This window comes from Mycobacterium sp. 1465703.0, assembly GCF_001672975.1.
Taxonomy (GTDB): Bacteria; Actinomycetota; Actinomycetes; order Mycobacteriales; family Mycobacteriaceae; genus Mycobacterium.
Genome location: NZ_LZKU01000277.1, coordinates 1 through 57,007 on the forward strand (window position 1 = coordinate 1; position 57,007 = coordinate 57,007).

The 57,007-nt window shown below is 65.8% G+C and carries 61 protein-coding genes (1 of these 61 cut by a window edge); 36 read left to right on the plus strand and 25 right to left on the minus strand.

What is annotated here, in order from left to right; translation table 11 throughout:
- Positions 1-8 precede the first annotated feature (8 nt).
- A complete protein-coding gene (locus tag A5625_RS25970) occupies positions 9-368 on the plus strand; it encodes a metalloregulator ArsR/SmtB family transcription factor (protein ID WP_232003830.1) in 360 nt (119 codons plus the stop codon).
- Between the two features lie 42 nt (positions 369-410).
- Complete coding sequence (locus A5625_RS28720; RefSeq protein WP_082984560.1) at positions 411-611, plus strand: zinc transporter Slc39a7; 201 nt, start codon at positions 411-413, stop codon at positions 609-611.
- A 24-nt stretch (positions 612-635) separates the two neighbouring features.
- On the opposite strand, the gene A5625_RS25980 is transcribed toward A5625_RS28720, so the two are convergent.
- The gene (locus tag A5625_RS25980; RefSeq protein ID WP_067001122.1) at positions 636-1,709 is read right to left on the minus strand and encodes an oxygenase MpaB family protein; all 1,074 of its coding nucleotides are present in this window, start codon (positions 1,707-1,709) and stop codon (positions 636-638) included.
- A gap of 58 nt (positions 1,710-1,767) precedes the next feature.
- On the opposite strand from A5625_RS25980, the gene A5625_RS25985 reads away from it, so the two are divergent.
- From A5625_RS25985 to phoU, 5 genes are all read left to right on the plus strand, one after another.
- A complete protein-coding gene (locus tag A5625_RS25985) occupies positions 1,768-2,382 on the plus strand; it encodes a TetR/AcrR family transcriptional regulator (protein WP_156748579.1) in 615 nt (204 codons plus the stop codon).
- A gap of 169 nt (positions 2,383-2,551) precedes the next feature.
- A complete protein-coding gene (locus A5625_RS25990) occupies positions 2,552-3,574 on the plus strand; it encodes an acyl-ACP desaturase (protein WP_067001129.1) in 1,023 nt (340 codons plus the stop codon).
- 7 nt (positions 3,575-3,581) lie between these two features.
- Positions 3,582-4,715: a tRNA dihydrouridine synthase DusB gene (gene dusB / locus A5625_RS25995; protein WP_067001132.1), complete on the plus strand. Its 1,134-nt coding sequence runs from the start codon at positions 3,582-3,584 to the stop codon at positions 4,713-4,715.
- Positions 4,716-5,015: 300 nt separating this feature from the next.
- On the plus strand, positions 5,016-7,028 hold the full coding sequence (locus A5625_RS26000; protein ID WP_232003832.1) for an LCP family protein: 2,013 nt from the start codon (positions 5,016-5,018) through the stop codon (positions 7,026-7,028).
- 58 nt (positions 7,029-7,086) lie between these two features.
- A complete protein-coding gene (phoU, locus tag A5625_RS26005) occupies positions 7,087-7,755 on the plus strand; it encodes a phosphate signaling complex protein PhoU (RefSeq protein WP_067001138.1) in 669 nt (222 codons plus the stop codon).
- 27 nt (positions 7,756-7,782) lie between these two features.
- Here phoU and pstB read toward each other — a convergent pair whose 3' ends face one another.
- The 6 genes from pstB to A5625_RS26035 all read right to left on the minus strand — a co-directional run bounded on the left by pstB (position 7,783) and on the right by A5625_RS26035 (position 13,553).
- Entirely contained in the window at positions 7,783-8,559 is a 777-nt protein-coding gene (gene pstB / locus A5625_RS26010; protein ID WP_067001140.1) for a phosphate ABC transporter ATP-binding protein PstB, read from the minus strand.
- On the minus strand, positions 8,560-9,486 hold the full coding sequence (gene pstA / locus A5625_RS26015) for a phosphate ABC transporter permease PstA (RefSeq protein WP_067001142.1): 927 nt from the start codon (positions 9,484-9,486) through the stop codon (positions 8,560-8,562).
- Positions 9,483-10,517: a phosphate ABC transporter permease subunit PstC gene (pstC, locus tag A5625_RS26020; RefSeq protein WP_369830052.1), complete on the minus strand. Its 1,035-nt coding sequence runs from the start codon at positions 10,515-10,517 to the stop codon at positions 9,483-9,485. Before pstC ends, pstA begins: the two co-directional genes overlap by 4 nt.
- A 51-nt stretch (positions 10,518-10,568) precedes the next feature.
- A complete protein-coding gene (gene pstS, locus A5625_RS26025) occupies positions 10,569-11,693 on the minus strand; it encodes a phosphate ABC transporter substrate-binding protein PstS (protein ID WP_067001146.1) in 1,125 nt (374 codons plus the stop codon).
- Between the two features lie 166 nt (positions 11,694-11,859).
- Positions 11,860-12,789, minus strand: a complete 930-nt coding sequence (gene mshD / locus A5625_RS26030) for a mycothiol synthase (protein WP_067001149.1) — start codon at positions 12,787-12,789, stop codon at positions 11,860-11,862.
- Complete coding sequence (locus A5625_RS26035; RefSeq protein ID WP_067001152.1) at positions 12,786-13,553, minus strand: response regulator transcription factor; 768 nt, start codon at positions 13,551-13,553, stop codon at positions 12,786-12,788. The genes mshD and A5625_RS26035 overlap by 4 nt, the downstream gene beginning before the upstream one ends.
- 178 nt (positions 13,554-13,731) lie before the next feature.
- Here A5625_RS26035 and lmeA point away from each other — a divergent pair, with 178 nt between their 5' ends.
- The 6 genes from lmeA (at position 13,732) to A5625_RS26065 (ending at position 17,700) form a co-directional block, all read left to right on the plus strand.
- The gene (gene lmeA, locus A5625_RS26040) at positions 13,732-14,544 is read left to right on the plus strand and encodes a mannan chain length control protein LmeA (protein ID WP_067001155.1); all 813 of its coding nucleotides are present in this window, start codon (positions 13,732-13,734) and stop codon (positions 14,542-14,544) included.
- The gene (locus A5625_RS26045) at positions 14,541-14,960 is read left to right on the plus strand and encodes a co-chaperone YbbN (RefSeq protein ID WP_067001158.1); all 420 of its coding nucleotides are present in this window, start codon (positions 14,541-14,543) and stop codon (positions 14,958-14,960) included. The genes lmeA and A5625_RS26045 overlap by 4 nt, the downstream gene beginning before the upstream one ends.
- A gap of 223 nt (positions 14,961-15,183) precedes the next feature.
- Entirely contained in the window at positions 15,184-15,654 is a 471-nt protein-coding gene (locus tag A5625_RS26050) for a DUF4395 domain-containing protein (protein ID WP_067001161.1), read from the plus strand.
- A 36-nt stretch (positions 15,655-15,690) separates the two neighbouring features.
- A complete protein-coding gene (locus A5625_RS26055; protein WP_067001171.1) occupies positions 15,691-16,524 on the plus strand; it encodes a sulfurtransferase in 834 nt (277 codons plus the stop codon).
- A gap of 1 nt (position 16,525) precedes the next feature.
- Complete coding sequence (locus A5625_RS26060; RefSeq protein WP_066880637.1) at positions 16,526-16,828, plus strand: DUF1416 domain-containing protein; 303 nt, start codon at positions 16,526-16,528, stop codon at positions 16,826-16,828.
- A gap of 215 nt (positions 16,829-17,043) precedes the next feature.
- Entirely contained in the window at positions 17,044-17,700 is a 657-nt protein-coding gene (locus tag A5625_RS26065) for an FABP family protein (RefSeq protein WP_067001173.1), read from the plus strand.
- A 247-nt stretch (positions 17,701-17,947) separates the two neighbouring features.
- Here the strand turns inward: A5625_RS26065 and A5625_RS26070 are convergent, their stop codons facing one another.
- Positions 17,948-18,814: an aminodeoxychorismate lyase gene (locus tag A5625_RS26070; protein ID WP_156748584.1), complete on the minus strand. Its 867-nt coding sequence runs from the start codon at positions 18,812-18,814 to the stop codon at positions 17,948-17,950.
- Positions 18,815-18,943: 129 nt separating this feature from the next.
- On the opposite strand from A5625_RS26070, the gene A5625_RS26075 reads away from it, so the two are divergent.
- Entirely contained in the window at positions 18,944-20,026 is a 1,083-nt protein-coding gene (locus A5625_RS26075) for a folate-binding protein YgfZ (protein ID WP_067001180.1), read from the plus strand.
- Between the two features lie 147 nt (positions 20,027-20,173).
- Positions 20,174-20,359 (plus strand): DUF3073 domain-containing protein, encoded by a 186-nt coding sequence (locus tag A5625_RS26080; RefSeq protein WP_067001187.1) that lies wholly within the window; start codon positions 20,174-20,176, stop codon positions 20,357-20,359.
- 67 nt (positions 20,360-20,426) lie between these two features.
- Here the strand turns inward: A5625_RS26080 and purM are convergent, their stop codons facing one another.
- The 3 genes from purM to A5625_RS26095 all read right to left on the minus strand — a co-directional run bounded on the left by purM (position 20,427) and on the right by A5625_RS26095 (position 23,646).
- Positions 20,427-21,521 (minus strand): phosphoribosylformylglycinamidine cyclo-ligase, encoded by a 1,095-nt coding sequence (purM, locus tag A5625_RS26085; RefSeq protein WP_067001189.1) that lies wholly within the window; start codon positions 21,519-21,521, stop codon positions 20,427-20,429.
- Between the two features lie 71 nt (positions 21,522-21,592).
- Entirely contained in the window at positions 21,593-23,119 is a 1,527-nt protein-coding gene (gene purF, locus A5625_RS26090; protein WP_067001191.1) for an amidophosphoribosyltransferase, read from the minus strand.
- Positions 23,120-23,256: 137 nt separating this feature from the next.
- Positions 23,257-23,646 carry a sterol carrier family protein gene (locus A5625_RS26095; protein ID WP_067001200.1) on the minus strand — a complete coding sequence of 130 codons (390 nt, stop codon included), beginning with the start codon at positions 23,644-23,646 and terminating at the stop codon, positions 23,257-23,259.
- 19 nt (positions 23,647-23,665) lie between these two features.
- Here A5625_RS26095 and A5625_RS26100 point away from each other — a divergent pair, with 19 nt between their 5' ends.
- Positions 23,666-24,880 carry an MCE family protein gene (locus A5625_RS26100; protein WP_067001202.1) on the plus strand — a complete coding sequence of 405 codons (1,215 nt, stop codon included), beginning with the start codon at positions 23,666-23,668 and terminating at the stop codon, positions 24,878-24,880.
- Here A5625_RS26100 and A5625_RS26105 read toward each other — a convergent pair.
- The 3 genes from A5625_RS26105 to A5625_RS26115 all read right to left on the minus strand — a co-directional run bounded on the left by A5625_RS26105 (position 24,870) and on the right by A5625_RS26115 (position 28,698).
- Positions 24,870-25,511, minus strand: coding sequence for a CPBP family intramembrane glutamic endopeptidase (locus A5625_RS26105; protein ID WP_067001204.1), 642 nt, complete (start codon positions 25,509-25,511; stop codon positions 24,870-24,872). The two genes, A5625_RS26100 and A5625_RS26105, sit on opposite strands and share 11 nt — an antisense overlap.
- A gap of 19 nt (positions 25,512-25,530) precedes the next feature.
- Entirely contained in the window at positions 25,531-27,828 is a 2,298-nt protein-coding gene (purL, locus tag A5625_RS26110; RefSeq protein WP_067001206.1) for a phosphoribosylformylglycinamidine synthase subunit PurL, read from the minus strand.
- 81 nt (positions 27,829-27,909) lie between these two features.
- Positions 27,910-28,698, minus strand: a complete 789-nt coding sequence (locus A5625_RS26115) for a helix-turn-helix domain-containing protein (protein WP_067001208.1) — start codon at positions 28,696-28,698, stop codon at positions 27,910-27,912.
- A 122-nt stretch (positions 28,699-28,820) separates the two neighbouring features.
- Between A5625_RS26115 and A5625_RS26120 the strand changes: the two genes are divergently transcribed.
- Positions 28,821-29,216 (plus strand): nuclear transport factor 2 family protein, encoded by a 396-nt coding sequence (locus A5625_RS26120; RefSeq protein ID WP_067001210.1) that lies wholly within the window; start codon positions 28,821-28,823, stop codon positions 29,214-29,216.
- A gap of 7 nt (positions 29,217-29,223) precedes the next feature.
- On the opposite strand, the gene A5625_RS26125 is transcribed toward A5625_RS26120, so the two are convergent.
- Both A5625_RS26125 and A5625_RS26130 read right to left on the minus strand, forming a co-directional pair.
- Positions 29,224-29,571 (minus strand): VOC family protein, encoded by a 348-nt coding sequence (locus A5625_RS26125; RefSeq protein ID WP_067001212.1) that lies wholly within the window; start codon positions 29,569-29,571, stop codon positions 29,224-29,226.
- A gap of 19 nt (positions 29,572-29,590) precedes the next feature.
- On the minus strand, positions 29,591-30,898 hold the full coding sequence (locus A5625_RS26130) for a M18 family aminopeptidase (protein WP_156748586.1): 1,308 nt from the start codon (positions 30,896-30,898) through the stop codon (positions 29,591-29,593).
- Positions 30,899-31,508: 610 nt separating this feature from the next.
- Here A5625_RS26130 and A5625_RS26135 point away from each other — a divergent pair.
- The 3 genes from A5625_RS26135 to A5625_RS26145 all read left to right on the plus strand — a co-directional run bounded on the left by A5625_RS26135 (position 31,509) and on the right by A5625_RS26145 (position 34,123).
- A complete protein-coding gene (locus A5625_RS26135) occupies positions 31,509-32,519 on the plus strand; it encodes a Dyp-type peroxidase (protein WP_067001215.1) in 1,011 nt (336 codons plus the stop codon).
- On the plus strand, positions 32,516-33,313 hold the full coding sequence (locus A5625_RS26140) for a family 1 encapsulin nanocompartment shell protein (protein ID WP_067001216.1): 798 nt from the start codon (positions 32,516-32,518) through the stop codon (positions 33,311-33,313). The genes A5625_RS26135 and A5625_RS26140 overlap by 4 nt, the downstream gene beginning before the upstream one ends.
- A gap of 69 nt (positions 33,314-33,382) precedes the next feature.
- Positions 33,383-34,123, plus strand: coding sequence for an SDR family NAD(P)-dependent oxidoreductase (locus tag A5625_RS26145; RefSeq protein ID WP_067001217.1), 741 nt, complete (start codon positions 33,383-33,385; stop codon positions 34,121-34,123).
- Between the two features lie 3 nt (positions 34,124-34,126).
- Here A5625_RS26145 and A5625_RS26150 read toward each other — a convergent pair whose 3' ends face one another.
- Positions 34,127-35,839 (minus strand): MOSC domain-containing protein, encoded by a 1,713-nt coding sequence (locus A5625_RS26150; protein WP_067001219.1) that lies wholly within the window; start codon positions 35,837-35,839, stop codon positions 34,127-34,129.
- A gap of 238 nt (positions 35,840-36,077) precedes the next feature.
- On the opposite strand from A5625_RS26150, the gene A5625_RS26155 reads away from it, so the two are divergent.
- The 9 genes from A5625_RS26155 to A5625_RS26195 all read left to right on the plus strand — a co-directional run bounded on the left by A5625_RS26155 (position 36,078) and on the right by A5625_RS26195 (position 42,710).
- Complete coding sequence (locus tag A5625_RS26155; RefSeq protein WP_067001303.1) at positions 36,078-36,950, plus strand: alpha/beta fold hydrolase; 873 nt, start codon at positions 36,078-36,080, stop codon at positions 36,948-36,950.
- Positions 36,951-37,047: 97 nt separating this feature from the next.
- Positions 37,048-37,743 carry a TetR/AcrR family transcriptional regulator gene (locus tag A5625_RS26160; protein WP_067001221.1) on the plus strand — a complete coding sequence of 232 codons (696 nt, stop codon included), beginning with the start codon at positions 37,048-37,050 and terminating at the stop codon, positions 37,741-37,743.
- Between the two features lie 25 nt (positions 37,744-37,768).
- The gene (locus tag A5625_RS26165) at positions 37,769-38,440 is read left to right on the plus strand and encodes a TetR/AcrR family transcriptional regulator (protein ID WP_067001223.1); all 672 of its coding nucleotides are present in this window, start codon (positions 37,769-37,771) and stop codon (positions 38,438-38,440) included.
- A 110-nt stretch (positions 38,441-38,550) separates the two neighbouring features.
- Entirely contained in the window at positions 38,551-39,597 is a 1,047-nt protein-coding gene (locus A5625_RS26170) for a zinc-binding alcohol dehydrogenase family protein (RefSeq protein WP_067001224.1), read from the plus strand.
- A 40-nt stretch (positions 39,598-39,637) separates the two neighbouring features.
- A complete protein-coding gene (locus A5625_RS26175) occupies positions 39,638-40,519 on the plus strand; it encodes a DUF427 domain-containing protein (protein ID WP_067001227.1) in 882 nt (293 codons plus the stop codon).
- Positions 40,516-40,947 carry a VOC family protein gene (locus A5625_RS26180; protein ID WP_067001229.1) on the plus strand — a complete coding sequence of 144 codons (432 nt, stop codon included), beginning with the start codon at positions 40,516-40,518 and terminating at the stop codon, positions 40,945-40,947. The genes A5625_RS26175 and A5625_RS26180 overlap by 4 nt, the downstream gene beginning before the upstream one ends.
- A 9-nt stretch (positions 40,948-40,956) precedes the next feature.
- Positions 40,957-41,550, plus strand: coding sequence for a TMEM175 family protein (locus tag A5625_RS26185; RefSeq protein WP_082984561.1), 594 nt, complete (start codon positions 40,957-40,959; stop codon positions 41,548-41,550).
- A 1-nt stretch (position 41,551) separates the two neighbouring features.
- On the plus strand, positions 41,552-42,235 hold the full coding sequence (locus A5625_RS26190) for a haloacid dehalogenase type II (protein WP_067001235.1): 684 nt from the start codon (positions 41,552-41,554) through the stop codon (positions 42,233-42,235).
- A 7-nt stretch (positions 42,236-42,242) separates the two neighbouring features.
- On the plus strand, positions 42,243-42,710 hold the full coding sequence (locus A5625_RS26195; RefSeq protein ID WP_067001238.1) for a cupin domain-containing protein: 468 nt from the start codon (positions 42,243-42,245) through the stop codon (positions 42,708-42,710).
- On the opposite strand, the gene A5625_RS26200 is transcribed toward A5625_RS26195, so the two are convergent.
- Positions 42,704-43,102: a VOC family protein gene (locus A5625_RS26200; protein WP_067001243.1), complete on the minus strand. Its 399-nt coding sequence runs from the start codon at positions 43,100-43,102 to the stop codon at positions 42,704-42,706. The genes A5625_RS26195 and A5625_RS26200 overlap by 7 nt on opposite strands.
- A gap of 154 nt (positions 43,103-43,256) precedes the next feature.
- Between A5625_RS26200 and A5625_RS26205 the strand changes: the two genes are divergently transcribed.
- Together A5625_RS26205 and A5625_RS26210 are read left to right on the plus strand one after the other, a co-directional pair.
- Positions 43,257-44,084: a GntR family transcriptional regulator gene (locus tag A5625_RS26205; RefSeq protein ID WP_067001244.1), complete on the plus strand. Its 828-nt coding sequence runs from the start codon at positions 43,257-43,259 to the stop codon at positions 44,082-44,084.
- A gap of 117 nt (positions 44,085-44,201) precedes the next feature.
- Complete coding sequence (locus tag A5625_RS26210) at positions 44,202-44,678, plus strand: hypothetical protein (protein ID WP_067001245.1); 477 nt, start codon at positions 44,202-44,204, stop codon at positions 44,676-44,678.
- Positions 44,679-44,690: 12 nt separating this feature from the next.
- On the opposite strand, the gene A5625_RS26215 is transcribed toward A5625_RS26210, so the two are convergent.
- Positions 44,691-45,767, minus strand: a complete 1,077-nt coding sequence (locus A5625_RS26215; protein ID WP_067001246.1) for an NAD(P)-dependent oxidoreductase — start codon at positions 45,765-45,767, stop codon at positions 44,691-44,693.
- A 147-nt stretch (positions 45,768-45,914) separates the two neighbouring features.
- On the opposite strand from A5625_RS26215, the gene A5625_RS26220 reads away from it, so the two are divergent.
- Positions 45,915-46,730, plus strand: a complete 816-nt coding sequence (locus tag A5625_RS26220; protein WP_067001249.1) for a lysophospholipid acyltransferase family protein — start codon at positions 45,915-45,917, stop codon at positions 46,728-46,730.
- Between the two features lie 121 nt (positions 46,731-46,851).
- Positions 46,852-48,267, plus strand: a complete 1,416-nt coding sequence (locus tag A5625_RS26225; RefSeq protein ID WP_197516234.1) for a wax ester/triacylglycerol synthase family O-acyltransferase — start codon at positions 46,852-46,854, stop codon at positions 48,265-48,267.
- Here A5625_RS26225 and purQ read toward each other — a convergent pair.
- Genes purQ through A5625_RS26240 form a run of 3 tightly spaced genes read right to left on the minus strand, consistent with a single transcriptional unit; the run spans position 48,234 to position 49,927 of the window.
- Complete coding sequence (gene purQ / locus A5625_RS26230; RefSeq protein WP_067001251.1) at positions 48,234-48,908, minus strand: phosphoribosylformylglycinamidine synthase subunit PurQ; 675 nt, start codon at positions 48,906-48,908, stop codon at positions 48,234-48,236. The genes A5625_RS26225 and purQ overlap by 34 nt on opposite strands.
- Positions 48,905-49,144 (minus strand): phosphoribosylformylglycinamidine synthase subunit PurS, encoded by a 240-nt coding sequence (purS, locus tag A5625_RS26235; RefSeq protein ID WP_067001259.1) that lies wholly within the window; start codon positions 49,142-49,144, stop codon positions 48,905-48,907. The genes purQ and purS overlap by 4 nt, the downstream gene beginning before the upstream one ends.
- A gap of 48 nt (positions 49,145-49,192) precedes the next feature.
- Positions 49,193-49,927: an ATPase gene (locus A5625_RS26240; protein ID WP_197516235.1), complete on the minus strand. Its 735-nt coding sequence runs from the start codon at positions 49,925-49,927 to the stop codon at positions 49,193-49,195.
- On the opposite strand from A5625_RS26240, the gene A5625_RS26245 reads away from it, so the two are divergent.
- Positions 49,904-50,542 (plus strand): MBL fold metallo-hydrolase, encoded by a 639-nt coding sequence (locus tag A5625_RS26245; RefSeq protein WP_067001261.1) that lies wholly within the window; start codon positions 49,904-49,906, stop codon positions 50,540-50,542. The genes A5625_RS26240 and A5625_RS26245 overlap by 24 nt on opposite strands.
- Positions 50,543-50,592: 50 nt before the next feature.
- On the opposite strand, the gene A5625_RS26250 is transcribed toward A5625_RS26245, so the two are convergent.
- Both A5625_RS26250 and A5625_RS26255 read right to left on the minus strand, forming a co-directional pair.
- Complete coding sequence (locus A5625_RS26250) at positions 50,593-52,260, minus strand: FAD-binding dehydrogenase (RefSeq protein ID WP_067001269.1); 1,668 nt, start codon at positions 52,258-52,260, stop codon at positions 50,593-50,595.
- Positions 52,261-52,306: 46 nt separating this feature from the next.
- The gene (locus A5625_RS26255) at positions 52,307-53,011 is read right to left on the minus strand and encodes a DUF2334 domain-containing protein (protein ID WP_067001271.1); all 705 of its coding nucleotides are present in this window, start codon (positions 53,009-53,011) and stop codon (positions 52,307-52,309) included.
- A 149-nt stretch (positions 53,012-53,160) separates the two neighbouring features.
- On the opposite strand from A5625_RS26255, the gene A5625_RS26260 reads away from it, so the two are divergent.
- Together A5625_RS26260 and A5625_RS26265 are read left to right on the plus strand one after the other, a co-directional pair.
- Entirely contained in the window at positions 53,161-54,777 is a 1,617-nt protein-coding gene (locus A5625_RS26260) for a DHA2 family efflux MFS transporter permease subunit (protein WP_067001273.1), read from the plus strand.
- A gap of 152 nt (positions 54,778-54,929) precedes the next feature.
- The gene (locus tag A5625_RS26265) at positions 54,930-56,528 is read left to right on the plus strand and encodes a DHA2 family efflux MFS transporter permease subunit (protein ID WP_067001275.1); all 1,599 of its coding nucleotides are present in this window, start codon (positions 54,930-54,932) and stop codon (positions 56,526-56,528) included.
- A gap of 5 nt (positions 56,529-56,533) precedes the next feature.
- On the opposite strand, the gene A5625_RS26270 is transcribed toward A5625_RS26265, so the two are convergent.
- Positions 56,534-57,007: the 3' portion of a S9 family peptidase gene (locus A5625_RS26270; RefSeq protein WP_067001279.1), read on the minus strand. The gene runs 1,677 nt beyond the window's last position; only the last 474 of its 2,151 coding nucleotides appear in the window; its start codon lies beyond the right edge, outside the window; it ends in the stop codon at positions 56,534-56,536.

A 57,007-nucleotide genomic window follows, 5' to 3' on the forward strand; every position in this document is an offset into this window, starting at 1 on the left:
AGGCCAATCTGGTCGTCGAGGTGTTCCGGATGCTGGCCGACGCCACTCGTGTGCAGGTGCTCTGGTCGTTGACCGACCGCGAGATGTCGGTCAACGACCTCGCCGAGCACGTAGGCAAGCCAGCGCCGTCGGTTTCCCAGCACCTCGCGAAGCTGCGGATGGCACGCCTGGTCCGTACCCGCCGGGAGGGCACGACGATTTTCTACAGCCTGGAAAACGACCACGTCCGTCAACTCGTCACTGATGCGGTTTTCAACGCCGAGCACGCCGGCCCTGGGGTGCCCGGTCACCACCGCGGCGACAACGGGCTGAAGGCCGTCGCGGAATCGCCGCCCCAGACGAGCCGGCGTCGCAGCACCGGCCGCTGAGCGAGCCACCGCGCCAACATATTTCACCTAAGGAGAGAACCAATGAGCGAGCACACCCACGACGCGCCACATGAGCACGACCACCAGCACGGCGACGTGACGCACACCCATGCGCATACGACCCATGAGCATGACCATGTCGCGCACGAACACTCGCACGCTCACGCCGACGGGACCGAACACACTCACCAGCACGTGCACCAGGCGGGCCTGGAAGACGTTCACGGTCACAACCACGGGTAGCTCGACCGGCGCCTGAGCAGCGGGTCAGGAGACCACCGGGCAGTAATGCTTGGGGTTGCCGCGCTCGTCTTCGGGCGGCAGGTTGCGCGCCGGAGTCTGCACCAGTGGCGTATCGAGCGGGATCCGGCCGCTGGCGCGGTCCAGCCCGGCACGCGCCCGGGGGTGCTTGCGGAATCTGCTGGGCACCAGGGCGAACACGCCACGAACCAGGTCCCCGAAGCGCCGGTGCAGCCACTCGTCGCGGCGTGACCATCGGTAGCCCATCAACTCGCGCACCGGCGGGTCATACAGGCCGACCGTCACCCAGACGAAAAACGGCGCCAGCAGTTTGCGTTGCGCGGCCCACAACGGGTCCGGAATCCATTGCGCGAAGGGCGGTTTCGGCAGCTCAGTCAGATCGAGCACGGCCCTGGCCGCCCAATTGCTCTCCAGCACGTTGCGGCACATGTGGTCCCAGTAGGCCTGAAATTCCTCCCACGATTCCGGCACCGGCCGCATGCTCATGCCGTACATCCGGTACCACTCGACGTGTTCGTCGAACAGCTGGCGCTTCTGCTCCTCGGTGATGCCGCCGCAGAACCGTTCGGCCACGTGAATGGTGCCCATAAAGAAGGTGGAGTGCGCCCAGTAGAAGACGTCGGGGTTCAACGCGTGGTAGCGCCGGCCTTGTTCGTCGACTCCCTTGATGTCGGTGTGGTAATCGCGGACCTCGGCGCCGGTGACCGGGGCGCGGTCCCCGTCGAACACGACTCCGCCGATGGGGTACAGCGATCGCAGCAACCGTGGCCAGCGCTCGCGGAAGAACGTGGAGTGATCGATGACCGCCGCGCCCAGCTGCGGATGCATGTTTTGCATCGATCCCGCCCACGGGCCCTGCAGCATGCCCCGCCAGTCCCCGAAGTACCGCCAGGTCAGCGAGTCGGGACCCAGCGGTGCGGGCGGTGCGTCGTACCCCGCCGGCGATACCGGACAGCCGCCGGCGACACCGTCGGACGCGTCGGTTGGCCCGGCCGAAACCGGCTGCTCAGCGGCGCCGGTGACATCCCTAGCCGCTACGTCGCTGGTCAGAGGCCGCGATGCGGACGTATCTTGAGTCACTATTGGATCCCTGTAGTTTTGACTACAACCGTTGTCAGTTTCCGAGCTTAGGAGCGATGTGCAGACGGGTCAACGACGGGGGCGCTGGACGGGCGTCCCCTTGGAGAGTCGCCTCGCGCTTCGCCGAGACAACCTCATCGACGCCGGGGTGCAATTGCTGGGCAGTTCCGGGGGGCCCGCGCTCACCGTGCGGGCGGTGTGCCGAGAGGCGGCGCTGACCGAACGCTATTTCTACGAAAGCTTCGCCGACCGTGACGAATTCGTGCGCGCGGTCTACGACGATGTGTGCACGCGCGCGATGAACACCCTGACGTCGGCGACGACGCCGCGGGAGGCCGTGGAGCGATTCGTGGAGCTGATGGTCGACGACCCGGTGCGCGGGCGTGTGCTGTTGCTGGCGCCGGCGGTGGAGCCGATTCTGACCCGCTCCGGCGCGGAGTGGATGCCCAATTTCATCGATCTGCTGCAGCGCAAGTTGTCCCGGATCGGTGACGCCGTGCTGCAGAAGATGATCGCCACCAGCCTGGTCGGCGGGCTGTCCAGCCTGTTCACCGCTTATCTACACGGGCAGCTGGGCGCGACTCGCAAACAGTTCATCGATTACTGCGTCGACATGCTGTACATCACCGCCGCGCCGTACGTGCCGGCCGATGATCTCGGCAAGTCGCCGTAGCGCGTTTTCATTTGCGCCGCATCGGCAAATCGTAGGACTGGACCCCGTCAGCGCCTGGCTCGGAACCGGCATCAAAACGTCGCCTGGCGCGCCGGATAGGGAACTTGATGCTACTGAAGTACACAGATATATTGACTGCTACCCATCGACACAGATAACTGGAGGCCATATGTCAGCCGAGCTGACAAACCTACAGCTGCTGCATGAACTCGAGCCGTTCGTCGAAAAATACCTGAACCGGCACGAGAGCATGCACAAGAACTGGAACCCGCACGACTACATCCCGTGGTCGGACGGCAAGAACTACTACGCGCTCGGTGGGCAGGACTGGGAGCCCGGTCAATCTCAGCTATCTGATGTCGCTCAGGTGGCGATGGTGCAGAACCTGATGACCGAGGACAACCTGCCGTCCTATCACCGCGAGATCGCGATGAACTTCGGCCTTGACGGCGCCTGGGGCCAGTGGGTCAACCGGTGGACCGCCGAGGAGAACCGGCACGGCATCGCGTTGCGCGACTACCTGGTGGTGACGCGCGCGGTAGACCCGGTCGAGCTGGAGAAGCTGCGCATCGAGGTGGTGAACCGCGGCTTCAGCCCGGGCCAGAACCATCAGGTTCGGGCCGATCTGTTCGCCGAAAGCCTGTTCGACTCGGTCATCTACGTGACGTTCCAGGAGCTGGCGACCCGGATTTCGCACCGCAACACTGGCAAGGCCTGCAACGAGACCATTGCCGACCAGCTGCTGGCCAAGATCTCGGCCGACGAGAACCTGCACATGATCTTCTACCGGGATGTCAGCGAGGCCGGTTTCGAGGCATCGCCGAATCAGGCGATGAAGTCGCTGCACAAGGTGCTGCGCAACTTCCAGATGCCGGGCTACCAGGTGCCCGAGTTCCGCCGTAAAGCCGTGGTCATCGCCGTGGGTGGCGTCTACGACCCGCGCATCCACCTCGACGAGGTGGTCATGCCGGTGTTGAAGAAATGGCGCATCTTCGAGCGTGAGGACTTCACCGGGGAGGCCGCCGCGCTGCGCGACGACCTGGGCGTGCTGATCAAGGAGCTCGAGGCCTCCTGCGACAAATTCGAGCAGTCCAAGCAGCGCCAGCTCCAGCGGGAAGAACGTACCGGCAAGCGGACCACCGCGTTCGAGCTGCATCAGACCGCGGGCACGCTGACCATGAGCCGGCGGTAACCAGGCGGTGCGCATCGGTTCCATCGCGCTGGCCAGCCCGGTGGTCCTGGCACCGATGGCGGGCGTGACAAACGTTGCATTCCGGACGCTGTGCCGTGAGCTGGAGCAAGCCAAGGTCGGCACCGTCAGCGGGCTCTACGTTTGCGAAATGGTAACGGCGCGTGCGCTTGTCGAACGTCATCCGGCCACCATGCACATGACCACGTTCGCCCCCGACGAGTCGCCGCGCTCGCTGCAGCTCTACACCGTCGACCCAGCGACCACCTACGCGGCCGCCAAGATGATCGCCGACGAAGGCCTGGCCGATCACATCGACATGAATTTCGGCTGCCCGGTGCCCAAGGTGACCAAGCGTGGCGGCGGATCCGCGCTGCCCTACAAACGGCGACTCTTCGGTCAGATCGTCGCCGCGGCCCTGCGCGGCACCGAGGGCACGCAGATACCGGTGACGGTCAAGTTCCGCATCGGCATCGACGACGAGCACCACACGCACCTCGATGCCGGCCGCATCGCCGAAGGCGAAGGGGCCGCCGCCGTCGCACTACACGCCCGCACGGCGGCGCAGCGCTACTCCGGAACGGCGGACTGGGAACAGATCGCCCGGCTTAAACAGCATGTTCGGAGCATCCCGGTGCTGGGCAACGGCGACATCTACGACGCCAGTGACGCCCTGACGATGATGGCCACCACCGGATGCGACGGCGTCGTCATCGGCCGTGGCTGTTTGGGCCGGCCCTGGCTCTTCGCCGAATTGTCCGCGGCGTTCACCGGCAGCCCGCCGCCTACGCCGCCGACGCTGGGCGAGGTCGCCGACATCGTCCGACGGCACGGGCGGCTGCTGACCGCGCATTTCGGCGAGGACAAAGGCATGCGTGACATCCGCAAGCACATCGCCTGGTACCTGCACGGCTTTCCGGCCGGCTCCGAGCTGCGCCGGGCGCTGGCGATGGTCAAGACACTCGATGAGCTGGACTCCCTGCTCGACCGGCTGGACGGCGACGTGCCGTTCCCCGATGAGGCGACGGGCCCGCGCGGCCGGCAGGGCTCACCGGCCCGGGTGGTGCTGCCGGAAGGCTGGCTGACCGACCCCGACGACTGCACAGTGCCGGCCGGCGCCGACGTGATGCACTCCGGCGGCTGAGCGACCGCTCGGGATCGCGTCCGGACCGATAACTCAGTACGATGTGGGCTTTGTTGCATGCGCTCGGGTAGCGGATGGGTTCGGTGCCGCTGCGCGAGGGTGACGACGATCGGTTGGCATGAGCCGCAGCGCCCGGCATGCAGCGCTGGGCCAGACATTACGCACGCAAACGCTGACGTCTGCATTCAGAGCTTCGGAGGCCGGTAAGACATGAGTGACGCCGAGAACGACGCCACTCGTCACGGTCGGCACAGCGCGGGCGGGGGGCACGCCCAGCCGGTCGTGGCGAACCCGACACCGTTGGGTGCCGCGCCCTGGGAGCGATTCTTTCAACCACCGGTTGATGACAGCCTCCATCGGTGGCAGCCCGACGCCGCGATGGAGCCTGTCGAACCGCCCGAGGACGACGCCGAGCAGGGCGGATCGCACACCGGGGGCGGCGTCAGCGTCGCCGACCTGATCGCCAAAATCGGTGCTCCCGACCGGCCCGTTCACCATCGGGCCGCTCCGGAGCCCGAGCCGGTCGAGGACGACTTCTACCTGGCCGAACCTGACCGCGACGAGCCGTCCGCGGCCGAGCAGAGTCTGCCGATCGCCCTGCAGCAGACCCAGGTGATCGACGATCTGGCCTACTCGCTGGATGCGGTCGCCGAGCTTCGCTCTCTCGAAGCCGCCGATTACCCGAACGATGACGACCCCGAAGACGCTGACCTTGACGATGTCGACACCGGCGCCGGGGAACGAAAACGCCGCCGTCCGCTACTGGTGGCGGCGCGATCGATGGCGGCCTTGGCCGCCGTGCTGGCCCTGGTCATGACCGGCAGCGCATGGCAATGGAACACATCGAAAAACGCTCGGCTCAACACCATCAGCGCGCTCGACCAGAACTCCAACGACATCCGCGACCCGGGCGGGCAGTACGGCGACGAAAACTTCCTGATCGTCGGTCTGGACTCGCGCTCGGGCGACAACGCCACCATGGGCGCCGGCACCACCGACGATGCGGACGGAGAACGCTCGGACACCGTCATGCTGGTCAACATTCCGGCCAACCGGAAACGCGTGGTAGCGGTGTCATTCCCGCGCGACCTGGCGATTACCCCGATGCAATGTGAAGCGTGGAACCCCGCCACCGGCAAGTACGGGCCGCTTTACGACGAGAAGACCAAGACCTACGGCCCGAAGATGGTCTACACCGAAACCAAACTGAACTCGGCGTTCGCCTTCGGTGGCCCGAAGTGCCTGGTCAAAGAGATCCAGAAGCTGTCCGGATTGAGCATCAACCGCTTCATCGCGGTCGACTTCTCCGGATTCGCGAAAATGGTGGACACCCTCGGCGGCGTTGAAGTCTGCTCGAGCACCCCGCTGCACGACTACGAGTTGGGCACGGTTCTCGAACACGGCGGACGGCAGGTCCTCGACGGCTCGACCGCCTTGAACTACGTGCGGGCCCGTCAGGTCACCACCGAGGTGAACGGCGATTACGGCCGGATCAAACGCCAGCAGCTGTTCTTGTCGTCCCTGCTGCGGTCGTTGATCTCCGAGGACACGTTGCTCGACCTCAACAAGCTCAACAACGTCGTCAACATGTTCATCAGCGACACCGTCGTCGACAACGTTCAATCCAGGGATTTGGTCCAACTCGGTCAGTCGTTGCAGGGGATGGCAGCCGGGCACGTCACCTTTGTGACCGTTCCGACCGGTGTGACCGACGAGAACGGCGACGAGCCGCCGCGGATGGCCGATATGCGCGCGTTGTTCGATGCCATCATCAACGACGACCCGCTGCCCGAGGAAAACGACCAGAACGCAAAGAATTTGAGCGCGTCACCGACGACGGGGCCGTCGAAAGCGCCCACCACCAAGAAGTCGCCGGCGCCGGCCCCGGAAGCGCTACACCAGCAGGTCACGACGACCTCGCCCGGCGGCGTGACGGTGCGGGTGTCCAACGCGACCACCCAGAGCGGTCTGGCCGCGACCGCAACCAGCCAGCTCAAGCGGGACGGCTTCAACGTGATGTCGCCCGACGACTACCCGAGTTCAGTGAACGCGACGACGGTGTTGTTCTCCCCCGGCAACGAAGAGGCCGCCGCCACCGTGGCGTCCTCGTTCGCCAACGCGAAAGTCCAGCGGGTGTCCGGCTACGGGCAGGTCGTGCAGGTCGTCTTGGGCCCCGACTTCAAGTCGGTCACCACTCCCTCGCCCAGCGGCTCGTCGATGAGCCTGCAAATCGAACGCGGCTCGAGCAGCGCACCAACCAAGCTGCCCGAGGACCTGACCGTCACCAACGCGGCCGACACCACCTGTGAGTAGCCGTTTTTGACGGCGTTCCGCTGCCCGTTTCGCACGCGGAGACCGTAGGCTTGGTGACATGCGGACCGCCTACCACGAGCAGCTCTCGGAGTTGTCCGAACGACTCGGCGAGATGTGCGGCTTGGCAGGAATCGCCATGGAGCGAGCCACCCAGGCTCTGCTGCAGGCCGACTTGGTGCTAGCCGAACAGGTCATCTCCGATCACGAAGCCATCGCCGCGCTGAGCGCCGAGGCCGAAGAAAGCGCCTTTGTACTACTGGCATTGCAGGCGCCGGTGGCCGGCGACCTGAGGGCCATTGTGAGTGCCATCCAGATGGTCGCGGACATCGACCGGATGGGTGCGCTGGCGCTGCACGTCGCCAAGATCGCCCGTCGACGGCATCCCCAGCACGCGTTGCCGGAAGAGGTCAACGGCTATTTCGCCGAAATGGGCAGCATCGCAGTCGAATTGGGTAACAGCGCCCAGGAGGTGGTGTTGTCGCGCGACCCCGAGAAGGCTGCCCGGATTCGCGAAGAAGACGACGCCATGGACGATCTGCACCGGCATCTGTTCTCGGTGCTGATGGACCGGGAATGGAAGCACGGCGTGGCGGCGGCCGTCGACGTGACGCTGCTGGGCCGGTTCTACGAGCGCTTCGCTGACCATGCCGTTGAGGTGGCCAGACGGGTCATCTTCCAGGCCACCGGCCGGCTGCCCGAGGAAGAAACGAAATCCGCCTCGCAGTAAGCGAACACCTGCCGCTGCGGCGCCGGGCTAGCCGAAGCGACCGGAAATGTAATCCTCGGTTGCCTTCTGGCTCGGGTTGGAGAAGATCTTCTCGGTGTCGTCGACTTCGATCAACCGCCCCGGTTTCCCGACGGCTTCCAGGTTGAAAAACGCCGTGTAGTCGCTGACCCGGGCCGCCTGCTGCATGTTGTGGGTGACGATGACGATGGTGTAGTCCTGTTTCAGCTCGCTGATCAACTCTTCGATCGCCATCGTTGAGATCGGGTCCAGCGCCGAGCACGGCTCGTCCATCAGCAGCACATCGGGTTGCACCGCGATGGCACGCGCGATGCACAACCGCTGCTGCTGCCCTCCGGAAAGCCCACCGCCGGGCCTGTCCAAGCGATTCTTGACCTCGTCCCAGAGGTTTGCCCCGCGTAGCGAATACTCGGTCGTCTCATCGAGCACCTTGCGGTTGCGCATTCCCTGCAGTTTCAAGCCGGCTACGACGTTGTCGCGAATTGACATGGCGGGGAACGGGTTCGGACGCTGAAACACCATCCCGATGGCCCGGCGCACCCCGACCGGGTCGACGCCGGCGCCATAGATGTCTTCGTCGTCGAGGAGCACGCTGCCCTCGACCCGGCCGCCGGGCACCACCTCGTGCATCCGGTTGAGCGTGCGCAGCACTGTCGTCTTGCCGCACCCCGACGGACCGATGAACGCCGTCACGCTGCGGGGCAGAACCGATAGCGTCACATCCGCGACCGCGTGGAACGCGCCGTAGAAGATGTTGACGCCTTTGAGGTCCAACCGTTTTGCCACTTAGTGCTCCTGCCTGTAATTCTTGGCGCCGAGAAATTTCGCTATCACTCGGGCCACGATATTGATGGTGGCGATCACCAGGATCAGGGTCAACGCCGCACCCCACAACCGATCCGTGGGGATGGGGTTCAGGCCCGCGCCCGCTGACGTCTGGTTGTACATCATGCCGGGCAGCGTCCCCATGAAGCCGGTGAAGATGTTGAAGTTCATCGATTGTGCATAACCGACCAGGATCAGCAGCGGCGCCGTCTCCCCCATGACCCTGGCCATCGCCAGCAGTATCCCAGTGACGATGCCGGACAGCCCGGTGGGGATGACCACCCGGGCAATGGTTTTCCACTTGGTAACGCCCAGCGCATAACTGGCCTCGCGCAGGTCGACCGGGACGATCCACAGCATCTCCTCGGTGGCACGCACGATTACCGGGAGCATCAACAGGACCAGCGCCAGCGATACCGCGAACTCCGACCGGGGAAGTCCCAGCGTGGCCACGCAGGCCGCATAGATGAACAGCGCCGCAACAATCGATGGCACTCCGCTCAGGATGTCCACCATGAAGGAGGCCAACCTGCCCAGCGCGGTGCCGCCGCCGTATTCGACCAGATAGATCGCGACCATCAGGCCCAGAGGGACCGAGATGGCGGCACAGATCAATCCCTGCAGCAGCGTGCCGATCAGCGCATGGTAGGCACCGCCACCGGTGACGAATGCCGTCATCCCGGCTTGCGAATGCGACCACCACACCGTTGAGGTGACCGCCCTGAACCCTTTGGTGACCACCGACCACAGCACCATCACCAACGGCGTCACGGCGACCAGCAGCGACAGTGAAACCAGCCCCGCCGCAACGTAATTCGCGATACGCCGGCGCCGGCTGACGGGCGAGAACGTGCGCGGCTTGAGCGGGCGGTCCAACATCGAGGTCATCGCACGCCCTTTCTCGCGGCCCCGGCGACGGCCCCGCGCGCCAGGGCGTCGACCAGGAAGGTGACCACGAAGAGCGTCAGCCCGGCGGCGATATACGCGCCGGCTTTGAAGCGGTCATCGAACTCCGCAGCAGCGCCGGCGATTTTGGTGGCGAAGGTGGAGCCGCCGTCGAACAGCGACCAACCGAAGGCCGACTGGGTGCCCCGCAAGATGATCAGCAGCGCCACCGTTTCGCCCAGGGCACGGCCCAGGCCCAGCATCGAGCCGCTGATGTATCCCGACCGGCCGAACGGCAGCGTGACGGTTTTCACCACTTCCCAGCGGGTGGCACCGAGAGCCAGCATGGCCTCGATTTCGCCCTGCGGTGTCTGGATGAACACTTCGCGGGTGACGGCGGTGATGATCGGCAGAATCATCACCGCCAGCACGATTCCGCCGGTGAAGATGGTGCCGCCGCCGGCGGGTGAGGCGTTTCCGTCGGCGAACAGGAAACACCATTTCATCGAGCGATTGAGCCAGGTGGCGACCGGACGCAGCAGCGGCGCCAACACATACAGTCCCCACGCTCCATAGATGATCGAGGGGACCGCGGCCAGCAGGTCGACCGAGTAGGCCAGCGGTGTGGCGACTCGTCGTGGCGCGTATTCCGTGATGAAGAGCGCGACACCCAGCGCGACCGGCATGGCCAGGACCAACGCGAACAGCGACACGAACACGGTGACCGGCAGCAGGCTGGCAATGCCGAAGTGCATCGCCGAGGTGTTGGTAGTCACCCAGTTGCCGCCGTAGCTGAAGAAATTCTCGCGGTTGCGTTGCAGCGCCGGTATCGCGCGAGCGAGCAGGAAGGCGGCAATCGCGACGATCACGGCGACGATGAACACCCCTGACGACTGCGCCAGCCAGCGGAAAATCCGGTCTGCCACATGGGGCCGTCCCGCTCCCCAGGGACTGGTAGGGGTGGCGGGCGACTCCGGAAACGGCGCGGCGACGACCGCACCCGAACCCGCGTCGATGGGGTTTGGCGTTGTCACTGTGATCCCGTCACAGTTCTGCTGTCGCTCCTTGAAACCCGATTCACCTGGCTACTGCATCGCCTCGATGGCCGTGACCAGTCGTTCCCTGACCTTATCGGGCAATGGCACGTAGCCGGCCTTAGCAAGCTCACCCTGCGCGCTGGTGGCGGCGACACCAAGGAACGATTTGACTGCCGCAGCGGTCTGATCGTCGTAGCCCTTGGAACACACGATCTCGTAGGTGACCAGCAGCAATGGGTACACATCCGGCTCCTGTGAGCCGTACATGGCGTTCAGGTCGAGGACCAGGTCAGCGCCCTCGCCGAGGAACTTGGCCGCGTTGACTGCATTCCCGGCCGTCTCGTCGGTGAGCGGAATCACGCCACCGCGGGTGGAGATCTTCGCGTAAGGCGTACCGGCCTGGTCGGCGAATCCCTTCTCTACATATCCGATGGCGCCAGGGGTGGCCCGGACCGCCTGAATGACGCCGGCCGACTTCGCGGCGCCCTCGCCGACGCCGCCCTGAAACTCCGTGCCCACTCCCCTGGACCAACTCTGCGGCGCGGCCGCGGTCAGATATTTCTGGACGTTGTCGGTGGTTCCCGACGAGTCGGTGCGGTAGATCGGCGTGATCTTGGTGTTGGGCAGCGCCGCGCCCGGATTGAGGGCGACCAGGATCGGGTCGTTCCAGGTGGTGATCCTGCCGCTGAAAATCTTGGCCAGCGCGTCACTGTTGATCACCAGCGGCGGATCTCCGGGCAGGTTGTAGACGATCCCGATCGGCCCGAAGACCAGCGGCAGATCCCAGGCCGGGTTGCCGTTGCAGCGTTTGGCGGCGGGGCCGATCTGGTCGGCGACCAAGGGCGAGTCGGCGCCCGCGAAATCGACATGTCCGGCGATGAACTGCTCGCGCCCGGCACCGGATCCGGTCGGGTTATAGGCCAGGCCTTTGCCCGGGCAGTACTGCCCCCACGCCCGGTTGAACACCGTGATCGCGTTCTGTTGGGCGGTTGAGCCCTCCGCCGTCAGCTTGTCCTTGCCGCCACATCCCGCCGTTGCGGTGACGCCGGAGACGCTGGGCGCGGTGTTGCCGCGATGGTTTTCATCGCTACCGCAGGCGGTCAGCGCCGCGGCGCCGAGTGCGGTCGCCAAAGCCGCGGCGGCCAGCGCCCTGCCCTGCCTGTCCAGACTCACCGATCTCGCTTTCTTGACGCGTTCCGGACGCGTGCCGGGCGCCGCTGGCCTATTCCCTTGTTAGGTTGCCAAGTGTCGGCAAGATATGCGCCGACGCGGCCTACATCAACGTCTCAGTAGCAAAGACCAGATTAACGATCGGGGTTGGTGCCGCTCGTACCCGCGGTCAGTTGGCAGCGGGTACGACCGCGTATGCGGTGTCGACGCTGTAGGTGGTGAAGCCCAAGCGCTGGTAGGTACGCACCGCGGCGACGTTGTCGGACTCGACATAGAGCATCACGGTCGGTTCGTCGGCGTCGGCCAGGCGGCGTCCGAGCCAATCGATGCCGACGGCGGTCAACGCCTGCCCCAAGCCGCGGCCCTGCGCGGCCGGATCGACGCCCAGCACATACACCTCACCCAGGCCGGGCCGATCGAGATGCACCTTCGTCCAATGGAAGCCGAGCAGTTTGCCGGCCTGATCACCTTGGGCGTCGCCGAAGGCGAGAAACAGGCCCGCCGGGTCAAACCAGGGCTCGGCGCGCCGCTCGGCTAGTTCGGCGTCCGTCCAGCCGCCCTGTTCGGGGTGGTAGGCGAACGCGGCGTTGTTGACCCGCAGCAACTCGGCGTCATCGGCGGTGCCCGCATAGGTGCGGATGTGCACTCCGGGCACCGGGCGCACGCTGTCAGGCAGATCGCGCAGCGAGCGTCGCATCTGGATCAGTTCCCGCACCGGGGCAAGACCCAGAGCGGACGCGGTCGCGCGGGCCGGCTCGAGCGTGCCGTGCGCCCAGAACCGGTTGGCTGCACCGGTTTTGGCCAACGCCGCGCGTGCCAGTGTGGTCCCGATCCCGCGCCGACGCGCCTGCGGATGCACGACGAGTTCGGCCATACCGCTCTCGCTGTCGCGCGGTGGGCTCAGATTGAGGTAACCGATGATCGCGTCGTCCGCGGAATCCGTGATCAGCAGGTGCTCGGTGCGGTCGTGCCCGAGTTCGCGCAGCACCTGTTCACCGACGGGCGCTACCCCGTCGGATTCGGTTGCCGCGCTGACAAGTTCGCGTACGCCTTGCTGCTCTTCGGCCGTCAGTGTCCGGCGCCAGTCGGCTGAAGTCACTGAGTATGCAGCGGATCGACCAGTGGATCCTGGACGTCCTCGGTTTCGGAGTCGGCGCCGTCGGTCTGGTCGGGTTCGGCAACCTGGCTGCGGCCGCGCGCCGGCCGGACGGCCTTGTAACCCACGTTGCGTACCGTCCCGATGAGCGCTTCGTACTCGGGACCGAGTTTGGCCCGCAGCCGACGCACGTGCACATCGACGGTGCGGGTGCCGCCGAAGAAGTCGTATCCCCATACCTCGTGCAGCAGTTGCGCGCGGGTGAACACCCGCCCGGCATGCTGAGCCAGATACTTGAGCAGCTCGAACTCTTTGTACGTGAGATCCAACGGACGGCCCCGCAGCCGGGCGGTGTAGGTGCCTTCATCGATCACCAACTCGCCCAGGCTCACCTTGCCGGCGCTCTCCTGGTCCGCGAGGCCGCCGTGGCGGCCGACCACCAGCCGCAGCCGCGCGTCGACCTCAGCGGGGCCGGTGGTGGGCAGCAAGATCTCGTCCAGACCCCAGTCGGCGCTGACAGCGACCAGGCCGCCTTCGGTCACCACGGCCAACACCGGAACCGACCGGCCGGCCGTGCTCAACAGCCGGCACAGCCCTCGGGCCGACGACAGATCCGTGCGCGCATCCACGATCACCGCATCAGCCGTCCCGGCCTCGAGCAGGGACGCGGGTTCTGGCGGCGCCGTTCGGACCGCGTGCGGAAGCAGGGACAACGACGGCAAGACCGGGTCGGGATGCAGCTCCGAGGTCAGCAGTAGTAGCTCCAACTAGTCCCTCCAGCTCGGGGGAACGGCATCTCCCACATTCACAACGCCATTAAGCGTTAGTTACCAGGTCATCTAACGATAACGTGTTACCAGGTTTTTTCGCGTGACAGGTGAGCCAGTGTGAGCCCCGCCACCGGAGGGTCCGGCCACCACCAACTCGCGAGCGTTACGCCACAATATCCGGGTGCGCAAGGTGCTGATTGCTGTGACCGCGATGGCGATCGTGGTTGCGGTGGTCGTCCTCGGTGCGATCGGCGTCGACTACGGGACCAGCATCTATGCCGAATACCGGCTGTCGTCCAGCGTGCGTAAAGCGGCCGGTCTGAACAGCGACCCGTTCGTGGCCATCGTGGCATTTCCGTTCATTCCGCAGGCGATGCGTGGGAACTACGACCAGGTGGAGATCAAGGCAAACGCCGTCGGGCACGCGATGACCGGAAAGGCCACCCTGGAAGCGACGATGTACTCAGTGAGTTTGGCCCGGGCGTCCTGGCTGATCGGCCCGGACGCGAAGCTCGCGGTGGACAAGCTGGAGAGCCGCATCATCATCGACTCGACGCACCTGGGCCGGTTCATGGGGATCAGCGACCTGATGGTCGAGGCACCAGCCAAGGAAACCAACACCTCCACCGGCGGCGTCACCGCATCAGGCATCTCGGGAAGCCACGGACTGGTGTTCACCGGCACGCCCAAGTCGGCAGGTTTCGATCGCCGGGTCAGCGTCTCGGTCGACCTCTCTATCGCCCCCGATGACCCGGCGACGCTGGTTTTCACCCCGACCGGCGTCCTCACCGGATCCGACACCGCCAATCAGACCGTGCCGGAGGACAAGCGCGACGCCGTGCTGCACGCCTTCGGCGGAAGACTGCCTGACCAGCGGCTGCCCTTCGGTGTCGCGCCGACCACCGAGGGAGCCCGGGGATCCGACGTCATCATCGAGGGCATCACCCATGGACTAACCGTGGCCCTCGACGGGTTTAAACAGTCATGACCATCATCGTCGTGACGGTCGCGGTGCTCGCGGCGGCAACACTCGCCGGGTGGTTGTTGACCCGTCGCTCCGGAAGCATCCGGGAGATCGATTCCAAGCCGGATACCGACACCGACGCCGACATCGCCGCCCTCGGGCTGTCCCGCGACGGACCGACCGTTGTGCATTTCAGCGCACCGTGGTGTGGGCCCTGCGACCGGGTCCGCCGGGTCGTCGACCAGGTCTGCGGCGACCTCGGCGATGTGGCCCACGTCGAGATCGACCTGGACGCCAATCCGCAGACAGCACGGCGGTATTCGGTTTTGTCTCTGCCCACCACGTTGATCTTCGATGTCGACGGCCGGCAGCGATACCGCAGCTCCGGAGTGCCCAACGCCGCCGACCTGCGGTCCGCCCTGAAACCGCTGTTGGCTTGACGACGGTGTCATTGGGTAAGCTGACCGACGTGTCAGCCCGCCTTGAGCCCATGCTCACCCAGCGTCGCGCAGTTGCCCTGTGCCGCACCGCGGGCTGTTGTTGTTGCTGTTGCCGCTGAGTAGCCGCGTTTTCGCGTAGCACTCGGAGCGGCCTCGGATCCCGACCGTGGCGTGTCTCCATTCGTCGTTTCCATCAGCAATAGAGGTATCGAGGAGTAGTACCTTGCCAAGCAACAACACCACCACGCAGCCCGACCTGGTCGACGTGCGTGGACCACGATTCGCCGCTTGGGTCACCACCGCAGTCTTGGTGCTGGCGCTCGTCGTGTCGGCGGCCAGCCCGCGCGGTGCGGCGGTGATTCTGGCTGTTCAAGCCGTCATCTTTGGCATCGGCGCGGTCGGTGGGCCGCGCAAGCATCCTTATGGCCGGATCTTCGCCGCCGTCGTCGCGCCCCGGCTGGGGCCGGTGCAGGATCGCGAACCGACCGCACCGCTGAAGTTCGCCCAACTCGTCGGCCTGATCTTCGCGGTGCTTGGTACTGCCGGGTTCGCCGCCGGCGCTGTCCTGCTCGGCGTCATCGCCACCGCGGCCGCCCTGGCGGCCGCGTTTCTCAATGCGGCGTTCGGCATCTGCCTGGGTTGCCAGCTCTACCCGCTGGTCGCCCGTTTCCGACGCCCCGCGCGCACCATCTGACCTGCTGTAACAAAAGCGATTGAAAGGATCCACTCCATGGCACGCTCCGATGTCCTGGTCTCCACCGACTGGGCTGAGAGCAATCTCGACGCCCCAGGCGTCGTCTTCGTCGAAGTCGACGAAGACACCAGCGCTTACGACGCCGCCCACATCCCCGGCGCGATCAAGCTGGACTGGCGCTCCGATCTGCAGGACCCGGTCAAACGCGACTTTGTCGATGCGCAGCAGTTCTCCAAACTGCTCAGCGAGCGGGGCGTCTCCAACGACGACACCGTGATCCTCTACGGCGGCAACAACAACTGGTTCGCCGCCTACGCGTACTGGTATTTCAAGCTGTACGGCCACGACAAGGTCAAGCTGCTCGACGGCGGCCGCAAAACATGGGAGCTCGACGGTCGCGCGCTGTCCAGCGAGCCGGTCAGCAGGCCCGCGACGTCGTACACCGCCGCCGCCCCGGACAACAGCATCCGCGCGTTCCGCGACGACGTCATCGCGGCCATCAACGTCAAGAACCTGGTGGACGTGCGGTCCCCCGACGAGTTCTCCGGCAAAATTCTGGCGCCCGCGCACCTGCCGCAGGAGCAAAGCCAGCGGCCCGGCCACATCCCCGGCGCCATCAACGTGCCATGGAGCAAGGCCGCTAACGAGGACGGCACCTTCAAGTCCGACGAGGAGCTGGCCAAGCTCTACACCGCCGCCGGCCTGGACGGCGAAAAGGAAACGATCGCCTACTGCCGCATCGGCGAGCGGTCGTCGCACACCTGGTTCGTTCTCTATGAATTGCTCGGGCACCGGAATGTCAAGAACTACGACGGCAGTTGGACGGAATACGGCTCCCTGGTGGGCGCCCCGATCGAGTTGGGAAGCTGATATGTGCTCTGCACCGAAACAAGGACTGACGTTGCCCGCCAGCGTCGACCTGGAAAAGGAAACGGTGATCACCGGTCGCGTCGTGGACGGCGACGGCCAGGCAGTGGGTGGCGCGTTCGTCCGCCTGCTGGACTCCTCGGACGAGTTCACCGCTGAGGTGGTGGCCTCGGCCACCGGCGACTTCCGGTTCTTCGCGGCTCCCGGTTCGTGGACCCTGCGTGCCCTGTCCAAGGCCGGCAACGGCGACGCCGTGGTGGCGCCGTCGGGTGCGGGCATCCACGAGGTCGACGTCAAGATCGCCTGACCCCACCGGCCGCCCCCAACGGGGACGCCGCGGGACGAATAGACTTGTCCCCGTGGTGTTGTTCTTCGAGATCATGCTGGTTGTGGCGGTCGTGGTGATTTCATGGTTCGCCCTCTACACCCTCTACCGGCTCATCACTGACGAGTCGTGACCCGCGCCGGCGACGATCCAGCGGGGGCACCTCCCGCACGCAGCTATTGGGAGGAGCGGCGCAGATGAGCACCGACGAACCGCTGAGCTCCGCCGGTTCCGGCGACCGGGCGGTGGCGGCCGCCGCTGAGCGTGCCAAGCTGACCGCCGGCCGCAACATCCCGTCGTACGATGACCTGCCGCTGCCCGCCGACACCGCGAACCTGCGCGAAGGCGCCAACCTGAACGATGCCTTGCTCGCGCTACTGCCGCTGGTCGGTGTCTGGCGGGGTGAAGGCGAAGGCCGTGGACACGACGGGGACTACCGGTTCGGCCAGCAGATCGTCGTCTCGCACGACGGCGGCGACTACTTGAACTGGGAAGCCCGGTCCTGGCGGCTCAGCGAGACCGGCGACTACGAAGAACGCGGCTTGCGCGAGACCGGCTTTTGGCGCTTCGTCACCGATCCCGACGACCCCACCGAATCCCACGCGATCGAACTGCTGCTGGCCCATTCGGCGGGTTACGTCGAACTGTTCTACGGCCGCCCGCTCACCCAATCGTCATGGGAGCTGGTGACCGACGCGCTGGCCCGTAGCAGGTCGGGCGTGCTGGTCGGCGGCGCCAAACGGCTCTACGGCATCGTCGAAGGCGGCGACCTGGCCTACGTCGAGGAGCGAGTGGACGCCGACGGCGGTCTGGTGCCGCACCTCTCGGCGCGGCTGTCCCGGTTCGCCGGTTAGCAACCACCTCCGGACATGGAGCGGCCCCCGAGCCATGTTCCTGGTTGGACAAAAACCGGAAGCTCGGGGGCCGGGTGACTGCGGGGAATTCGCTAGCGCACTTGTGTCGCCAGCTCTTCCGAGCCGGTGCAGCTAACGCGCAGCCACCTCACATGTCCATGAAGCTATCAATTTCTCGGACCACCTCCTTCCTTGTGTACGGCCGACCGTACCCGCGGATACGCAAGCCGACAACAGAATTCAGCGCTCAGCGATCGCTGACGATGGCGGCATCAATCAGTTCGGCGAAATCCGCAGCCATGGGTGAGGGTGCCAGTGCACGGCCATCGAGGGTGTGCACACGGGCAGCCAGGGTCATGCTCGAGATCAGCCAAACACCTTGCGCGGCATGTAGATCGGCAACACGCAAGGCGCGGTAGTCGCAGTCATAGCCCTTGTCCCTGGCCACCTCGAACAGGGCCTGCTGAGTGGTGCCACGCAGGATCGGATACCACGGCGGCGGGGTCAGCAGGCACAGATTGTCGTCCGGCGTCTCAGCGGCGGCGATGACGACGGTCGATCGCGGCCCTTCCAGGATGTAGCCGTCGGTGCTGACGAAGATCACGTCAGCGGCGTCCTGGCGGGCTGCATGCCGCAGGGCGGCCATATTGACCGCGTAAGACAGTGTCTTGGCGCCGGCCAGCAGCCACGGCATCGCGTCGACTCCGGTGGCTGGCAGCCCACGATCGAGGGTGATCGCTGCCAGCCCGTTCCGCCGGACCGCTGTCGCCCGGTCGGGAACGGCGTTGACCATCACGTAGGCCGTCGGTGCGGAACCGCCCTCGCGACCGCGGCTGTAAATCAACCGCATCGCGCCCTCGTCAGCGCTGCCCGTGCTCCACGCCCGGGTGGCTATCTCGATCGCGCTTCGCCAGCGCGGCAGGTCCGGCGCGGGCAGATCGGTGAACGTGGCGGACTGGGTCAGTCGCTGCAGATGCGATTCGATCAGACAGGCCCTGCCGTCGCGGACCAACAGCGTCTCGAAGACGCCGTCGCCACGCACCGCCGCCAGGTCGTCGGCGTACAGCAAAGGCGCGTCCGGCGAATGTATTTCGCCGTCCAGCGTGACAATCACACCCGTCTGGCCGGCCATCACCGAGAAGCCTATCCAATGGGCTGCTAAGCGCGGCATACGACGGTCCCCACGAAGGTGAAGCCAACTTCACACTCGTTGGAAGCGGGTACCGGTCCGTAGAGTTGACGTGTGAGCCACCCCGTCCCCGCACCCGAGACCGGACCCGACGCCGGCGCTGTCTGGCACTACGGCGATCCGCTGGGTGAGCAGCGCGCGGCCGGCGCCGACGCGGTGTTGGTCGACCGCTCACGCCGCGGCGTTCTTACGTTGACCGGTAAGGACCGGCAGACCTGGTTGCACAGCATTTCCACGCAGTTCGTCAGCGACCTTCCCGAGGGCGCCAGCACGCAGAACCTCAGCCTCGACGGCCAGGGCCGCGTCGAAGATCACTGGATCCAGACCGAACTGGCAGGCACCACCTACCTCGACACCGAACCGTGGCGGGCGGAACCGCTGCTGGCATACCTGCGCAAGATGGTGTTCTGGTCCGAGGTGACGCCGGCCGACGCCGATCTGGCCGTCCTGTCGTTACTCGGCCCGAAGCTGACTGACCAGCCAGTTCTCGACGCGCTCGGGGTGGACGCGTTGCCCGGCGAGCTGACCGCGGCTCTGGTCGAGGACGGCTTCGTGCGGCGGATGCCGGGCACTCCGCCCGGCCAAATCGAACTTGATCTGCTGGTTCCGCGGACCCGGGTGGCTGAATGGCAGGATCGCTTGACCCGGGCCGGAGTGCGGCCCAGCGGGGTGTGGGCCTACGAAGCCCACCGGGTCGCGGCCGTGCGGCCCCGCCTCGGCGTCGACACCGATGAGCGCACAATTCCGCACGAAGTGGGCTGGATCGGTGGGGCGGTCCACCTGAACAAAGGCTGCTACCGCGGGCAAGAGACCGTCGCGCGGGTGCACAACCTCGGCAGACCACCCCGGATGCTGGTGCTGCTGCACCTCGACGGGTCGGTGGACCGGCCGTCGACCGGTGATCCCGTGCTGGCCGGGGGCCGTACCGTCGGACGCCTGGGCACGGTGGTCGACCACGTGGATCTCGGGCCGATAGCGCTGGCCCTGCTCAAGCGGGGGCTGCCCGCCGAGACCGAACTGGCGACCGGACCGGAGGCCTCGGTGGCTGCGGTAATCGATATAGATTCGGTGCCCGCGACCGAACAAATCGGCGCCGGGCGGTTGGCTGTTGAACGGTTGCGGGGCGGTGCGGGATAATGAACGGTAACGTCCGCCACAGCGAGCAGGGGGCGCCAACGCCCAGTGGCGAGGCACGGTAAACTGCTTGGCAGGACAATACGACACCAGGAGATCGGAGCCGCCTACTCGTTAGGCCGCTCCGTTATTGCGCGAGGGGGTTCCCCCATGGGCCGCGGCCGGGCTAAGGCAAAGCAGACCAAGGTTGCTCGAGAACTCAAATACAGTTCTCCGCAGACCGACTTTCAGCGGCTTCAGCGCGAGCTGTCAGGGACGGGTTCGGACGAATCCAACGAACTGGACAGCGATGGCTCCGACGAATCCTGGGATGATCAGGACAACTGGCGGCCCTAGAACCGACGCCCCGGCGCCGATGCGTACTGCACCGGCGCCGCGTTAGTTGAGGCGCACTCCGGGCTTTTCAGAACCTCGGATGCTGACCGACCATCTTGGCCCGCGGGCCCGCTTTTCCGCCTTTGCCGACGGTGCCCAGTACCCAGCAGTCCAGATGCCGTGCGGTCAGGATGGCCAGGGCGCGGTCGGTGTCCTCAGGAGCCACGATGGCGATCATGCCGACCCCCATGTTGAACGTCTTCTCCATCTCCTCCCGCGTCACCCGGCCACGCTGTGCGATCATCGCGAACACCGGCGCGGGCGTCCAGGTGCCGCGGTCCATCTCGGCGACCAGCCCGTGCGGGATGACACGCTGCAGGTTGCCGGCCAGCCCACCCCCGGTGACGTGGCAGAAGGTGCGGACATGGGTTTCGGCCGTGAGCGCCAGACAGTCCTTGGCGTAAATGCGCGTGGGCTCGAGCAGCTCCTCACCCAGGGTGCGGCCGAACTCCTCCACGTAGCCTTCGAGGTTCATCCGGTCGATTTCGAGTAGCACGGCGCGCGCCAGCGAATATCCATTGGAATGCAGGCCCGACGAGCCCATCGCGATGATGACGTCGCCGGGTTTGACCCGGTCGGGCCCCAGCACGTCGTCGGCTTCGACGACACCGATGCCGGTGGCCGAGATGTCGTAGTGGTCCGGCTCCATCAGACCGGGGTGTTCGGCCGTCTCGCCGCCCAGCAGCGCGCAGCCGGCCCGCACACATCCTTCGGCGATGCCGCTGACGATGGCGCTCAAGCGTTCCGGCACGGTCCGGCCCACCGCGATGTAATCCTGCAGGAACAGCGGCTCGGCGCCGCACACCACAAGGTCGTCCACCACCATGGCAACCAGGTCCAGCCCGACGGTGTCGTGCTTGTCCATCGCCTGGGCGACCGCCAGCTTGGTGCCGACGCCGTCGGTGGATGCGGCCAGCAACGGTTCGCGGTAATCGCCCCGTAGCGCGAACAACCCGGCGAATCCGCCCAAGCCGCCCCGGACCTCGGGTCGCGTGGCTTTTGTCGCCAGCGGCTTGAACAATTCGACGGCGCGATCGCCGGCTTCAATGTCCACCCCGGCCGACGCGTAGGTGATGCCCTGACTGCCTTGGTGGCGTCCGGGACCTTTTCCGGGATCCGTCATCGCGATAAAGGCTACCGGGCGGCGCTGACGGCCGGTATCAAACGTCGGTGATGGAGTGCTACGGAGTTCGCTCAGCGCACTACCGGCACTTCGCCCGGCGCCAGGTCGTCGAGTCCGGCGCCGCGGGCGGCATTGGCGAGCATGTGCTCGATGACGTTCTTGCCCAACGCGGTTTCCCCGGGCAGTTCGATCGGGTACTGGCCGTCGAAGCAGGCGGTGCACAGCCGCGACGCCGGCTGCTCGGAGGCCGCGATCAGCCCGCGCAGCGAGATGTAGCCCAGTGAGTCAGCACCGATCGCATGCCGAACCGCCTCGAGCATCTCCTTCTTGTCTTCGACCGCATTCGCAATCAGCTCCGCCGGTGACGGAAAGTCGATGCCATAGAAGCAGGGCCATTTGACCGGCGGGGACGCGATCCGCACGTGCACTTCGACGGCACCGGCCTCGCGCAGCATCCGCAACAGTGCCCGCTGAGTGTTGCCGCGCACGATCGAGTCGTCGACGACGATGAGTCGCTTACCCCGGATGACCTCGCGAAGCGGGTTGAGCTTCAGCCGGATACCGAGCTGGCGAATGGTCTGCGACGGCTGGATGAAGGTGCGCCCGACGTAGGCGTTCTTCATCAGCCCCTGCCCGTAGGGGATACCCGACTCCTGCGCGTATCCGACCGCGGCGGGTGTGCCCGACTCGGGCACCCCGATCACCAGGTCGGCGTCGACGGGACGCTCGCGGGCCAGCCGGCGACCGATCTCCACCCGCGTCGCGTGCACCGACCGGCCGGCGATCGTGCTGTCCGGTCGCGCCAGGTAGACGTACTCGAAGACGCAGCCCTTAGGGGTGGGGTTGGCGAAACGGGTCGACCGCACGCCGTCGGCGTCGATCGCCAGCAACTCCCCGGGCTCGATGTCACGCACGAACGAGGCGCCGACGATGTCGAGCGCCGCCGTTTCGGAGGCCACCACCCAGCCGCGGTCCAGCCGTCCAAGCGAAAGCGGCCGCACCCCATGCGGATCGCGGCACGCGTACAGGGTGTTCTCGTCCATGAAGGTCAGGCAGAACGCGCCACGAACGGTCGGCAGCAAGTCCAGAGCCGCCTGCTCCAGGGTGGAATCCGCCGCGCCGTGCGCCAGCAGCGCGCCCAGGATGTCGGAGTCCGTCGTCGCAGGTGCCGGGGCGCGCTTGGCGATCAGCCCCTCGTCGCGGGCGCGGGCGGCCAGCTCGGCGGTGTTGACCAGGTTCCCGTTGTGGCCCAAGGCAACCCCGGTGCCGGCGGCGGTGTTGCGGAACACCGGCTGGGCGTTTTCCCACGTCGTGTCGCCCGTGGTCGAGTAGCGGCAGTGTCCGATGGCGACGTGGCCCGGCATGGCGCCCAGCGTCTGCTCGTCGAATACCTGGCTGACCAGACCCAGGTCTTTGAAGACCAGCACCTGGGATCCGTCGGCGACGGCGATACCGGCGGCTTCCTGACCGCGATGCTGTAGCGCGTACAAGCCGTAATAGGTGAGCTTGGCGACGTCCTCGCCCGGGGCCCAAACCCCGAATACACCGCATTCTTCACGGGGTGCGTTGAAGTCCTCTTCGGGTTCTTGGACGGTCACGATTAGGCGGCTCCCCGGGGAACGGTTGGTGACCTAACGGAGTCTACGGGCACCGGCGCCACGCCGACGAATCCGCCGGGCGTGTTGACCGACGAATTGCCGTCGCAAATCCCTAAACCTGCACTTCAGAGTTATCTTCAGCTCACATCGAACAGGGGTAGCCAGTGGGCAATCTCACCTGCTCGGGAGCCGGAAAGCCGCAGCGTGCCGTCCTCCTTCGCCTCGGCGAACGTCGACATTCCGGCGGCCAGCAGCAACCAGGTCCGCGGATCGGTTTCCACCACATTGGGCGGCGTGCCGCGGGTGTGCGTGGGCCCGGCGATGCATTGGACCGCGACGAACGGCGGGATCCGCAGCTCCACGCTTCGTCCGGGCGCCACTGCGGCCAGCGTCCGGGCGGTCAGCCGGACGGCCGTCGCCAATTCCTGCCGGTCGGGCGCCGGATGGGCTTCGTCGCGTAGCCAGTCCGCGACTGCTGACACGGCCTGCCGGGTCTTGGCCGGATCGGCTTTGTCGCGGGGGGCCATACCCTAGGGTCTCAAAATCATGGAGCCCCGTCGCTCAAGGGCGCGGCCGCCGTACAAGACCGCCGGCCTGGTGACGATCGTGGTCCTGGGGGCGATCGCGTTGCTCCTATATCTGCAGTTTCGCGGCGACCTGACACCGACCACGAAGTTGACCATGGTGACCGCCCGGGCGGGCTTGGTGATGGACCCCGGTTCCAAGGTCACCTACAACGGGGTACAGATCGGCCGGGTGTCGAGCATTTCGGAGACGGCGCATGACGGCAAGCCGGCCGCCAAAGTGGTGTTGGACATCACTCCGAAATACGTCAGCCGGATTCCGGCCAACGTGGCGGCGGCGATCAAGGCCACGACCGTGTTCGGCAATAAATACGTCGCGTTGAGCGCACCGAAAAACCCCGTGGCGCAATCAATCACCCCGTCTATCGTCATCGATGCGACGTCGGTGACAACCGAGTTCAACACCCTCTTCGAGACGCTCACCTCGATCGCGGAAAAAATCGATCCGGTCAAAGTGAATCTGACGCTCAGCGCTGCAGCTCAGGGGTTGACCGGGCTGGGCGACAGGTTCGGGGTCTCACTGGTTCACGGCGACACCGTCCTCGACGACGTGAATCCGCGAATGCCTGCCCTGCGCAACGACATTCAGCGGTTCGCGGCCCTGGGCGATGTCTATGCGCAGGCCTCGCCCGACCTGTGGGACGCGCTCGACCACGCGGTGACCACCGCCCGCACGCTCAACGGCCGGCAACGCGACCTGGACGCCGCGCTGCTGGCGGCGGCCGGCTTGGGCAACGCCGGCGCCGACGTCTTCGGTCGCAGCGGGCCATACTTGGCCCGCGGCGCCGCCGACCTGGTGCCCAGCAGCCAGCTACTCGACGAGTACAGTCCTGAAATATATTGCACCATACATAATTTCGACGAAGTCGCGCCGCGGATTCACAACGCTTTGGGCGATAACGGCTACTCGCTGGGCGCCCACGCCTCGGGTGCCATCGCGGGTGCCCCCAACCCGTACATCTGGCCGGAAAACCTGCCACGGACCAACGCCACGGGCGGCCCCGGCGGACAACCGGGCTGTTGGCAGAAGATCACCCGCGAATTGTGGCCTGCCCCCTTCCTGGTGATGGACACCGGCGCGAGCATGGCTCCCTACAACCACTTCGAAGTCGGCTCGCCACTCGCGGTCGACTTCGTGTGGGGCCGCCAACTCGGTGACTACACCATCAATCCCTGATGGCGCCGTTGCGCGACTTCGCGGCCAACACGGCGATCGCACCGGCTTCGTTGATTGCCAGGTGCGCCAGCATGGGTGCGGCCAGGCTGCCGGAACGGTCGGCCAGCCAACCGAAGAGCCAACCTGCCAGTCCGGTGACCAGCACGGTGCCGATCACGGGTTCGCCCGTCGCGCGCGCATCGGCGATGTGCGAGAGGCCAAAAGCGCTGGCCTGCAACAACTGTCCACCGCGCCTACCGAAAGCAGCGGAACCGGCCGTGGCCAGCGCTCCGCGAAATGCGGACTCTTCCGACCACACGGTGGCCACCGGTATGCGCAGCAGCAGCCAGTCCAGCGGCGTCGCCGGCGGTTCGCGGTCGGCCATCGATCGGCGCGCCGGCGGCAGCAGGGTGGTCGCGCCGACCGCACTCGCCGCGGCGAATCCGGCCAACGACCCCCACCGCACACCGGACCATATCCGGGGCGGAGCCAGGCCCAGTTGCGCACGGGTGATCGCCACCAGCGCGCCACCCACGCCGGCCTGCAGCACCGCCCGCCACCGGGCCGGCAACCGAGGACTGACGAAACTCCAGCCAACCAGGCCCGCAGCCAGACAAACTGCACCAGCATGACGAAAACGACTGGCGGACATCAAGATCCGCTACGAACACTCATCCGAAGAGCCGCGGCAGCACCGCCTCGGAGGTCTCGCGCAGCTCGGCAAGGGAAACCGTGAACAAGCCCTGGACCTCCACCGCGTCGGAGGCCTGGTCCACGACGCCGATGCGCACCGCGGGCAGTCCCCGCGCCTCGCACATCGAACGGAACCGACTCTCCTCGGTGCGAGGCACTGCCACCAGCACGCGGCCCGCCGACTCGGAGAACAACGTCACGAACGGATCAGCGCCCTCGGGAAGCACGATGCGGCAACCTGTTTCGCCGGCCAGCGCGGCTTCGACGACAGCCTGCGCGAGGCCTCCTTCGGACAGGTCGTGTGCAGCGGACACCAAGCCGTCGCGCGAAGCCGCGCGCAGCACCTCGGCCAGCAGCTTTTCCCGATCCAGGTCGACCCGGGGCGGCATCCCGCCAAGATGATCAGCGGTCACCTGCGCCCAGATCGAACCATCGAACTCGTCGCGCGTATCGCCAAGCAGCATCAGGGTTTCCCCCGGCTCGGTGCCCAGACCGGTTGGGATGCGTCGGGCGACGTCGTCGATGACGCCGAGCACTCCGACCACCGGGGTGGGCAGGATCGCTGCCGAACCCGTTTGGTTGTAGAAGCTGACATTGCCGCCCGTGACCGGAATCCCAAGCGCCACACAGCCGTCGGCCAGGCCCCGCACCGCCTGCGAGAACTGCCACATGACTCCGGGGTCTTCAGGGGAGCCGAAATTCAGGCAGTTGGTCACCGCGACCGGGGTGGCGCCGGTGACGGCCACGTTGCGGTAGGCCTCGGCCAGCGCGAGCTGGGCACCGGTGTAGGGATCCAGCTTGGTGTAGCGCCCGGATGCGTCGGTCGACAAGGCGATGCCGCGACCGGTGGACTCGTCGACGCGCAGCACGCCGCCATCCGCGTGCTCGGCGAGCACGGTATTGCCCCGCACGTAGCGGTCGTACTGCTCGGTGATGAATGCCCGGCTGCACAGGTGCGGGCTGCCCAGCAGGGCAAGCAAAGTGGCGCGCAACTCGTCACCGGTGGCCGGTCGGGGCAGTCGCGTCGAGCTGTCCGCGTTCAGGGCGTCCTGGGCTTCCGGGCGCGCGACCGGCCGCTGGTAGACCGGGCCTTCGTGGGCGACGGTGCGCGGCGGGACGTCGACGACCGTCTCACCCTGCCAGGTGATCCGCAACCGGTCACCGTCGGTGACCTCGCCGATCACCGTGGCCAACACGTCCCATTTGCGGCACACCGCCAAGAAGGCGTCGACGTTCTCCGGGGTCACCACGGCGCACATCCGCTCCTGGGACTCGCTGCAGAGGATCTCCGCCGGGGTCATCTGGGTGGTGCGCAGCGGCACGCTTTCCAGCTGGATTGCCATCCCGCCGTCGCCTGCCGACGCTAATTCCGAAGTGGCGCAGGATAATCCAGCGCCACCCAAGTCCTGGATACCGACCACCAGGTGACCCGCGTACAGCTCGAGGCAGCACTCGATGAGCACCTTCTCCATGAACGGGTCGCCCACCTGAACGGACGGCAGCTTCTTACGGGATCCCTCGCTGTCGAAGGTGTCCGAAGCCAACACCGAGACACCGCCGATGCCGTCCAGCCCAGTGCGGGCGCCGAACAGAATGATCTTGTTTCCGGCGCCCGAGGCGAACGCCAGGTGCAGGTCCTCTTGGCGTAACACGCCGACGCACATGGCGTTCACCAACGGGTTGCCGGCGTAGCACGCATCGAAGACGGTCTCGCCGCCGATGTTGGGCAAGCCCAACGAGTTGCCATAGCCGCCGATGCCGCGGACCACGCCGTCGAGCACCCGACGAGTGTCCGGCGCGTCGGCAGCGCCGAACCTCAGCTGGTCCATCACCGCGACCGGTCGCGCGCCCATCGCCATGATGTCGCGGACGATCCCGCCGACGCCGGTGGCCGCGCCCTGGTAGGGCTCGACGTAGGAGGGGTGGTTGTGTGATTCCACCTTGAAGGTGACCGCCCAGCCGTCGCCGATGTCGACCACACCGGCGTTCTCGCCGATGCCGGCCAGCATGCCGGTGCGCATCGCGTCGGTGGTGGTCTCGCCGAAGTAGCGCAGGTGCACCTTGGAGGACTTGTAGGAGCAGTGCTCGCTCCACATCACCGAATACATCGCCAGCTCGGTATCGGTGGGGCGGCGGCCCAGGATCTCGCGGATGCGCTGGTATTCGTCGTCTTTGAGGCCCAACTCGGCGAAGGGCTGCGGCTCGTCGGGGGTGGTGGCGGCATGCTCGACGGTGTCGATCGCCTGCGTGCGCGCACTCGTCCCGGAGACAGTCACGCCAGACAGTCTAGGGCTGGCGGGCGTGCCGGCGCCGCCGCCGCCCTAACGCTTGTCGCGAACGTGCGGCTTTAACAGGAGCTACCCGCCGCGAAGCAGGTCTGCGCTTTCGGTGTCGGCGGGGTAGAACAATTCGACGGCCAGTTCGGCGAGGGTGACGTCGAGCGGCGTCCCGAACGTCGTCAGCGTCGTGAACATCGACAACCGCCGGCCCCCGCCGACGTCGAGGACGAACGGGATCAGCAGCGACGCGCTATCCGGGGGCGCGGTCCGGGCTTCCGCCGCAGCGGCGACCCCCGGGTAGTCGCGTACCTCCTCGTCTAGCGCCGTCAATCCCGCGTCGCCGGTGAGCGCGATGGTGCGCCGCAGCTGGCGCACCAGGTAGCCGGCCCAGTCCGGGAAATTCAGGGTTCGCCCCGCCAGGCCGTCGGGATGCAAGCACAACCGGTAGACGTTCGCCGGCGGGCCCAGCAGCTCCTCGGGGAGGCCGGCGGTCAGCGCGGAGGCTGCCGCGTTGGTCCCCACGATGTTCCAGCACCGGTCGATGAGGATGCCCGGGTACGGATGGTGCGCATCGAGCAGGCGCTGCACCGCGTCCCGAGCCGGGGCGAGTGCGGCATCCTCGAACGGACGCGATTGATAGCGCGGCGCGAAACCGGCGGCGAGCAGCAGCCTGTTACGTTCCCGCAGCGGGATGTCGAGGCCGTCGGCCAGGGTGAGCACCATTTCCGGACTGGGGCGTGAGCGTCCCGTCTCGATAAAGCTCACATGCCGCGCCGATACACCGACACTCAGCGACAGGTCGAGCTGACTCACCCGTCGGCGCGTGCGCCATTCCCGCAACAACTCACCGACCGCCGCATGGCTCACCAGGCAACGGTAACCACGCCGGCGACTCACGGCGATGACCTCGGAGGTAATTGCGGGGCGCACAGCCCAGCGACACGCTTGCTGTACGCGCTCGATCGGAGCGCCCGATCTGAGGAGGAACCATGACGGACGTCCAATCCGCGCCGAAGTTCAGCGCCGAGGTTTTCGCGGCATACTGGGCTGCCCCCACCGTGTCGCGCGGCTTCGACATCCTCGCGGAGGACATCGTCGGCTACTGGCCGGGCGATCCGGAGCCGGTCCAGGGGATCAAGGCATACACGGCGAAAATCGCCGAATTGCTCGAGGCCGCACCGGATTTGCGGCTCGAGGTGATCGACAGTGCTACCGTCCCCGCGGCCGCCCAGGGTGAGGAACTGGTGTTCTTGCACTACGTCGGTCACGGCACCGGTCCGGACGGACCGTTCCACATCCGCGGCATCGACCGAGTCCGTACCCGCAACGGCATGGTGGTGGAGAACGTCATCCGCTACGACCCCGCTTTCGTAGGTCAGCGCTGAGCTACGGCTACTGACGCACCACACAGAACACGTTGCCCTCGGGGTCGGCCAGCACCACCCAGCGGAAGCTGTCGCCGAACTGGTGCCGGCCGACCTCGGTGGCTCCGGCCGCGGTAAGCCGCGACACCTCGGCGTCGACGTCGGCCGCGCTCAAATCGAGGTGCACGCGGTTCTTTCCCGGCGTCGGGTCGGGCACCTTCTGGAACCCGAGCCGCAACCCTTGCGCGAAGGTCACGGCGGTGAACTCGTCAGCCAGCACCTCGTGCGTCGTCCCGTCGAACTGCTCCGCCCACCAGCCGGCCAGTTTCGCCGGGTTGCTGCAATCGAAGGTCAACATCTCCAGGTTGAGCGCCATATCGGCAGACCCTATGCCGTTAGTCGGGCGACAGGAAGGCGTGCATCGCCGCCGCGTAGGCGGATACGTCGTGAGCGCCCATCAACTCGCGCGCGGAATGCATCGCCAGTTGCGCCGCGCCGACGTCGACGGTGGGGATGCCGGTCCGTGCCGAGGTCAACGGTCCGATCGTCGATCCGCATGGCAGGTCGGCCCGGTGCTCGTAGCGCTGCAACGTCACTCCGGCCTGCCGGCAGGCCAGTGCGAATGCCGCGGCGGTGCGACCGTCGGTGGCGTAGCGCAGGTTCGGGTGCACCTTGAGCACCGGTCCGGCGTTGACCGCGATGGGGTGGCTTGGTTCGTGCCGCTCCGGGTAGTTGGGGTGGGTGGCGTGTGCCATGTCCGCCGAGGCCAGCAACGAGGCGGGCAGCCGGCGCAGGTAGTCCTCGCGGCTACCGCCCGCCGCCAGCACGATTCGCTCCAGCACGGTGCCCAGCAGGTCGGATTGCGCGCCGTGATCCGACGACGACCCGACCTCTTCGTGATCGAAGACCACCAACACGGGCAGATAGGGCCCGGCCTGTTCCGTGGCCAGCAGCGCCTCAAGCCCCGCATAGCAACTGGCTTGGTTGTCCAGCCGGGGCGCACTCAGCAGGCTCGCGTCGGCGCCGATCACCGTGGCGGGGGTCAGGTCGTGGGTCATCAGATCGGCGGCCAGCACGTCGCTCGGTGCCACTCCCGCGCGCTCCGCGACGTAACCGACAAATGACTGCGCCGTATCCCCGACGCCCCACACCGCGTTGACATGTCGCTGCGGGTCCAGCGTCAGCGACTTGCGGTCCTCGGCCAGATGAATGGCCAGCTGCGGAACCCGGAGGATCGGCTCGTCGATCCGCACCAGTTGGTGCGCGATTCCGCCGTCTGCGTCGTCGGCCCGCACCGACAGGCGCCCGCTGATGCCCAGATCGCGGTCCAGCCACGAGTTGAGCCACGCGCCCCCATAGGGTTCGAGCGCCACCACACGCCAGCCGGCGACCACCCGGTCGGGATGCTGCTTGACCCTCAGGTTGGGACTGTCGGTGTGCGCGCCGATGATTCGGAACGGGCCGTCGGCTCCTTCCGAATTCCAGGCCACCAGCGAACCCGCCCGCACCGTGAAGTAGCGGCCCGGCTCGGACGGCCAGTGTTCAGCCTCGCTCAGCTCTGTGTATCCGGCAGCGATCAGCCGAGCGGCCACCGTGGCACACACATGAAATGGCGACGGAGAGGCGTCGATGAAATCGCAGAGTCCTTGCGCGCTCGCTGAGGACTTCTCCTGGTTTCGAGGCCCGCCGGACATGTTGAACATCATGGCTGTCCGCCGTCCCGCACTTCACGCAGGGTCGATTGCGCGCTCCTTACTCGCGCCGCTTCCGGCGCTCACCGTCGCCACGCTTGGGTCGATTGCGCGCTCCTTACTCCCGCCGCTCACCGGCGCTCACCGTCGCCACGCTAGGGCCGATTGCGCGCTCCTTACTCCCGCCGCTCACCGGCGCTCACCGTCGCCACGCTAGGGCCGATTGCGCGCTCCTTACTCCCGCCGCTCACCGTCGCTCACCGTCGCCACGCTAGGGCCGATTGCGCGCTCCTTACTCCCGCCGCTCACCGTCGCTCACCGTCGCCACGCTAGGGCCGATTGCGCGCTCCTTACTCCCGCCGCTCACCGTCGCTCACCGTCGCCACGCTAGGGCCGATTGCGCGCTCCTTACTCCCGCCGCTCACCGTCGCTCACCGTCGCCACGCTAGGGCCGATTGCGCGCTCCTTACTCCCGCCGCTCACCGTCGCTCACCGTCGCCACGCTAGGGCCGATTGCGCGCTCCTTACTCCCGCCGCTCACCGGCGCCACGCTAGGGCCGATTGCGCGCTCCTTACTCGCGCCGCTTCCGGCGCTCACCGTCGCCACGCTAGGGTCACCAACGTGCCTCCCGTCCAGCCGCAACCCATCCTCGCGCCGTTGACGCCCGCGGCGATCTTCCTTGTGGTGAACATCGACGACGGCGGCGAGGCGACGGTGCACGACGCGCTGCCGCACATTTCCGGGCTGGTGCGCGCGATCGGTTTCCGCGAGCCGCAGAAACGGTTGTCGGCGATCGCCTCGATCGGCTCTGACGCCTGGGATCGCTTGTTCTCCGGTCCGCGCCCCGCCGAACTACACCGGTTCATCGAGCTGACCGGCCCACGGCACACCGCGCCGGCCACCCCGGGCGATTTGTTGTTCCACATCAGGGCTGAGAGCTTGGACGTCTGCTTCGAGCTGGCCGACCGGATCCTGCGATCGATGGCCGACGCGGTCACCGTGGTCGACGAGGTGCATGGTTTCCGCTACTTCGACAATCGCGACCTGCTCGGCTTCGTGGACGGCACGGAGAACCCGGACGGCGCGCTGGCCGTGAGTGCCACCGCGATCGGCGACGAAGATCCCGACTTCGCCGGCTCCTGCTATGTGCACGTGCAGAAGTACGTCCACGACATGTCGGCGTGGAATTCGATCTCGGTCACCGAGCAGGAGCGGGTGATCGGCCGGACCAAGCTGGAAGACATCGAGCTCGACGACGACATCAAGCCGGACGACGCCCACATCGCCCTCAACGTGATCACCGACGACGACGGCACCGAACTGAAAATCGTGCGGCACAACATGCCATTCGGTGAGCTCGGCAAGAGCGAATTCGGCACGTACTTCATCGGGTATTCACGTACACCGCAAGTCACCGAACGGATGTTGCGCAACATGTTCCTCGGTGACCCGCCGGGCAACACCGACCGCATCCTCGACTTCTCCACGGCCATCACCGGCGGATTGTTCTTCTCCCCCACCGTCGACTTCCTCGATGACCCCCCGCCGCTACCCACAGCGCCGGCGGCGGAAAGGCCTGCGGCACAGAACGGCTCACTTTCGATCGGCAGCCTGAAAGGAATCACTTCATGAACAACCTTTACCGCGACCTGGCCCCGGTCACCGAAGCCGCCTGGGAAGAAATCGAATTGGAGGCGGCCCGGACCTTCAAGCGCCACATCGCCGGACGCCGGGTCGTCGACGTCAGCGAGCCCGGTGGACCCGTCACCGCCGCGGTCAGCACCGGTCGGCTCGCGAACGTGGCATCACCCACCGAGGGCGTGGAGGCTCACTTGCGAGAGAGTAAACCCCTTGTCCGACTGAGGGTTCCGTTCACTCTGTCGCGTTACGAGATCGACAACGTCGAGCGCGGCGCCAACGACTCCGACTGGGACCCGGTCAAGGAAGCCGCCAAGAAGCTGGCCTTCGTGGAAGATCGGGCCATTTTCGAGGGGTATGCCGCCGCGTCGATCGAGGGCATCCGCTCGGCCAGCTCGAATAAGTCACTGACGTTGCCCGCCGACCCGCGCGAGATTCCCGACGTAATCACCCAGGCGATCTCCGAGCTTCGCCTGGCCGGCGTTGACGGTCCCTACTCGGTGCTGCTGTCCGCCGACGTCTACACCAGGGTCAGCGAGACCACCGAACACGGATACCCCATCCTCGAACACATCGACCGGCTGGTTCCCGGAGACATCATCTGGGCGCCGGCCATCGACGGCGCTTTCGTGCTGACCACTCGCGGCGGCGACTTCGATCTGCAGCTCGGACACGACGTGTCGATCGGCTACACCAGCCACGATGCGGACACCGTGCAGCTGTATCTGCAGGAGACGCTGACCTTCCTGTGCTACACCGCAGAGGCAGCGGTTCCGCTCAGCCCCTAGGAATAAACGCCGAGAGGCTCGGGGTTACCGGGAGAGCAATTGAACTTCTCTCCTGAAGGCAGGGCTTCGATGGCAACAACATTGGTCGGGTCGATCGCATTGGTGACTGGCGCGACATCAGGTATCGGCCGGGAAGTCGCGATGCAGCTGGCGAGTCGCGGCGCCGAGGTGGTGGTGCACGGTCGCGACGCCGAACGCGGCGCCAAAACCGTCCGGGACATTGAAAACGCCGGTGGTAAAGCACGTTTCGTCGCCGCAGATCTCGACAATGCGGACGATGTGCGGCGATTGGCCAGCGAGGCGGGACCGGTAGACATCCTGATCAACAACGCCGGCATTTTCGAGTTCGGCGCAACCGCGGAGACTGACGACGCGACCTTCACCAGACATGTAAACGTCAATCTGCGTGCGCCCTACATCTTGGTGCAGCAGTTGGTGCCGGCCATGGTCGCTCGGGGTAACGGCGCCGTGGTGAACGTGAGCACCCTGGCCGCATCGGTGGCAGCACGCGGCGCCGGGATCTACGGGGCCACCAAAGCTGGCTTGGAGCAACTGACGCGCGTGTGGGCCGATGAATTCGGCGAGTCGGGCGTCCGGGTGAACGCGGTGGCTGCGGGGCCGACCGACACCCCTGGGGCTGCGGCCCTTCCGGGTGTGCTCGACACCATCGCGGCGATCACCACGCTGAGGCGCGTGGCTGATGCGGGCGAGATCGCCAGAGCCGTGGTCTTTCTCGGCTCGCCGGAGGCAAGCTACGTCAACGGTGCTATCTTGCACGCGACCGGAGGGCAGTCAGCGATTGCCGCATAAGGACTAGATGTCCAGCACCAGTTCCGTTTCCGGAGCCGCCGAGCAGATGAGCACTGAGCCGGGGTCGGGCGGCTCGAGCGGCTGCTGAACGTATGTGGTCGTGCCGGCGATGACGCCGGTGACACACATGTGGCACACTCCGCTTCGACAGGAGAAGCGGGTGGGCACGTCGCACGCTTCGGCGAGATCGAGGATGCTTCGGTAGCCGGGTGACCAGTTGACGGTTAATCCGCTACGCGCGAAGGTGATCGGCGGCCCGGTGCCGGGTGTCCCCGCGGGTTGGTGCGGCGGCTTGCGTTCCCCGGCCTCGACCACGCCGGGGTTGATCGCGGGCAGCGCGCCAAACAGCTCACTGTGAATGCGGGCCGGGTCGAATCCCATGCTTACCAGGTCATCACGCATATCCGCCATGAATTGCGTTGGGCCGCATAGGTAGACGCTGGCGTTGGCTGGCAGGCCCAATGCCGCGATGGACTCTCGGTTCAGGCGGCCCTGCGTTTCGGTGTAGAAGACGTGTTGCCGGGCGTGCGGTAATTTCTCGATGAGGGTCGCGACTTCGACTGCAAAAGCCTGGGTTTCGCGATTGCGGGCAGTGTGCAACCACCAGATGTCGCGGTCGCTGCCCGCCGCCGACAGTGCGTGCAGCATCGCCAACACCGGCGTCGCTCCAATTCCGGCGGAAAACAAAACGACCGGCCCGGTGTCGTCGGTGAGGTAGAAGTCGCCGCGCGGCGCGGCCGCCGCTATCACCGATCCCGGACGGATGTTGGCGTGCAGCCACCGGCTCACCACGCCGTGGTCCTCGCGCTTCACGCTGATCCGGTAGGAACCCGCCGAGGAATCGTCCGAGAGCGAGTAGCTGCGCAGCGGTGCCGGATCACCGGCGCCGACCACCTTGACGGTCAGGTACTGGCCGGGCAGCGCCGGTGGCAGCGGGCGGTGATCGTCGGCCTCGAGCCGGATCGAGAGCACTTGTGGGCTCTCCCAATATGTGCGACTGACCCTTAGGTTGCGGAAACCCTTCCAGCCGGGTTCGACTCCGATGGGCGGGGCCGTCGCCGGGGTCTCACCTTCGTGCGCCGCCAGCAGTTCGTGAAAAGACTGCTGCCAGCCTGGGCTGAGCGCCGGCAGGTCGATGGCCTTACGCAGCGTTTCGACGTTGCGGTCGGGTAGATAGAGCAACGCGTCGACGTCGGCGACGCTGAGTTCGTGACGGCCGCGTCGGGTCCGGACGATGTCGTCGCCGGCGCGCACGTGCCCCTCGGTGAGGACACGGAAGTAGAAACCCGGGCGATGCTGGGCGACAAGCAGATTGGGCATGTCGGGTTCGTCGAGGCGCAGGCCGACCCGAAAGCACGTGACACGCGGCTGCGTGACCTCGAATTCGGCATCGCCGATGCGATAACGGTCACCGATGCAGACCTCGGTGTCGGCCAGACCGGTGATGGTGAAGTTTTCGCCGAAGTCGCCGGGTCGCAGGTCGTCGCGAGCCAGGTAGGTCTTCCAGAAGTCGTAGGACTCGCTCTGATACACCATGACGGCGCGTTGCTCCCCGCCGTGGCCGGCCAGATCGCCCTGACCGTCGCCGTCGATGTTGAGCCGCCGGACCATCACCGCGCCGTCGACCGGGGCCTTCCAAATTCCGGTATAGACGGTTTTATCCCGCCATCGCACGTTCTTTGGCATGCCCACGTTGACTGAAACAAGCTTGCCCACGTGTCACCTCGAACCAGCTCCATATTGCGCGAGCCGAGCTATTTTGGGTTAGTTGGCCCAGAATATGTCAGCTGGGTACGAGCGGCAACACCTGCGCCGCACGGGCTGTTGCGCGCCGCCAATTTGATGCATACTGGGTCAAGCAACCCAGAACCTTTGCGCGATGGGTTTCGCGCATCTCCACCGGGGCGCCGCGGCGGCGCTCGGCGGTGAATTGCGTTGCGTCAGGAGGAACATCATGCCTGCTGTCCACCATCGATACGTCACCGTCGACGGCCATCGGCTCTTCTACCGCGAGGCCGGAGATCCAACTGGTCCCGCGGTGCTTCTGTTGCATGGCTTTCCCACCAGTTCGTACATGTTTCGCCACCTGGTGCCGGCCCTCGCCGAGCGGTACCACGTGATCGCGCCGGACCACCTCGGCTTCGGGCTGTCGGATGCCCCACCGGTTGAGGAGTTCGACTACACATTCGACGCGCTGACCGACCTCACGGCCGGTCTGCTGCGAACGCTGGGCGTCGACCGCTACGCCATGTACGTCCAGGACTACGGCGCGCCGATCGGCTGGCGGCTCGCGCTGCGCGACCCCTCCGCGATCACCGCGATCATCAGCCAGAACGGCAACGGTTATGACGCGGGATTCGTCGAGAGCTTCTGGAAGGTCGTGCAGGCATACCAACACGAGCAGACGGCGGAGACCGAGGCACCGGTGCGCCAGTTCCTCACCCTCGACGCCACCCGCTGGCAGTATCTGACCGGAGTCTCCGACGAGACATTGGTCGACCCCGAGTCCTGGCACCACGACTACGCGCTGCTGTCCCGCCCGGGCAACGACCTGGTGCAGCTGAAGTTGTTTCGCGATTACGCCACCAATTCCCCGCTGTACCCACAGCTGCACGACTACTTTCGCGCCAGCCGGGTACCGCTGCTGGCGGTATGGGGCCGTGGCGACGAGATCTTCGGGCCGGCCGGCGCCGAAGCGTTCGCCGACGACCTGCCCGACGCCGAGATCCACTTGCTCGAGGGTGGGCACTTTCTGCTGGAGTCCGCCGGCGAGGACGTCACCCGGTTGATCCGGAACTTCCTCGCTAAGCAGTTTCCCGCGGCGTAATGACGGCCCGCGGCGACTCAGCGACCTGGTCATGTCGAACTTTTTCTATGGGCTGGAGATCCCATAACCGCGGGCACTCCGGGGTTAGCCTGACGCGATGGCCCATCCCGATGGTCACGACGAACAACGGTTGACCGCCAAGGGGCGAGCCACCCGCGATCGGATCGTGCGGGCCGCCGCCCAGTTGATCGTCACCGAGGGCCTGGCGGCGGCCAATATGGAGAACGTGCGCCGGGCGGCTTCGGTCAGCGGGTCACAGCTTGCCCATTATTTCGCCGACAAGGCAGCGCTGATCCGCGCGGTGATCCGACGCCAGATCGGCGTGGTGCTGGACTTTCACCGGCAGCCCACGCTTCGGGGCCTGGCGTCCTTCGACGACTTCGAGCGGTGGATCGACCTCAACATGCGCTACCTACGCCGCATCGGTTGCTCCGGCACGCCGACCTACCACGCGCTGACCGCCCAGCTGGCGAAGTCCGACGACACGACGCGCGACGCGCTGGCGGCTGGTTACCGGCAGTGGATCGAGTTGCTGGAGAAGTCAATTCAGCGGATGAAAGACGCGGGATTGCTGATTCCCGATGCCGACCCGCGGCAACTGGCCTGGGTGCTCGTCGCCTCGCATCAAGGCGGCGGCGTGTTGACCTTCACCTATCAAGAGGAGTGGCCGCACGCCGACGCGATTCGATTCGCGGTGAACTACCTGCGCATGTTCGCCACCGACAGCGCGGAGCGAGCGCCCCGTCCACCGCGCCGGGTGCGGGGCCGTCGCCCGGCACGACAAGCCAGCTGACCCGTCCGCGCCGAAGGTTGCCGCCATGACCGAAGAGAATCCATCGCGGTTCACCCGCAAGGGACTGGCTACCCGCACGCGCATCATCGAGGTCGCTGCCCGGCTGATGTTCGAGCATGGCATCGCCAACACCAGCATCGATCAGGTGCGGCGCGCCGCCGCGGTGGGCGGGTCCCAGATCGCGCATTACTTTCGCGATAAGCGGGACCTGACCCGACAGGTCGTCGAGGCGCGTCGCAATGACGTGCGCGTGTTCCACACCCAACCGCGGTTCGCCGGACTCGACAGCCTCGAGGCCCTGCAGGCGTGGGCCGATACTTGCGTGTCCGAGATCGACGCCGTCTACCGAGTCGGAGGTTGCGTCTACGGGTCCCTGGCGGGCGAATTGATCGAGGCCGACAGCGACATACACGACGACCTCTCCGCGGGCTACGACCAATGGATCGAGCTGTTTCGGTCCGGCCTGGAAACGATGCGCGATCGCGGTGACCTGCGCCCGGAAGCCGATCCCCGACATCTGGCGGTAGCGCTGGTCGCCGCGCACCAGGGCGGCGCAATGCTGACCCACGCCACCGGCGATCCGCAGCCACTGCGGGCCGCGGTCCATGCCGCCGTCGACTATGTCCGGTCGTTTGCGACCCAAACGCCCTCGCGCCCCGGGCGATCCGCGTCGTCGCGCCGTCGCCGCGCATCCTGACGGCGCCATCGCCCTGGACATGGTGGGTAGCTGCGCCCATAATATTGGGTCAGTTGGCCCATTCGGTGTCGATAAACTGAGTACTGCTAACGATTTGGGAGGGGCAGTAAGTGGCTGCCACCGATTCGCCCCCGCTGCCCACCGCGCCCGCAGTGGTACGCGAACAACCCGGCGGGGAAACCATGCGGGCAATCATCCTGGACAAGTTCGGCGGCCTGGACAGCCTGGTCTACACCGACATCCCCAAGCCGCTGCCCAAAGACGGCGAAGTCGTCATTGCGGTTAAAGGATTCGGCATCAACCACGCCGAACTCCACATGCGACGAGGGGAATGGGCGGAGGCTGCCGAGGTCAGCGGAATCGAATGCGTCGGCATTGTGGACTCGTGCCCCGGCGGTGAGTTCCCGGTCGGCGCCAAGGTGGCAGCACTCATGGGCGGCCTTGGCCGGACTATCAACGGCAGCTACGCCGAATACACTCGGGTGCGCGCAGCGAATGTCGCTCTCATCGAATCGGAGCTGCCCTGGTCGGATTTGGCTGCGCTGCCCGAGACTTATGCGGTCGCCTGGACATGCCTGTTCCGCAACCTCAATCTGAAATCCGGACAAACACTGGTGTTACGCGGCGCGACATCATCATTCGGGCAAGCCGCCCTCAAGATGGCCGTCGCCGCCGGCGCGCGAGTCATCGCCACGGCACGCAGCAGCGGTCGCTTCCCGATGCTGCAGGAGCTGGGCGCTTCGCGCGTCGAGGTCGAGCGGCGCGACCTCGCCGCCCACATCGCCGAAGCCAAACACATTGATGCCGTCCTGGATTTGGTCGGCAACAGCACCATCCTCGACTCCCTCGACATGCTGCGCCGCGGCGGCACGGCGTGCCTGGCCGGATGGCTGGGCGGACTCGATCCCATCGGTGACTTCAACCCGCTACTGCGCATGGCCAGTGGTGTGAATTGGAACTTCTTCGGCAGCTTCGTCTTTGGGACACCGGGCTTCCCGCTGTCCGACGTACCTCTGCAAGACATCGCCCGGCAGGTTGCCGACGGAGAACTGGATGCAAAGCCATCGCACATCTTCTCTTTCGACGAGATCCGTGAAGCGCACCGAGTAATGGAAGCCGGAGAAGCCGGCGGAAAGATGGTCGTCGTCATGCAGTGACGCGACCGCGGGCTCCGGCAGATGAAGAAGGGACACGACGATGGGGCTGGCATGGCAGCAGGGTCCGCTTGCGACCGGATCGGTGGGACACTTCGTGACAGAGCAGCCGCTACCGGCACGGCTGCTGTTCGCCGAGCCGCTACGGCGACGTATGAGAGTCCGCTTCGCGGACAAATGGATAGCCGACACCGAAGACGTGATCCTGTTGCATGAGCCGGGCCGCTACCCCGTCGCCTACTTTCCGCGCGGTGATATCGACGCCGAATTCTTGGTCGCCGAGGACCGCGTTACCCAACACCGCGATCTGGGCGCGACACAGTGGTTTACCGTCAAAGCCGCCGGGCACCAAGTTAACCACGCCGCGTGGCAGCATACCGAACTCGCGCCTCATGCGGCGGTTCTCGACAGCCGGGTGGCGTTCGCCTGGCGCGCTATGGATGCCTTCTACGAAGAAGATGAACGAATCGTAGGGCACGCCGCCGACGCGTACCATCGCATTGACATCCGCGCTACCACAAGACATCTCGTTGTGATGGACGGCGAACAGGTGATCGCCGATACCCATCGGCCCTTGGCGCTGTATGAATCCGGTTTTGCGCCACGCTGGTACGTGCCGCGCGAGGATATCGACCAGTCCGCCCTCAAACCCATTGAGATACAGACGTTTTGCCCGTATAAGGGAATCTGCTCTTACTACGACATCGGCAACCGCCAGCGCGCAGCATGGTCCTATGTCGATGCTTGGACCGAGGTGGCACGGGTCCGCAACCTGGTGTCCTTCGAACCGGACAAAATCGACGTGCACCTTGACGGCAAACAACTTCAGCTGGAACCCGGCCAGACCGTCATCCCGCACGGCGTCGACCGCGGCCTCGACACCGACGAGATCTTCGGCAAGAAGCCGCCCGGGAGTACGTCATGAAGGCCTGCATCGAAGTCGTCATCCTGCCCGTCACGGATCCCGATCGGTCATTGCGGTTCTACCGCGATCGGCTTGGCTTCAACCTCGACGTCGATTACGCGCCCACACCCCAGTTTCGAGTCATCCAGCTGACGCCCGACGGGTCGGGCACCTCCATTCAATTCGGGATTGGGTTGACCGACGCGCCACCCGGGTCGCTGCGCAACCTCTACCTTGTGGTGCGTGATATCGAGGACTGTCACGCTGAATTGACCGGTCGCGGAGTAACCGTCAGCCCGATCCGCCATAAGGACACCGAAGGAGGCTGGCGCGGTGCGTTCCTTTCGGGTATCGATCCGGACCGCGCGGATTACGCCAGTTTCGCGGACTTCCGTGATCCCGACGGCAACACTTGGGTACTGCAGGAACGCAATCACCACCGGGGCTGAGGAGACGCATTGGCTGCACGGAAGACCGGTCCCGAACGGGTAGGAGCATTCTCCGATGGCGTGTTCGCCGTACTCATTACGATCCTCGTGCTGGAACTCAAACCACCCAAGGCATACACGTTCAGCGCTTTACTGCCGGAGTGGCCCACCGGTCTCAGTTATGTGGTCAGCTATGTGTTCATCGCGATCGTATGGGTGAACCATCACCACTTGTTCGGCTATGCAGAGGTGGCAACACCGCGATTGGTGTGGTCGAACTTCGCGCACCTGTTCTCGGTGTCACTCATTCCGATCACCACCGAGTGGATCGCCGACAGCCGGCTGGCCGCCGCGCCCGTGACCTTGTATGCGTCGGTGTTCGTGCTCGTCAACATCACCTATCTGGCGCTCTGTCAAGAAGTCGTCGATCGGCCCGCCCATGCGGACCTCACGCAGCGCATGCGTCAACTGTTGCAGATGAGATCGTTCTTCACCATCGGCGTCTTCGCCACGGCGGCCGTCTTAGCATTCTGGTGGCCGGCAGCCGGAATGGCATTGATCGCGCTTTGTCTGGCCGGGTATCTGCGGCCGGACCTACCCGCGCCGAAGAAGACCGAGCCCTGACATGCCCAAACCATCCGTCCTCGTTTTCGACGTCAACGAGACGCTGATCGATATCGATTCCCTCGCACCGCTTTTCGGTCAGCTGTTCGGCGACGAACGCATACTGCGTGAGTGGTTCGCGCAACTGGTCATGTACTCGATGACCATCACCCTGGCCGGTAACTATGTGACCTTTCCGGTGCTGGCCCAGGGAGTGCTGCGCATGCTGGGCGACGTCTACCGGGTGAACGTCACCGAAAACGACCTGGACCGCCTGACGACCGCACTGCTGACCATGCCGGCGCATCCCGATGCCGCCGAGGGGCTTACCGCGCTGCGGGACAACGGTTTCCGGCTTGTTACCCTGACTAACTCGCCGCCCAATCCGAATGGGCCTACCGCGCTGCAGCATTCGGGGCTGGCCGGCTTTTTCGAACACCAACTCAGCGTCGATGCGCGCAGTGCCTTCAAGCCGGCGCCTGAGGTGTATGGGTACGTGTGCCAGACACTCGGGGTGGCCCCCGCCGACTGCATGATGGTCGCCGCGCATGTGTGGGACACGATCGGTGCGCAGCAGGTCGGCTTCGGCGGTGCCCTCATTACCCGACGCGGCAACGCGCCGCTGCCGGTCCACGGTTTGCCGCAGCCGGACATCGTCGTCAGCGATATGCGTCAGCTCGCCGAGCAACTCGGGTCCAGACGATAATCGAGCCATGGCCACCGCAGACGGATTCCATCCAGACTTCGACGACACGGCGAAACCGGTCGCACGTAACCGGGTACGACACATCAAGGCGTCGGAGATCAGCTCCGATACCGCACAGTCGGAGGGGCTGCGGCGCTTCGCCGCCTTGTCCGGCCGATCGGTCGGCGCCGAGAAGCTCTGGATGGGCGAGACGCACGCATCACCGCAATCAGCTTCGGACAATCATCATCATGGCGACTCGGAGACCGCCATCTACGTGCGAAGTGGCAACCCGGAGTTCGTGTTCCATGACGGCACCGGGGAGGTCCGTATCCTCGCCGAACCCGGCGACTACGTCTTCATCCCGCCGTATCTGCCGCATCGGGAGGAAAATCCCGATCCGACTACCACCGCCGAGGTGGTGATCGCGCGCAGCACCCAGGAAGCCATCGTGATCAATCTTCCCGCGCTGTATCCCCTGGACGGGTCTCAGTAGACAGCGATCTCGATAAGGTTTCCGTCGATGTCACGGCAGTAGTGCGAGGTCATCTCACCCAGCGCTCCCACCTTGGTCACCGGTCCGGCTATCACGTCGACGCCACAGGCTGCGAGATGGGCGTGGACGTCGTCTGGGCTGGCGTGGGTAATGAAGCACAGGTCTGCCGAACCGGCAGCTTCGACCGACCCGGTGAACCAGTCGGGGTCGTCGGCCAATGCGCCGACGGGTCGCAGATTGATCTTCTGATTCCCGAAGCACAGCGCCGTTCGTTGCGACGGTCCGAACGTCTCGCGCCGCATGCCCAGCACCCGCTCGTACCAAGCGGCGCTGGCCTCGACGTCCGCGCAATTCAAGACAATGTGGTCGAACCGTTCCACGGTGATCGCCACCCTGATCCTCCTGACCCGCACAGCACCGCTGTCGCTTACTCGTCCAGCGGCTGGCGCGAAAACCATTCGGTATCAGACTAATCCGCGCTCCTGGTGCGGGGTTGTGCCCGGGCATTGCTTTACGGCCGGCAGATAGGACGTTTTAATACATCTCGTGGCTCCTGATCAGCTGGACCTCGACCAAGCCGACCTCCGAATATCACGCGGTAGCGTGCCTGCCAGCACCCAACTCGCCGAAGCTCTCAAAGCGGCCATCGTCAAACAGCGTCTGCCCCGCGGCGCGCGATTGCCAACCGAGCGAGAACTCGTCGATCGCACCGGGGTCAGTCGGGTGACGGTGCGCGCGGCGGTCGGGCTTCTGGAACGCCAAGGCTGGCTGGTACGCAAGCAAGGCCTGGGCACCTTCGTGGCCAATCCGGTCAAACAAGAACTGGGGCCCGGTGTCCGCACCATCACCGAGGTACTTGCTGGCTCCGGCATCACGCCGAATGTCGACGTGCTGTCGCATCGTGTGACTGACGCGCCGCAGCGAATTGCCGAGACACTGAGCCTGCCCAAAGTGCTATGCGTGCACCGGCGTTTCCGCGACGGCGACCAGCCGCTGGCCCTGATGATCGCCTACCTTCCGCCGACACTGGGCGCAGCCGTGGAACCACTGCTGCACAGCGCGACCGACACACAGACTGCGCAGGCAATGGAAAGCACCTACACCATGTGGGAGCGGCGGCTGCACGTCCCTATTGCCCGGGCCACCTACGAGATTCACGCGGCCGGCGCGTCCCTGGACGTGGCCGGCGCCCTGAACCTGCCGCTGGGTTCTCCCGTGCTGGTGCTCGAACGCACCAGCTACGGCCACGACGACAAGCCCCTCGAGGTTGTAGAGTTCCACTACCGCCCCGAGCGGTACCGGTTTTCGGTCACTTTGCCGCGCGCGATGGCCGCCCCCGGCGCCGGTATCGTGGAACGGCGCCAGCCCACCTGAGAGTGCGGTGTAGGTCCAGCTGGACGACGATCACTCAGCGAATTCTCAACAGATTCTTGGCTGCCGCATGGCTTGGCTCAAAGCATTCCCCAAGTCAGTGGCTGCAACATCAACGTCATGACGGATGAACATACGTGCGCGAAGCTGGTCGAACGTTACCTGTGCACCCGTGGCCGGCGCTATTTGCGCTATTTCCGTGGCCACCACGACGGCGAATACTTTTTTGTGACCAGCGCTCCGCAGCGCTTGCATGTTCATCTCGAGATTTCTCCCGGGCACGACGATGTTTTGATCATCCGAGTCACTCCCGGCCGCTATTTCCCGGTAACCGACCGTCCCTGGCTGACGTACTTCTGCGACAGGTGGAACCGTCAAGATCGCCAAGTCACCGCGATCGTGCACGGATCGTCGGACCCACGGCGCATCGGTGTGGAGGCCCGCAAGTCGCAGTGGATCCGAGACGACATCTCGTTCAGCGATTTCGCCGCGTTCGTCGACCGGAGCATCGCAGACGCCACTGAGCTCATTGAAGAGTTGAGCCTCGCCAGCGAACTGCCTTCCACAGAACAGGCGTTGCTGCGCTACGCCGACTGACCTCCTAGCGGTCTAAACTCCGCTCGCATGACCATCCGGGCGCGGCTCGCCCAATTTGGCCCGGATCGCGCCCCACGGATCGGCGTAGCACCCGGGCGTATTCCGATAGGCCGCACGGCTTTTGAGAAACCGCCGGGCCAGCGGAGAGATCAGCCGCATCGGGTAGCGCCGCCACCCAGCGGTGGCTCGCATCTCGGCGAGCATGTCCGGCCACGAGTGGTGCTGAAACTGCAGGATCTGCTGCGAGCGAACGGTATCCATCCAGTCCGTGACAAACCAATCCTCGTCGCTGTCCGGATCACCCGGTCGGCCCGCGGGCAAGACATCGATCAGACCACGCGCGGCGGCCAGCGCCTTGCCGACCTCCCCCTGCCGCAGCTGGTGGGACTCGTCACCGGCGATCAACAGCGTCTCGCCGGCCACGTCGGCGGTGACCGCGGCGGCGAACGCGCGCGCGACATCGCGGACGTCGACGGTATGGATTCGGCCATCGGTGGGCAAGGCGTTTTCGAAGAACAACGCATCGACGCTGAACGGCATGGCGTCCGGTTCGACGCTTATCACCCCGGCCAGCCGCAGGATGACCCACTCGAGATTCGAGGACCGGACGTGCTGTTCGGTTTCAGCCTTGTGCGCACCGTAGAGGTCGGCCGGCTTCATCGGGGAGTCCGGGCGCAACAACTCGTGGTGGCGGTGCGGGTTGCGCGCGCCGTACACGGCGTTGCTCGAGGCCTGAATGAACCGCACCGGATGTGGCCGCGACTGCGCCGCGCGCAACAAGGTGACGGTCGCATCGACGTTGACTCGCCGGCCCAGAGCGGGCTGGCGATATATCACCGGGGGGATCACCGCGGCCAGGTGGACGATCGCCGAAGGCGACGTCTCGGCGAGCAGACGGTCGACCTGACCCGGGTCGGTCAGATCCGCCCAATGCGCCGCGGCGCCGGCCGGCAGCGCCCGCGCCGCTTTGCGCTGGGCGGCGGTACCCAGGTCGGTCGCTACCACGCGATGGCCGTCGGCAACCAGTCGGCGCACCGTCTGTGAGCCGACGAGCCCGAAACCCCCACTAACCAGAACCTTTTCGGACATGCTCCCCCGATGCGCGTTCACCCTCCAGCAAACGAATATGACATTCTCTTAAATGGAGAGTAACATATTCCGAACAGCAGGCCAGGTTTGAGACCGGCGTCACACCGGCAACAAATAGCAAAGAGCGGAAACAGACAGCGGGGAGCGATGAACGGCAACGGTGTGGACGCGGCGGACAATCACGAGACCGCCAAATGGGATCCGGCTCTCACCGAACAAGTCGTAAAGGTGCTCGGCCCGGCCATCAAACGGTATTACCGGGCCGAGGTGCGAAACATCGACAACATGCCGTCCTCTGGCGGCGCGCTGGTGGTCTCCAACCACTCGGGCGGCATGCTGACCCCGGACGTATTGATCTTCTCCCCCGCGTTCTACAACCGGTTCGGCTACGACCGCCCGATCTACACCTTGGGCCACTACGGCCTGTTCATAGGGCCGTTGGACGGCTGGCTGCGCCGTCTCGGGGTCATCGAGGCCAGTCGCGAAAACGCCGCCACCGCCCTGCATTCCGGCGCCGTAGTACTGGTGTTTCCCGGCGGCGACTACGACTCTTACCGGCCGACCTTCAGCGCGAACACCATCGACTTCAACGGCCGCACCGGCTACGTGCGGACCGCCATCGAAGCCGGGGTACCCATCGTGCCCACCGTGTCTATCGGCGCCCAGGAGACCCAGCTGTTCCTGACCCGGGGCAACTGGCTGGCCCGCAAGCTGGGGCTAACCAAGGCCCGGATGGACATCCTGCCGATCAGCGTCGGGTTCCCGTTCGGGCTGAGCGTGATCTTCCCGCCCAACGTGCCGCTGCCGGCAAAGATCGTCACCGAGGTTCTCGAGCCGATCGACATCACCGCCCGCTTCGGCAACGACCCCGACATCAACGAGGTCGACGCCCACGTACGCGCCGTCATGGAAGCCGCGCTCAAGCGGCTGGCCGGGCAGCGCCGGTTCCCGATCCTGGGCTGACGATGTCCGGGGCCGCGGACCGGCCGGGCCGCTCCGATGCGATGACCGCCAATCCACTTCGGCGGCGCGGGGCCCGCGGCATAGTTGTTGGCCCGAACGCGTCAACGAGGCGAGGTGGCGTGTGAAGCGACTCAACGGCATGGACGCGATGCTGCTCTACAGCGAGACGCCCAACCTGCACACGCACACGCTGAAGGTGGCCATCATCGATCCCGCCGACTACGACGACGAATTCGGTTTCGAGGCGTTCCGGCATCACGTGCGTCGTCGGCTGCATCTGCTAGAACCGTTGCGCTACAAGCTGGTTGACATCCCCTGGAAGCTGCATCGCCCGATGTGGCAGGAGAACTGCGAGGTCGACCTGGATTATCACCTGCGGCGGGTGCGGGTGCCTGCACCGGGCGGCCGGCGCGAACTCGATCAGGTGATCGGCGAGATTGCATCTACTCCGCTGGACCGCAGTCGCCCGCTGTGGGAGTTTCACTTCGCCGAGGGGCTGGCCGGTGGCCGATTCGCCTTGATCGGCAAGGTTCACCACGCCCTGGCCGACGGGGTCGCCTCGGTCAACCTGCTGGCCCGCGCGATGGATCTGCGGGACGGACGCACCGACGAGCGCGACAACGACGAAGCCGGCGTCACAATGTCCGACGCTGCCCTGCTGCGCGCGGCGGCGCGCGACCATGTCCGGCAGATCGCCGAACTGCCCAGGCTGCTCAGGGACGCGACCGTCGGGATGATGCGGGTGCGCCGCCGGTCCCGACAGCGCGGCGGCCACCCCGACCTGGCCGACGCGTTCGACGCACCGCCGACCTTCCTCAACCATGTCGTCTCCCCGACGCGCTGGTTCGCCAGCACGTCGTTGCCGTTACCCGAGGTCAAAGCGACGGCAAAGGCACTGGGCAGCACGGTGAACGACGTGGTGCTGGCGATGGCGACCGGCGGATTGCGCACCCTGTTGCTGGCTTATGACGGGGCGGCCGAACGCCCGATCATCGCCTCGGTGCCCACCGCCACCGACAAATCGGACCGGATCACCGGCAACGAGATCAGCGGGCTGATGATCTCGTTGCCGGTCCACGTCGGCGACCCGATAAAACGGGCCCGGTTGGTGTCGCTGGCCACCAAGATCGCCAAGGAAGACCACGAAGTGATGGGTCCGGAACTCTACGGGAAAATGATGGCCTATCTTCCGACCGCCTTCGCCCCGGCCGCATTCCGGTGGCTGGGCCGGCGCGAAGCCCCGAACAAGTTGATGAACGTCGCGGTGTCCAGCGTGGTCGGGCCGCGCGAGCGCGGTCACTTCGGCGGCGCGACCGTGAGCGAGATCTATTCCACCGGCGTGCTTTCGCCCGGTGCCCCGGTGAACATCACCGTGTGGAGCTATGTGGACCGGCTGGGCGTCGCGGTACTCGCCGACGACCGGACCTTCAACGACCCACATGAGGCAACGGATGCCATCGCCGCATCATTCGCCGAATTACGCGATGCCGCAGGCGTTTCCGTTCAGGCGGTGAGCACGCCGTCCAACACCGAATAGAACAGGCCCAGGCCGTCGTCCGAAGGTCCGGTGAGCGCCTCGATGGCATGCTCGGGATGGGGCATCAGGCCCACCACCCGGCCGTTGGCGGAGCTGACCCCGGCGATGTCGTGCAGCGAGCCGTTGGCGTTCTCGTGGTACCGGAACACCACTCGTCCCTCGCCCTCGAGCTCCTCGATCACGTCGGCGGGGGCCACATAGCGTCCCTCGCCGGACTTCAACGGCACCAGTAGATCAGCGTCGGGCTCGAAGCGCGACGTCCAGGCCGTCGAGGTCGAGGTCACCCGCAGCCATACGTCGCGACACACGAAGTGCAGACCCACGTTGCGCGTCAGCGCCCCGGGCAGCAGTCCGGCCTCACAGAGCACCTGAAAACCATTGCAAATGCCCAACACCGGCATGCCGCGCCGAGCGGCCTGCACCACTTCGGTCATCACCGGGGCGAACCGGGCGATCGCACCGGCCCGCAGATAGTCGCCGTAGGAGAAGCCGCCCGGCACCACCACGGCGTCTACACCCTTGAGGTCGGCGTCGGCATGCCACAGGTTGACCGCCTCGGCGCCGACACGCCGCGCCGCGCGGGCGGCGTCGATGTCGTCGAGGGTGCCGGGAAAGGTGATGATCCCGATACGTGCCGTCACTGCGTCTCCCTGCTGATGGTCCAGTCCTCGATCACGGTGTTCGCCAATAGCGATTCGGCTATCTCGGCGAGCACCGAATCGTCGACGCTGTCATCGACTTCGAGCTCAAACCGCTTGCCCTGCCGCACTTCTGAGATGCCCGGATGTCCGAGGCGACCCAGCGCGCCGACAATCGCTTGACCCTGCGGGTCGAGAATCTCCGCTTTGGGCATCACGCTTACGATCACCCGGGCCACCGGCGCTCCTCCTCAGTTGGCGTTTTGGCGTCAACTCTACCGGCGAGCTTACGGACACGAGGCGATGTAGGCCTCGCACAGCGGCGCGCTCATCGCGTTGAGCACCGGATCGTCGGCCATCGCCGGCCAGGCCGTCTGCGGCGGCGCTGACGACCAGAGCGTGACCTCACTGATCGTGCTGCTGGCCGGGTGGGCGAACAGGTAGGTGTGCATCACAATCGGACCACTGACCACGGCGGCCATCCGGGTCGATTCGTTGCTGGTCAGCGACGGTGATTCGTCGGGTGCGCGCTGCTGGCAGGCCCGCAGCGCGGTGACGGCATTGGCGAAGGCCGTGGACGCGAGTGTGCCGCCGTGGGCGGTATCACCGCGCCAGTGCAGGACCTGGGCCTGCAGTTGCCACTGCCCGTCCGGATGCTGGATTGTCGCGCGAGCCGCGACGGCCGAGTCGCGGGGGTCCTGCGGAATCGCCGGCGAACCGCATACCTCCTCGAACCGGAAACGCGGGCCGGGCGCCGAACCGGTCGTCTGCACCGCCTGGCCGGCCAGCGCGGGCCAGTGGTACACCGCGTCCAGGGGCACCGCGTGCTGATCGATCCAGGCGGTGTTGGGGATCCGGTCGCACAAGCCCGGGCAAGTCTCCGGCTCGGCATGCGCAGGGATGACGACCACCAGAGCTACCACGAAGCCGCCGGCGACCAGCATCGTGGCGAGAATCACGCGCATCGGGAGCTTGTGCATCAAGGCACAATCGTAGATATGCAGCTGACGCATTTCGGCCATTCGTGCCTACTTGCCGAGTTCGACCACACCCGCGTGCTCTTTGATCCAGGTACCTTCGCGCACGGTTTCGAGGGAATCACCGGCTTAACCGCGATCTTGATCACCCATCAGCATCCCGACCATATCGACGCCAAACGGCTGCCTGCATTGCTCGAGGGTAACCCGGAGGCGGCGCTTTACGCTGACCCGCAGACGACCGCCCAACTGGGTGCCCCGTGCCAAGCGGTCCATGTCGGCGACGAGTTGAACATCGGCGAACTGACGGTTCGCGCCGTCGGCGGTAAACATGCGGTCATCCACCCGGAAATCCCTGTGATAGAGAACATTTCGTTTCTGTTGGGCGATGCCGACCATCGTGCCCGGTTGATGCATCCCGGTGACGCGCTGTTCGTACCCGACGAGCCGGTGGACGTCTTGGCCACCCCGGCGGCCGCGCCGTGGATGAAGGTGTCCGAGGCGGTCGATTACCTACGGGCGGTGGCCCCGGCGCGCGCCGTTCCCATTCACCAGGGCATCATCGCCCCAGACGCGCGGGGCATCTACTACGGGCGGCTCACCGAGATGACCAGCACCGACTTCCAGGTATTGCCCGAAGAAGACGCCGTCACCTTCTAGCGCGGCCACGCCGGCCGGTAGCGGTCGCCCGTGTTCGGCTTCCACGCCGGCTAGGTGATGTCGTCCGCGGCGCCCCGGCCCGCGGCCCGGCCGGAAAAGATGCAGCCACCCAGGAACGTTCCCTCCAAGGCGCGATAACCGTGCACCCCGCCGCCGCCGAAGCCGGCCACCTCACCGGCCGCGTACAGACCCGTGAGCGGCGTACCGTCGGCTTTCAAAACCCGTGCGGCAAGGTCGGTTTCGATGCCGCCCAACGTTTTTCGCGTCAAGATATGCAGCTTGACCGCGATCATCGGTCCCGCCTTCGGATCGGTCAGCCGGTGCGGCGCCACCACCCGCCCCAGCCGGTCACCGAGATAGTTGCGGGCCGCGCGGATCGCCGTGATCTGACCGTCTTTGCTGAACCTGTTGGCGACCTCCCGGTCGCGCGCGGTCACCTCGGCCTCCACCGTGGCGTAATCCAGCGGCTGCACGTCGGGCAGCTTGTTCATCGCGGTCACCAAGTCGCGCAACGAGTTCGCGCTGACAAAGTCCACACCCCGATCGACAAACGCCTGCACCGGCCCCGGCGGCCCGGACCGGGCCCGATTCCGCAGCAGCTCGCGTACGCTCTGTCCGGTCAGGTCCGGATTCTGCTCCTGCCCAGAGAGGGCGAATTCCTTCTCAATGATCTTGGCGTTCAACACAAACCAGGTGTAATCGAACCCGGATTTGGTGATGTACTCCAAGGTGCCGAGCGTATCGAAACCGGGATAAAGCGGAACCGGTAACCGCTTGCCGCCCGCGTCGAGCCACAGCGACGACGGGCCCGGAATGATCCGGATCCCGTGCAACGGCCAGATCGGGTCGTAGTTGGTGATGCCCTCGGTGTAGTGCCACATCCGGTCCGGGTTGATCACCCGCGCCCCGGCCCGCTGCGAAATCTCGATCATCCGGCCATCGACATGGGCCGGCACTCCGCTCAGCAGTTGCTCGGGGACGCGACCCATTCGCTTCGGCCAATTCTTCCGAACCAGATCGTGGTTGGCCCCGATGCCACCACTCGTCACGATCACCGCATCAGCGCGAAATTGGAACTCCCCGACTGGTTTTCGTGACGACGCGACTCCTCTGGGAGCAGCCGAGGGCTCCAGCACCGTGCCCCGCACGCCGGTCACCGCCTCGCCCTCGACGATCAACTCGTCGACCTGATGACGGTGCGCAAAGCGCACCGATGAGCGGTCGCGCAATTGCCGGGCGAAGATCTCAACCAGCGCGGGTCCGGTACCCCAGGTGATGTGGAAGCGGGGAACCGAATTGCCGTGCCCCTGTGCGTCGTATCCGCCCCGTTCGGCCCAGCCCACCAGCGGGAAAAGCTTGAGTCCCCGCGAACGCAACCAGCTGCGTTTCTCCCCGGCCGCGAAATCGACGTAGGCGTGCGCCCATTGGCGTGGCCAGTAGTCCTCCGGGCGGTCGAATGCCGCCGTACCAAGCCAGTCCTGCAAGGCGAGCTCATGACTGTCCCGGATCCCCAACCGGCGCTGCTCGGGGCTGTCGACGAAGAACAGCCCGCCGAAGGACCAGAAGGCCTGCCCGCCCAGGTTGGCGCTGTTCTCCTGGTCGAGAACGAGCACCCGCAAGCCGCGATCCACCAGCTCGCATGCGGCGACCAGGCCGGCCAGTCCCGCCCCGACGACGATGGCGTCAGCCTCGAACCCCGCAACCGAAGATTCGCTCATGTCGGACCAGGGTAGTGCCCGGACGGGCAGGTCAAGCAGTCGCTACTCAGGCGGCGTCGAGCATTGCCTTCGCGTTGTCCCAGCGGTACACCGTGGGCGTGCAACTGTGCATCAACGCCAGGTCAACCGCGTCCACCATGGCCTGCAGTGGACCGGGTTTACGTAAGTGTCGAGCCGCAACAGCGACCCGCACCACACCGCCGCGTCGGGCGATCCGCTCGGCGGACAGCACCACCATCCGGCACCACCAGGGCTCGGTGAGGAAGCCCTCTCCGATGCCGAGGACTCGTGCGCGAACCGTGGTATGCCGCACCAGGTCGGTGATCCCATGCAGATCGGCCAGTAGTCGAAATCCGTTTGCCGGCAATGCTTTAACAACGCCGGGTGACACCACCCAGCCAGGCGCGGCAAACAAGCGGGTACGCAAACCAAGGTGCTCGAGCACCCGGTCGGCGGCCATCAGTCGCAGATTGGCCTCGTGCGCCCGCAAGATCGCGAATTCGCCGCGGCGTTTCTTGGTGGCCGCGTCGTCGTAGCCGTGCAGCACGATGGCGTCACCGCCGGCGCGACGAGTGGTCAGCCATTCGACGGTTCCCGGGTCGTGATCGAGGCGGTAGTCACCGGATAGACGGGGAGCCACGAGTAACGACACCGGTACTTTACGGGCGTCCATTTGCGCGCAGAACGCCTCGACGTCAGGCAGGGTGCGTTCGCCAATCCCCGAGACCGAGACGATCAATTTTCCAGACACACCAGCAGTTTGCCGATCTCAAGTGTCGGAATGGTGAAGGACACGCAGACAGCAGGCGTATATGCGCACATCCAGCGCAATAACTCATTTCGGTGGCATCCGCGCTGACCAGGACCGCCGCGCATGTCAGCCGATGTGATCTGTTCGATATGCTAAGCAACGCCATGGATGAGGCCTCGTACGCGGCGGCCAAAACCCCGCCGCCAGCCCACACCGGGCAGCCGGGCGCCGAAGAACGGGAATATCCCGACAAGCTCGACGCCGCGCTGCTGCGGATCTCCGGTGTGTGCATCTTGGCCACCGTGATGGCGATCCTGGACGTCACCGTCGTCAGCGTTGCGCAGCGCACCTTCATCGACCAGTTCGCGTCCTCCCAGGCCGTGGTGGCCTGGACGATGACCGGCTACACGCTCGCGTTGGCGACCGTGATCCCGATAACCGGGTGGGCGGCCGACCGATTCGGCACCAAGCGCCTCTTCATGGGCTCGGTGGTGGCCTTCATACTGGGTTCGCTGCTGTGTGCGATTGCCGCAAACATTGTGCAGCTCATCGCCTTTCGGGTGATCCAGGGAATCGGCGGTGGCATGCTGCTGCCGTTGGGATTCATGATCTTGACCCGTGAAGCGGGTCCGAGACGGCTTGGTCGGCTGATGTCGATCCTGAGCATCCCGATGCTGCTCGCCCCGATCGGTGGGCCGATCCTGGGCGGCTGGCTGATCGACAGCTCGAGCTGGCGGTGGATCTTTCTGATCAATGTACCGATCGGATTTCTGACCATCGCCCTCGCCGCGATCGTGTTCCCCCGAGATCATCCGGCCCGCTCGGAAACCTTTGACGCCGTCGGCGTGCTGCTGCTCTCGCCCGGCCTGGCGATGTTTTTGTTCGCGGTGTCGTCCATCCCCGGCCGGGGCACCGTGGCCGACCGCCACGTGGTGATACCGGCGGTGATCGGACTGGCTTTGATTGCCGGCTTCGTGGTGCACGCCTGGCATCACGCCGATCACCCACTGATAGATCTGCGGCTGTTCCGCAATCCGGTGCTGACCCACGCGAATGTGACGATGCTGGTCTTCGCCGGCGCATTTTTCGGCGCCGGCCTGCTGCTTCCCAGCTATTTCCAGCAGGTGCTGCACCAGACGCCGATGCAGGCCGGCGTGCACATGATCCCTCAGGGACTCGGCGCCATGCTGACCATGCGGCTGACCGGACCACTGGTGGACAGGCAGGGACCAGGCAAGATCGTGCTGGTCGGGATTGTGCTGATCACCGCCGGCCTTAGCGCCTTCGCCTTCGGGGTGGCCACCCAGATGCATTATTTGCCCACGTTGCTGGTCGGGCTGGCGATTATGGGCCTGGGCATGGGCTGCACCATGATGCCGCTGTCCGTCGCGTCGGTGCAGGCGCTGGCGCCCCATCAGATCGCCCGGGGAACGACGCTGATGAGCGTCAGCCATCAGGTGGGCGGCTCAATGGGAACCGCGCTGATGTCGATGATCCTGACAAATCAGTTCAATCGGAGCCCGAATATCGTCGCAGCGAACAAGCTCGCCGCCCTGCATCAGAAGGCGGCACTCGACGGGCTACCGGTCGACCAATCCGCCATCCCGCGGCAGTCGCTTGCCCCCGACTTCTGGGGCAGTGTTGTGCACGATCTTTCACGTGCCTATACGGCGGTCTTCGTGATCGCCGTCGTGCTGGTGGTTTGCACACTCATCCCGGCGTCGTTTCTGCCGAAAAAGCCGGCAAGCGAAACGGCGGGCGAATAGCGTCGACACGCTAACAGTCCGCGACGCACCTGTTCAACGCGTCAATAGGTGCCAGACAATGCGGCGCAGCAAAATTTCCAAGGCCTGCAAGCGGCCAATTGCGAGCGAAACCACTTCAGTCGCGGCGACGGTCTGGATATGCTCACGGCGCCATGGAGAAGACCCCCTCTGCAGCTTTCAGCGTCCCGTTGCCCACCGCTGGGGGACTCTCGCCGCGGTCCGGTGAATACCCCGACAAGCTGGACGCCGCGCTGTTCCGTATCGCCGGAGTCTGCGGGCTGGCCTGCATCATGGCGGTGCTGGACAGCACCGTAGTCGCCGTCGCGCAACGTGCCTTCATCGCCCAATTCGGAGCCAGTCAGGTAGTCGTGTCGTGGACGGTCGCCGGCTACATGCTCGCATTTGCGACCGTGATCCCGATTAGCGGATGGGCGGCGGATCGGTTCGGCACCAAACGCCTCTTCATAGGTTCAGTTCTTATCTTCACGCTGGGATCGCTGCTGTGTGCCTTGGCGCCAAATATATTCCTGCTCATCCTGTTTCGGGTGGTTCAGGGTATGGGCGGCGGCATGCTGTTGCCGCTCAGCTTCGTCATCTTGACGCACGAAGCAGGACCGAAGCGGGTCGGCCGCCTGATGGCGATCGGCGGAATCCCGATTCTTCTCGGCCCCATCGGCGGCCCCATCCTGGGCGGCTGGTTGATCGGCGCCTATGGCTGGAAGTGGATCTTCCTGATCAACGTGCCGATCGGGCTGGCGGCGGCCGCACTGGCGGCGATCATCTTCCCGAAAGATCGCTCGACCCCATCGGAGGCCCTCGACCTCGCCGGCGCACTGTTGCTGTCCCCCGGGGTGGCGATTCTGCTGTGCGGAGTGTGTTCGATCCCGGGACGGCACACAATAGTCGATCGCTACGTATTGGTGCCGACACTCGTCGGCGTCGGTCTCATTATCGGGTTCGTCCTGCACGCCTGGTATCGCACCGATCACCCCCTCATTGATCTGCGGCTATTTCGCAATCCCGTGGTCACTCAGGTCAATGCGACGCTGCTGGTGTTCGGGGCGGCCTCGGTCGGCACCGGGCTGTTGGTCCCGGGTTATTTTCAGATCGTCGGCCAGGAAACACCGATGCAGGCCGGGATGCACATGCTGCCGGTCGGTATCGGGGCGGTGGTGACCATGCCGCTCGGCGGCGCCTTCATGGACAAACACGGCCCCGGCAAGATCGTGCTGATCGGGCTGCCACTGATGGCCGCGGGTCTGAGCGTCTTCGCGTACGGCGTCGCCCGGCATGCCGAATACTCACCGCTACTGCTGTCCGGCCTCGCCATCATGGGCCTGGGGATCGGCCTCACCACCACACCGCTCAACGCGGCGCTGATGCAGGCCCTGGCCCCGCATCAGGTCGCCCGCGGTACGACGCTGATCACCGTCAACCAGCAGATTGGCGGGTCCATCGGGGCCGCGGTCATGGCGGTGATCCTGACCAATCAGTCGCACGCCGAGGAGTTGCTGGCCGCGGCGAACCGGGTGGGCGGAGCACGCCAGGGCGCCGGCAAGCAGAACCTGCCGGTCGACCCGTCGGGCGTACCAAGGCAGCCGATTACTCCGGATCTGGCCAGCCATCTATCTGACCAGTTGGCGCACGCCTTCACGGTGGTGTTCGTACTGGCCGTCGTGCTGATGGCGTTCACCATCATCCCGGCGGCGTTCTTGCCGAAGAAGCCGCCGGCCCACCCGGTTGGCGAATAGCGCGATCATCCCGCGCCCAGGTGGTCCTTCTCGCCGCCGTAGCGCTCGCCCTCGGCGGTGGCTAACAGCCATGCGTATTGGAACGCGACTTCCTCCCAGCCCTTGTAGCGACCACTGACCCCACCATGCCCGGCGTTCATCTGGGTCTTCAACAGAACAGTGCCGCCATCACCGTTGGCGTGCCGCAGCGCCGCAACCCATTTGGCCGGCTCCACGTAATAGACCCTGGTGTCATTCAGCGACGTCATCGCCAGAATCGCCGGGTAGCGCTTGGTCTCGACGTTCTCATACGGCGAATAGGATTTCATGTAGGAGTAAACCTCCTTGTCCGCCAACGGGTTTCCCCATTCGTCCCACTCGGTGACGGTCAGCGGCAAGGACGGATCCAGGATGGTGGTCAGCGGATCGACGAACGGGACCTGCGCCAGGATCCCGGCGAAAAGCTCCGGTGCCAGGTTGGCCACCGCCCCCACCAGCAG

Bases quoted from the DNA above. Each gene is read 5' to 3' on its own strand.
- A5625_RS26175 (WP_067001227.1), top strand. From the start codon at position 39,638: ATGGGGCTGGCATGGCAGCAGGGTCCGCTTGCGACCGGATCGGTGGGA.
- A5625_RS26190 (WP_067001235.1), top strand. From the start codon at position 41,552: ATGCCCAAACCATCCGTCCTCGTTTTCGACGTCAACGAGACGCTGATC.
- A5625_RS26215 (WP_067001246.1), bottom strand. From the start codon at position 45,767: ATGTCCGAAAAGGTTCTGGTTAGTGGGGGTTTCGGGCTCGTCGGCTCA.
- A5625_RS26140 (WP_067001216.1), top strand. From the start codon at position 32,516: ATGAACAACCTTTACCGCGACCTGGCCCCGGTCACCGAAGCCGCCTGG.
- A5625_RS26195 (WP_067001238.1), top strand. From the start codon at position 42,243: ATGGCCACCGCAGACGGATTCCATCCAGACTTCGACGACACGGCGAAA.
- phoU (WP_067001138.1), top strand. From the start codon at position 7,087: ATGCGGACCGCCTACCACGAGCAGCTCTCGGAGTTGTCCGAACGACTC.
- A5625_RS26130 (WP_156748586.1), bottom strand. From the start codon at position 30,898: ATGTTCAACATGTCCGGCGGGCCTCGAAACCAGGAGAAGTCCTCAGCG.
- A5625_RS26250 (WP_067001269.1), bottom strand. From the start codon at position 52,260: ATGAGCGAATCTTCGGTTGCGGGGTTCGAGGCTGACGCCATCGTCGTC.
- A5625_RS26080 (WP_067001187.1), top strand. From the start codon at position 20,174: ATGGGCCGCGGCCGGGCTAAGGCAAAGCAGACCAAGGTTGCTCGAGAA.
- A5625_RS26265 (WP_067001275.1), top strand. From the start codon at position 54,930: ATGGAGAAGACCCCCTCTGCAGCTTTCAGCGTCCCGTTGCCCACCGCT.
- A5625_RS28720 (WP_082984560.1), top strand. From the start codon at position 411: ATGAGCGAGCACACCCACGACGCGCCACATGAGCACGACCACCAGCAC.
- A5625_RS26240 (WP_197516235.1), bottom strand. From the start codon at position 49,927: ATGGCCGAAATGCGTCAGCTGCATATCTACGATTGTGCCTTGATGCAC.
- A5625_RS26055 (WP_067001171.1), top strand. From the start codon at position 15,691: ATGGCACGCTCCGATGTCCTGGTCTCCACCGACTGGGCTGAGAGCAAT.
- A5625_RS26220 (WP_067001249.1), top strand. From the start codon at position 45,915: ATGAACGGCAACGGTGTGGACGCGGCGGACAATCACGAGACCGCCAAA.
- A5625_RS26260 (WP_067001273.1), top strand. From the start codon at position 53,161: ATGCTAAGCAACGCCATGGATGAGGCCTCGTACGCGGCGGCCAAAACC.
- A5625_RS26165 (WP_067001223.1), top strand. From the start codon at position 37,769: ATGACCGAAGAGAATCCATCGCGGTTCACCCGCAAGGGACTGGCTACC.
- A5625_RS26105 (WP_067001204.1), bottom strand. From the start codon at position 25,511: ATGTCCGCCAGTCGTTTTCGTCATGCTGGTGCAGTTTGTCTGGCTGCG.
- purM (WP_067001189.1), bottom strand. From the start codon at position 21,521: ATGACGGATCCCGGAAAAGGTCCCGGACGCCACCAAGGCAGTCAGGGC.
- A5625_RS26145 (WP_067001217.1), top strand. From the start codon at position 33,383: ATGGCAACAACATTGGTCGGGTCGATCGCATTGGTGACTGGCGCGACA.
- A5625_RS26045 (WP_067001158.1), top strand. From the start codon at position 14,541: ATGACCATCATCGTCGTGACGGTCGCGGTGCTCGCGGCGGCAACACTC.
- A5625_RS26065 (WP_067001173.1), top strand. From the start codon at position 17,044: ATGAGCACCGACGAACCGCTGAGCTCCGCCGGTTCCGGCGACCGGGCG.
- A5625_RS26155 (WP_067001303.1), top strand. From the start codon at position 36,078: ATGCCTGCTGTCCACCATCGATACGTCACCGTCGACGGCCATCGGCTC.
- A5625_RS26125 (WP_067001212.1), bottom strand. From the start codon at position 29,571: ATGGCGCTCAACCTGGAGATGTTGACCTTCGATTGCAGCAACCCGGCG.
- A5625_RS26245 (WP_067001261.1), top strand. From the start codon at position 49,904: ATGCAGCTGACGCATTTCGGCCATTCGTGCCTACTTGCCGAGTTCGAC.
- A5625_RS26120 (WP_067001210.1), top strand. From the start codon at position 28,821: ATGACGGACGTCCAATCCGCGCCGAAGTTCAGCGCCGAGGTTTTCGCG.
- A5625_RS26095 (WP_067001200.1), bottom strand. From the start codon at position 23,646: ATGGCCCCCCGCGACAAAGCCGATCCGGCCAAGACCCGGCAGGCCGTG.
- A5625_RS26180 (WP_067001229.1), top strand. From the start codon at position 40,516: ATGAAGGCCTGCATCGAAGTCGTCATCCTGCCCGTCACGGATCCCGAT.
- pstA (WP_067001142.1), bottom strand. From the start codon at position 9,486: ATGACCTCGATGTTGGACCGCCCGCTCAAGCCGCGCACGTTCTCGCCC.
- A5625_RS26100 (WP_067001202.1), top strand. From the start codon at position 23,666: ATGGAGCCCCGTCGCTCAAGGGCGCGGCCGCCGTACAAGACCGCCGGC.
- A5625_RS25990 (WP_067001129.1), top strand. From the start codon at position 2,552: ATGTCAGCCGAGCTGACAAACCTACAGCTGCTGCATGAACTCGAGCCG.
- A5625_RS26060 (WP_066880637.1), top strand. From the start codon at position 16,526: ATGTGCTCTGCACCGAAACAAGGACTGACGTTGCCCGCCAGCGTCGAC.
- A5625_RS26160 (WP_067001221.1), top strand. From the start codon at position 37,048: ATGGCCCATCCCGATGGTCACGACGAACAACGGTTGACCGCCAAGGGG.
- A5625_RS26210 (WP_067001245.1), top strand. From the start codon at position 44,202: ATGACGGATGAACATACGTGCGCGAAGCTGGTCGAACGTTACCTGTGC.